49 protein-coding genes (1 of these 49 running past the window's edge) are annotated in these 57,671 nt (G+C 43.0%); 35 read left to right on the top strand and 14 right to left on the bottom strand.

Annotated elements, in window-relative coordinates:
* Positions 1-454, top strand: the 3' portion of a protein-coding gene (locus KTE19_RS00660; protein WP_217165071.1) for a (S)-acetoin forming diacetyl reductase. The gene continues 320 nt to the left of window position 1, outside the view; only the last 454 of its 774 coding nucleotides appear in the window; its start codon lies beyond the left edge, outside the window; the stop codon is at positions 452-454.
* A gap of 137 nt (positions 455-591) precedes the next feature.
* Positions 592-1,365 (top strand): acetoin reductase, encoded by a 774-nt coding sequence (locus KTE19_RS00655; RefSeq protein ID WP_217165073.1) that lies wholly within the window; start codon positions 592-594, stop codon positions 1,363-1,365.
* A 257-nt stretch (positions 1,366-1,622) separates the two neighbouring features.
* Here KTE19_RS00655 and carB read toward each other — a convergent pair whose 3' ends face one another.
* Together carB and KTE19_RS00645 are read right to left on the bottom strand one after the other, a co-directional pair.
* Entirely contained in the window at positions 1,623-4,691 is a 3,069-nt protein-coding gene (carB, locus tag KTE19_RS00650) for a carbamoyl-phosphate synthase large subunit (protein WP_217341384.1), read from the bottom strand.
* Positions 4,691-5,752, bottom strand: a complete 1,062-nt coding sequence (locus KTE19_RS00645; protein WP_217341383.1) for a carbamoyl phosphate synthase small subunit — start codon at positions 5,750-5,752, stop codon at positions 4,691-4,693. Before KTE19_RS00645 ends, carB begins: the two co-directional genes overlap by 1 nt.
* A gap of 690 nt (positions 5,753-6,442) precedes the next feature.
* On the opposite strand from KTE19_RS00645, the gene KTE19_RS00640 reads away from it, so the two are divergent.
* From KTE19_RS00640 to KTE19_RS00630, 3 genes are all read left to right on the top strand, one after another.
* Complete coding sequence (locus KTE19_RS00640; protein WP_217341389.1) at positions 6,443-7,390, top strand: aspartate carbamoyltransferase catalytic subunit; 948 nt, start codon at positions 6,443-6,445, stop codon at positions 7,388-7,390.
* Between the two features lie 24 nt (positions 7,391-7,414).
* Positions 7,415-8,686, top strand: coding sequence for a dihydroorotase (gene pyrC / locus KTE19_RS00635; protein ID WP_217341382.1), 1,272 nt, complete (start codon positions 7,415-7,417; stop codon positions 8,684-8,686).
* 264 nt (positions 8,687-8,950) lie between these two features.
* Positions 8,951-9,529 (top strand): DNA-3-methyladenine glycosylase I, encoded by a 579-nt coding sequence (locus tag KTE19_RS00630; protein WP_217161955.1) that lies wholly within the window; start codon positions 8,951-8,953, stop codon positions 9,527-9,529.
* A gap of 105 nt (positions 9,530-9,634) precedes the next feature.
* Here KTE19_RS00630 and KTE19_RS00625 read toward each other — a convergent pair whose 3' ends face one another.
* The 6 genes from KTE19_RS00625 to serC form a co-directional block, all read right to left on the bottom strand.
* Entirely contained in the window at positions 9,635-10,186 is a 552-nt protein-coding gene (locus KTE19_RS00625) for an NUDIX hydrolase (protein WP_217161957.1), read from the bottom strand.
* 392 nt (positions 10,187-10,578) lie between these two features.
* Positions 10,579-10,656 carry a putative holin-like toxin gene (locus tag KTE19_RS13880; protein ID WP_249778404.1) on the bottom strand — a complete coding sequence of 26 codons (78 nt, stop codon included), beginning with the start codon at positions 10,654-10,656 and terminating at the stop codon, positions 10,579-10,581.
* Between the two features lie 194 nt (positions 10,657-10,850).
* Positions 10,851-11,165: a DMT family transporter gene (locus KTE19_RS00615; RefSeq protein ID WP_217161959.1), complete on the bottom strand. Its 315-nt coding sequence runs from the start codon at positions 11,163-11,165 to the stop codon at positions 10,851-10,853.
* Positions 11,166-11,545: 380 nt separating this feature from the next.
* Positions 11,546-12,304, bottom strand: coding sequence for a CPBP family intramembrane glutamic endopeptidase (locus tag KTE19_RS00610; protein ID WP_217341381.1), 759 nt, complete (start codon positions 12,302-12,304; stop codon positions 11,546-11,548).
* A 170-nt stretch (positions 12,305-12,474) separates the two neighbouring features.
* Complete coding sequence (locus tag KTE19_RS00605) at positions 12,475-13,641, bottom strand: phosphoglycerate dehydrogenase (protein ID WP_217161963.1); 1,167 nt, start codon at positions 13,639-13,641, stop codon at positions 12,475-12,477.
* Between the two features lie 11 nt (positions 13,642-13,652).
* Complete coding sequence (gene serC, locus KTE19_RS00600) at positions 13,653-14,729, bottom strand: 3-phosphoserine/phosphohydroxythreonine transaminase (RefSeq protein WP_217161965.1); 1,077 nt, start codon at positions 14,727-14,729, stop codon at positions 13,653-13,655.
* Positions 14,730-15,127: 398 nt separating this feature from the next.
* On the opposite strand from serC, the gene KTE19_RS00595 reads away from it, so the two are divergent.
* The 3 genes from KTE19_RS00595 (at position 15,128) to KTE19_RS00585 (ending at position 18,821) form a co-directional block, all read left to right on the top strand.
* Positions 15,128-15,763: a histidine phosphatase family protein gene (locus KTE19_RS00595; protein WP_217161967.1), complete on the top strand. Its 636-nt coding sequence runs from the start codon at positions 15,128-15,130 to the stop codon at positions 15,761-15,763.
* A 336-nt stretch (positions 15,764-16,099) separates the two neighbouring features.
* Positions 16,100-17,746: a peptide ABC transporter substrate-binding protein gene (locus KTE19_RS00590; RefSeq protein WP_217341380.1), complete on the top strand. Its 1,647-nt coding sequence runs from the start codon at positions 16,100-16,102 to the stop codon at positions 17,744-17,746.
* Between the two features lie 148 nt (positions 17,747-17,894).
* Positions 17,895-18,821 (top strand): L-lactate dehydrogenase, encoded by a 927-nt coding sequence (locus KTE19_RS00585; RefSeq protein WP_054748937.1) that lies wholly within the window; start codon positions 17,895-17,897, stop codon positions 18,819-18,821.
* A 146-nt stretch (positions 18,822-18,967) separates the two neighbouring features.
* On the opposite strand, the gene KTE19_RS00580 is transcribed toward KTE19_RS00585, so the two are convergent.
* Together KTE19_RS00580 and KTE19_RS00575 are read right to left on the bottom strand one after the other, a co-directional pair.
* Positions 18,968-19,507 (bottom strand): hypothetical protein, encoded by a 540-nt coding sequence (locus KTE19_RS00580; RefSeq protein ID WP_217341379.1) that lies wholly within the window; start codon positions 19,505-19,507, stop codon positions 18,968-18,970.
* A 99-nt stretch (positions 19,508-19,606) separates the two neighbouring features.
* Positions 19,607-20,518: a prenyltransferase gene (locus KTE19_RS00575; RefSeq protein ID WP_217341378.1), complete on the bottom strand. Its 912-nt coding sequence runs from the start codon at positions 20,516-20,518 to the stop codon at positions 19,607-19,609.
* 67 nt (positions 20,519-20,585) lie between these two features.
* Here KTE19_RS00575 and KTE19_RS00570 point away from each other — a divergent pair, with 67 nt between their 5' ends.
* From KTE19_RS00570 to KTE19_RS00540, 7 genes are all read left to right on the top strand, one after another.
* The gene (locus tag KTE19_RS00570; protein ID WP_217341377.1) at positions 20,586-21,308 is read left to right on the top strand and encodes a demethylmenaquinone methyltransferase; all 723 of its coding nucleotides are present in this window, start codon (positions 20,586-20,588) and stop codon (positions 21,306-21,308) included.
* Between the two features lie 396 nt (positions 21,309-21,704).
* On the top strand, positions 21,705-22,889 hold the full coding sequence (locus KTE19_RS00565; RefSeq protein ID WP_217341376.1) for an aminotransferase class I/II-fold pyridoxal phosphate-dependent enzyme: 1,185 nt from the start codon (positions 21,705-21,707) through the stop codon (positions 22,887-22,889).
* Positions 22,890-22,912: 23 nt separating this feature from the next.
* A complete protein-coding gene (locus tag KTE19_RS00560) occupies positions 22,913-23,905 on the top strand; it encodes a D-2-hydroxyacid dehydrogenase (protein WP_217162046.1) in 993 nt (330 codons plus the stop codon).
* Between the two features lie 11 nt (positions 23,906-23,916).
* Complete coding sequence (locus tag KTE19_RS00555; protein ID WP_217161983.1) at positions 23,917-24,423, top strand: pyridoxamine 5'-phosphate oxidase family protein; 507 nt, start codon at positions 23,917-23,919, stop codon at positions 24,421-24,423.
* 488 nt (positions 24,424-24,911) lie between these two features.
* A complete protein-coding gene (locus KTE19_RS13875) occupies positions 24,912-27,125 on the top strand; it encodes a DUF5776 domain-containing protein (RefSeq protein WP_249778548.1) in 2,214 nt (737 codons plus the stop codon).
* 80 nt (positions 27,126-27,205) lie between these two features.
* A complete protein-coding gene (locus KTE19_RS00545) occupies positions 27,206-27,400 on the top strand; it encodes a hypothetical protein (RefSeq protein ID WP_217341375.1) in 195 nt (64 codons plus the stop codon).
* Between the two features lie 327 nt (positions 27,401-27,727).
* Positions 27,728-30,886: a Cna B-type domain-containing protein gene (locus KTE19_RS00540; RefSeq protein ID WP_217341374.1), complete on the top strand. Its 3,159-nt coding sequence runs from the start codon at positions 27,728-27,730 to the stop codon at positions 30,884-30,886.
* A 244-nt stretch (positions 30,887-31,130) separates the two neighbouring features.
* Here the strand turns inward: KTE19_RS00540 and KTE19_RS00535 are convergent, their stop codons facing one another.
* Entirely contained in the window at positions 31,131-32,339 is a 1,209-nt protein-coding gene (locus tag KTE19_RS00535) for an MFS transporter (RefSeq protein WP_217341373.1), read from the bottom strand.
* Positions 32,340-32,942: 603 nt separating this feature from the next.
* Here KTE19_RS00535 and KTE19_RS00530 point away from each other — a divergent pair.
* Positions 32,943-34,682 carry an ABC transporter ATP-binding protein gene (locus tag KTE19_RS00530; RefSeq protein WP_217341387.1) on the top strand — a complete coding sequence of 580 codons (1,740 nt, stop codon included), beginning with the start codon at positions 32,943-32,945 and terminating at the stop codon, positions 34,680-34,682.
* A gap of 103 nt (positions 34,683-34,785) precedes the next feature.
* Here the strand turns inward: KTE19_RS00530 and KTE19_RS00525 are convergent, their stop codons facing one another.
* A complete protein-coding gene (locus KTE19_RS00525) occupies positions 34,786-35,649 on the bottom strand; it encodes a LysR family transcriptional regulator (RefSeq protein WP_217341372.1) in 864 nt (287 codons plus the stop codon).
* A 40-nt stretch (positions 35,650-35,689) separates the two neighbouring features.
* A complete protein-coding gene (locus tag KTE19_RS00520) occupies positions 35,690-36,349 on the bottom strand; it encodes a histidine phosphatase family protein (RefSeq protein ID WP_217341371.1) in 660 nt (219 codons plus the stop codon).
* Between the two features lie 161 nt (positions 36,350-36,510).
* On the opposite strand from KTE19_RS00520, the gene KTE19_RS00515 reads away from it, so the two are divergent.
* The 19 genes from KTE19_RS00515 (at position 36,511) to aguA (ending at position 55,412) form a co-directional block, all read left to right on the top strand.
* Positions 36,511-37,287, top strand: coding sequence for a PTS mannose/fructose/sorbose/N-acetylgalactosamine transporter subunit IIC (locus tag KTE19_RS00515; RefSeq protein WP_217341370.1), 777 nt, complete (start codon positions 36,511-36,513; stop codon positions 37,285-37,287).
* Positions 37,288-37,300: 13 nt separating this feature from the next.
* On the top strand, positions 37,301-38,197 hold the full coding sequence (locus KTE19_RS00510; protein WP_217341369.1) for a PTS system mannose/fructose/sorbose family transporter subunit IID: 897 nt from the start codon (positions 37,301-37,303) through the stop codon (positions 38,195-38,197).
* A 24-nt stretch (positions 38,198-38,221) separates the two neighbouring features.
* Positions 38,222-38,638, top strand: coding sequence for a PTS sugar transporter subunit IIA (locus tag KTE19_RS00505; RefSeq protein ID WP_217341386.1), 417 nt, complete (start codon positions 38,222-38,224; stop codon positions 38,636-38,638).
* Positions 38,639-38,707: 69 nt separating this feature from the next.
* A complete protein-coding gene (locus tag KTE19_RS00500) occupies positions 38,708-39,190 on the top strand; it encodes a PTS sugar transporter subunit IIB (protein ID WP_217341368.1) in 483 nt (160 codons plus the stop codon).
* A gap of 59 nt (positions 39,191-39,249) precedes the next feature.
* A complete protein-coding gene (locus tag KTE19_RS00495) occupies positions 39,250-39,891 on the top strand; it encodes a DUF2614 family zinc ribbon-containing protein (RefSeq protein WP_217341367.1) in 642 nt (213 codons plus the stop codon).
* 265 nt (positions 39,892-40,156) lie between these two features.
* Positions 40,157-41,632, top strand: a complete 1,476-nt coding sequence (locus KTE19_RS00490) for a BglG family transcription antiterminator (protein ID WP_217341366.1) — start codon at positions 40,157-40,159, stop codon at positions 41,630-41,632.
* Positions 41,574-42,038, top strand: a complete 465-nt coding sequence (locus KTE19_RS00485) for a PTS sugar transporter subunit IIA (protein ID WP_347339386.1) — start codon at positions 41,574-41,576, stop codon at positions 42,036-42,038. The genes KTE19_RS00490 and KTE19_RS00485 overlap by 59 nt, the downstream gene beginning before the upstream one ends.
* Positions 42,038-42,493 (top strand): PTS sugar transporter subunit IIA, encoded by a 456-nt coding sequence (locus KTE19_RS00480; protein ID WP_217341364.1) that lies wholly within the window; start codon positions 42,038-42,040, stop codon positions 42,491-42,493. The genes KTE19_RS00485 and KTE19_RS00480 overlap by 1 nt, the downstream gene beginning before the upstream one ends.
* A gap of 11 nt (positions 42,494-42,504) precedes the next feature.
* Positions 42,505-43,878 carry a PTS galactitol transporter subunit IIC gene (locus KTE19_RS00475; RefSeq protein ID WP_159206376.1) on the top strand — a complete coding sequence of 458 codons (1,374 nt, stop codon included), beginning with the start codon at positions 42,505-42,507 and terminating at the stop codon, positions 43,876-43,878.
* A 30-nt stretch (positions 43,879-43,908) separates the two neighbouring features.
* Entirely contained in the window at positions 43,909-44,199 is a 291-nt protein-coding gene (locus KTE19_RS00470) for a PTS sugar transporter subunit IIB (protein WP_159206377.1), read from the top strand.
* 55 nt (positions 44,200-44,254) lie between these two features.
* The gene (gene ptsP, locus KTE19_RS00465; protein ID WP_217341363.1) at positions 44,255-45,982 is read left to right on the top strand and encodes a phosphoenolpyruvate--protein phosphotransferase; all 1,728 of its coding nucleotides are present in this window, start codon (positions 44,255-44,257) and stop codon (positions 45,980-45,982) included.
* Positions 45,983-46,125: 143 nt separating this feature from the next.
* On the top strand, positions 46,126-46,611 hold the full coding sequence (locus KTE19_RS00460; RefSeq protein WP_056981784.1) for a glutathione peroxidase: 486 nt from the start codon (positions 46,126-46,128) through the stop codon (positions 46,609-46,611).
* A 15-nt stretch (positions 46,612-46,626) separates the two neighbouring features.
* Complete coding sequence (locus KTE19_RS00455; protein WP_217341362.1) at positions 46,627-49,194, top strand: ABC transporter permease; 2,568 nt, start codon at positions 46,627-46,629, stop codon at positions 49,192-49,194.
* 218 nt (positions 49,195-49,412) lie between these two features.
* Entirely contained in the window at positions 49,413-50,513 is a 1,101-nt protein-coding gene (locus KTE19_RS00450; RefSeq protein WP_217341361.1) for a hypothetical protein, read from the top strand.
* A gap of 141 nt (positions 50,514-50,654) precedes the next feature.
* Positions 50,655-51,710: a hypothetical protein gene (locus KTE19_RS00445; protein ID WP_217341360.1), complete on the top strand. Its 1,056-nt coding sequence runs from the start codon at positions 50,655-50,657 to the stop codon at positions 51,708-51,710.
* A 220-nt stretch (positions 51,711-51,930) separates the two neighbouring features.
* Complete coding sequence (locus KTE19_RS00440) at positions 51,931-52,461, top strand: TetR/AcrR family transcriptional regulator (RefSeq protein ID WP_217341359.1); 531 nt, start codon at positions 51,931-51,933, stop codon at positions 52,459-52,461.
* The gene (locus KTE19_RS00435; protein ID WP_217341358.1) at positions 52,461-53,525 is read left to right on the top strand and encodes an ABC transporter permease; all 1,065 of its coding nucleotides are present in this window, start codon (positions 52,461-52,463) and stop codon (positions 53,523-53,525) included. Before KTE19_RS00440 ends, KTE19_RS00435 begins: the two co-directional genes overlap by 1 nt.
* Before the next feature lies 1 nt (position 53,526).
* Complete coding sequence (locus tag KTE19_RS00430; RefSeq protein ID WP_217341357.1) at positions 53,527-54,219, top strand: ABC transporter ATP-binding protein; 693 nt, start codon at positions 53,527-53,529, stop codon at positions 54,217-54,219.
* A gap of 116 nt (positions 54,220-54,335) precedes the next feature.
* Entirely contained in the window at positions 54,336-55,412 is a 1,077-nt protein-coding gene (gene aguA / locus KTE19_RS00425; RefSeq protein ID WP_430681865.1) for an agmatine deiminase, read from the top strand.
* Positions 55,413-55,594: 182 nt separating this feature from the next.
* Here aguA and KTE19_RS00420 read toward each other — a convergent pair whose 3' ends face one another.
* Entirely contained in the window at positions 55,595-57,433 is a 1,839-nt protein-coding gene (locus KTE19_RS00420; protein WP_217341355.1) for a heavy metal translocating P-type ATPase, read from the bottom strand.
* Positions 57,434-57,671 lie beyond the last annotated feature (238 nt).

The raw sequence follows: 57,671 nt of genomic DNA, 5'->3' as shown, positions 1-57,671 counted from the left end.
CTACAAAGTTAATGTTGGTGGCGTCCTCTGGGGAACTCAGGCTGCTCATCAGGCATTCAAGAAATTCGGCCATGGCGGCAAAATCATCAACGCCACTTCACAAGCCGGCGTTGTTGGCAATCCTAACCTAGCTTTATACGTTGGGACTAAGTTTGCGATTCGTGGCATTACGCAGACGACGGCCCGCGACTTGGCTGAAGAAGGAATTACGGCTAACGCTTTTGCACCTGGAATTGTTAAGACACCCATGATGTTTGATATTGCCCACGAGGTTGGTCAAAATGCTGGTAAGAGCGATGAATGGGGCATGCAAACCTTCGCCAAGGACATCGCGATGAAACGCTTGTCAGAACCATCAGACGTTGCCGCAGCAGTCTCATTCTTAGCGGGAAAAGATTCAAATTACGTCACTGGCCAAACGTTAATTGTAGATGGCGGGATGCAATTTCAGTAGAAAAGAGTGCGAAACCAAGCGAATAGTAATCGGAGCACATTTCGGCAATATAACAGAAAAAATTTCTAAATTTCCAATGACACCATCTCAGAATAAATCGATTCAACTAACAACAACCAAAAATGGAGGATACACACATGACTAACAAAGTTGCTTTAATTACAGGTGCCGGTCAAGGAATCGGTGAAGGAATTGCGCGTCAGCTAGCCAAAGATGGCTTTGATGTTGCTTTATCCGGCCGTCATTTGGATAAGGTTCAACGTGTAGCAGACGACATCAATCAAGATGGTGGCAATGCCATCGCGATTCAATCAGATGTTCAATATAAGGATCAAGTTTTTGACTCAGTAAAGCAAACGGTTGCCAAGTTTGGCCAAATGGATGTATTCGTGAACAATGCTGGAATTGCCCACGTTGCTCAAATCTGCAATACCACTGAAGAAGATTTAGACAAATTGCTTGATATCAATGTTAAGGGAACTTTCTTCGGAATCCAAGCTGCCGCAGCTCAATTCAAGAAGCAAGGCACTCCAGGTAAGATTATCAATGCTTCATCAATCGCTGGTCATGAAGGCTTCGAATTACTTGGTGGCTACTCAGCAACCAAGTTTGCCATCCGTGGTTTAACCCAAGCCGCAGCTAAGGAGTTGGCCCGCGACCAAATCACAGTTAACGCTTACTGCCCAGGAATTGTTTTGACACCAATGTGGGATCAAATCGACGAAGAAATGGGTCAAGTAAACCACGTTGCCAAGGGCGAATCACTCAAGGAATATCTTAAGGGAATCGCATTAGGCCGTGGTGAGGAACCACAAGATGTGGCCAACTTAGTATCATTCTTGGCAAGCGAAAAGGCCAATTATATTACGGGTCAAGCTATCATGGTTGATGGCGGAATTAAGTACGTATAAAGAAGTGAGCGGATCCAGGCGGTTAGCAACCGGAGCGTAAGTCTCCTTTGGCAGAAATCCCTGGTTCTGGGATTTTTGCCAAAGGTGCTTACATGTAGATCTCTGCTTTGAGGAGCTGTCCTGCGCAATATTAACGAAAATGTCAGCTCATTCAAATTGTTTAAATCAAAGCCAAAAAGCTTTCCAAACACAGACGAAATGTCTGGTTGGGAAGCTTTTTGTGGCTCTAGGCTAAAGCCTGTTTTGAATTGTGTTGATTACTTTATGAGTTGTGGCTGAAAGATTCCTAAAACCGTATCCTGAGCTGTAAAGACAGGTACTTGATGACTCAGTGCTTTTGCAACCAACTGTTTTTCATTGGCCGTTTCATCCTCTGATGATAGGACAAAAGCAATATCTTCCGGCCAATTCATGTGTTGCTTGTAAGCTTGAACTTCAAAACCGGCACTCTTTAACTTGCTGGCGACATGGTCGTCGTTAGCATCAAATTCGGAAATTAAGACAATTCCGTGAAGGTCATTGGTATTAATGTGATAGCTATCAAATAAGGCATTGTGCATGGCAGCTTGAAGCGTGTCGCCACTGCCGATATCTTCACCGGTTGATTTCATTTCTGGACTCAATGCGGTTGGCGCACCAGGTAATTTAGCAAATGAGAACACTGGCGCTTTAACGTAGACTTTCGTTGGTTCTGGGTAAAGGCCTGGGGTTAAGCCAAGGTCAGTGAGCGACTTGCCAAGAATCAATTGGGTTGCTAATTGAGCCAAGTGCATCTTGGTGATCTTGCTCATGAATGGAACAGTTCGAGATGCCCGTGGGTTTACTTCGATGACATAAACTGTGTCATTGGCAGCGATAAATTGAATGTTCATCATGCCGACTGCGTGAACCTGCTTACCAATCTTAGTGGCAATTGAGACAATTTTATCTTTGGTTTCGTCAGATAAATGCTGCGGTGGGTACATGGCAATTGAATCCCCTGAGTGAATGCCGGAACCTTCCAAGTGTTCCATGATTCCAGGGACAAAGACATCCTGACCATCACTCAAAATATCAACTTCACATTCAGTTCCGTGAATGTATTGATCAATTAGAAGTGGTTCACCATGGCTGGCCTTTAAGGCAGGAGTGAGATATTCGTTTAGCTCATCTTCATCATGAACGACTGCCATGCCTTTACCACCCAAAACGAAACTTGGACGGACAAGTACTGGGAAACCGAGGTTATTGGCAATCTCTTGCGCCTCTGGAGCAGTGGTGGCTGTATTACCCTTGGGATGTTCAATGTTTTGGTTGATCAGAAGATCTTCAAATTCATGACGGTCTTCAGTCTGTTCGATACCATGAAGTGAGGTTCCTAAGATTGAAACGCCGTGCTGAGTGAGGGCTTCAGTCAAGTTAATGGCAGTTTGACCACCAAATTCAACGATGACGCCGATTGGATTCTCCAAGTTGATCACGTTCATGACACTGTCGATATCCAATGGTTCAAAGTAGAGTTTGTCGGAAATGGAGAAATCAGTTGAAACAGTTTCTGGATTGTTATTGATAATAATCGCATTGTAGCCAGCTGCTTGAATTGCCTTCACACAGTGAACAGTTGCATAATCGAACTCAACGCCTTGACCAATTCGGATGGGGCCGGCACCGATCACAACGATGCTGTTGCCGAGAGCTTTGCTTTCATTCTCGTTACCAACTGTACTGTAGTAGTAAGGAGTTGTACTCTCGAACTCGGCGGCACAAGTATCAACCATTTTGTAAACCAAGTGTTGATCTTCCATTTTATCAAGCTTCGTTAATTCTTGATCCGTCACTGGCCGAACCGCGTTGATCATGGTGTTATTGAAACCAAGCTTGCGAGCATCAAGAACTAAGTCGGCACTGAGCAGGCCGTCAGATAGCTTTTGTTGCATTTTGATGATGTTTTCTAGTTTGGATAGGAAGTACATATCGATCTGAGTTGAACGGTTGATTTGCTGGATCGTCGCACCCTTACCAATTGCTGCAAATAGTTCAAACAATCGGTAATCAGTGGGTGTCTTAATCTTTTCAAGCAAGTCACCCATTGATAATTTTTTGGTGTAATCAGGAATCAAATCAACCTGAGCCTGTTTATCTAATTCAAGGGATTGGACAGCTTTAAGGAGTGACTCTTCAATGTTGCTACCGATTGCCATGACCTCACCGGTTGCTTTCATTTGGGTCCTTAGTTTGCGATCTGCGTTTGTAAATTTATCAAAGGCAAAGCGGGGGATCTTAGCAACCACATAGTCTAAAGCAGGTTCAAACATTGCAAATGTGGTTTGCGTTATTGGGTTCACGATTTCATCCAAATTGAGGCCAACCGCAATCTTAGCTGCAATCTTGGCGATTGGGTAACCGGTTGCCTTGGAGGCCAAAGCTGATGAACGACTTACTCGAGGGTTAACTTCAATGACGTCGTAATTCTCACTGTAAGGATCTTGGGCAAGCTGAACGTTACAGCCCCCTTCAATCTTTAAGGCGTTAACAATTGTCAGGGAAGCATCCCGTAATCGTTGATATTCTTTATCGGATAAAGTTTGCGTTGGGGCAAACACAATTGAATCGCCGGTGTGCACACCAACTGGATCGAAGTTTTCCATTCCAGTGACAATAATTGAGCTGCCATGATGATCGCGCATGACTTCGAATTCAATTTCTTTATAACCGGCAATACTCTTTTCTACCAGGCACTCTGTCGATGGTGACATGGTCAAACCACGATTTAAAATAGTGGTCATTTCATCGTCATTATGCGCAATTCCGCCACCAGTTCCGCCCAAAGTATACGCAGGTCGAATGATAACCGGGTATTCGATTTGGTGTGCGAACTTGATTCCGGTTTCCAAATCGTAAACTGTTTTTGATGCGGGAATTGGTTGGTGAAGTTCTTCCATAAGATCTTTGAATTGTTCTCGATCCTCAGCTTGGTTAATGGTCTTCAAGCTTGTTCCCAACAATTCAATGTTGAGCTTATCCAAGATACCGTCTTTGCTCAATTCAACGGCTAAATTTAATCCGGTTTGACCACCTAGGGTTGGGAGGATGGCATCGGGATGCTCTTTGTTGAGAATTTTCTTTAAGCTTGGAACGGTCAGCGGTTCCAAGTATACTTTGTCGGCAATTTCATCATCGGTCATGATTGTGGCGGGGTTGGAGTTCACTAAAATGACTTCGTAGCCTTCTTCACGTAAGCTTAAGCAAGCTTGACTGCCGGCATAGTCGAATTCTGCGGCTTGTCCAATTACAATTGGACCCGAGCCGATGATGACAATTTTGTTGATATCTGTTCGTTTTGGCATTAGTGAACCTCCTCGTGAGCATGCATTAATTCAATAAAGTGATCGAAAAGCTTAGTGGCATCGTGTGGTCCAGGAGCTGCTTCTGGATGGTACTGAACTGAGAAGATTGGTCGGCCGGGATAACGCAAGCCTTCAACTGTTTTATCGTTAACTTCCAAGGCAGTCACTTTAAGCGGTGTTGATTTGACTGAGTCAGCATCAACTGCATAACCATGATTTTGGGAGGTAATGAAGATGTCGCCGGTTTCCAGATTTTTGACTGGATGATTAATGCCGCGATGGCCAAACGTCATTTTGTAAGTTTTGGCGCCGTTAGCTAAGGCTAAGAGTTGATGACCCAGACAAATGCCGAAGATTGGGAAATTAGCTTGGAGTTTTTCAATTACTGGCAGAAAGTTCGAATAATCTTGTGGATCGCCAGGACCATTTGATAAGAGGATGCCAGTTGGGTGAAGTTCTGAAATATCCTCATAGGTGGAGTCTGGTGTCACAACTGTCACATCAATTCCTGGACGTTGCATTGACCTGACGATGTTATCTTTAACACCGAAGTCAACAACGACAACGTGATCGTTTTCTTTGTCGCCTGAAGCGGATAAGGAAGCCATTTTGATGATTGATGCCTGATGATCATTTGCGGTCTTTTGAGTGTCAATTGGGAAATTCGTTAAGCTGGCTTTCATTGTTCCATATTGGCGAATGATTTTTGTTAGCTGCCGTGTATCAATACCGCTGATTGCGGGGATCTTTGATTGTTTCAAGTAGGCGTCCAGTGAAATGACGCTTTGGTAGTGGAATACCTGGTCGGTCATCTCTTTCATGACAACCGCTGCGGCCTCAACTTTGTCCGATTGATTGGTTCCCAGTGAAATACCATAATTACCGATCAACGGGTAAGTGAACGTGATAATTTGATTTTTGTACGATGGGTCGGTTAATGTTTCTTGATAGCCGGTCATGCTGGTGGTAAAGACCAGTTCGCCGTCAATCTCACCTGCTAAATCGCCACAGGCCGTTCCGACAAAGACATCCCCATTTTCAAGTGTTAAATATTTTTTCATGTCCGAACCTCCTCAATTCTGCTAACATCTATGTGATACAAGCGGCTAACGCTTTTGATGTATAAAGATAGGAGCTTTTTGAGTAAATGTCAAGTCCGTTTATGCATTATTTGCCGATATTTGGATTTTTATGTACATTTTAAAAACGATATGTATATTTATTACTAATTGAAAAATTCCCTCAAACGAAGCCAGTATAGATAAGATGAACGTCATTATTTGAATCTTGTTTCATTTTGGATAAATAATCATTTTCAAAAATATTTTTTCAAAATGCCTTGTTTTTTTTCTGAAAATAGCATATGATTCAGATAACAAAAAAAGAACCTTTAATTTTAACCCCGTGAGGTTAATAAGGAATCGGTGAACCTGAGACTATCTTGGGACTTGCTCAACCTCTTTACCCTGCGGTGGTAGAGGGGATTTTTTTATGCAGATAATATGATGACGATTTAATTGTTCCCGTGAGAGCAAAACGTCCTAAAAATGTGATTCCACTACACAAAAAGGAGCGCTTTGCGAACATGGCAAGGCGCTTTTATTTGTTTTAGGACAGCTCCTCCAAGCAGTGACCTGCATATAAGCACCTTGAAGAAAAATTCCAAAATCAGGAATTTTCCTTCAAGGAGACTTACACTCCGATCCCTAACCGCTTGGATCCGCTCACTTATTTTTAGGAGGAAACCAATGATGATGCAAATTACGAAGCCAGTTAGTTTTGAGAACGTTGTAAGTATGGAAGATCTTTCAACCCAAGATGTTTTATCATTTATCCACGAAGCCTCAGATTTTAAGGCAGGTAAGCAAATTGAATTAAAGCGACCAACCTATGCCGCAAACCTGTTTTTTGAAAGCAGCACCAGAACTCATACCAGCTTTGAAATGGCTGAACGCAAATTAGGATTGCAAGTGGTTAACTTCGACCCCTCAAACAGTTCACTTAACAAAGGTGAATCAATGGGTGATACGATCAAGACATTCCAAGCAATTGGCGTTGACGTGATGGCCATTCGGGATCGTAAGAACGAATACTACAAGGATTTGATTGCAGATCCTAATATCCACGTTGGAATTGCCAATGGCGGTGACGGTTCTGGTCAACATCCTTCACAATCCTTACTTGATATGATGACCATTTATGAAGAGTTTGGTCACTTTGAAGGCTTAAAAGTTGCCATCGTTGGTGATTTGATCCACTCACGAGTTGCCCGTTCCAACATGGAAGTTTTGACAATGCTGGGTGCTCACGTCTACTTTGGCGGACCAAAGAAATGGTACACCGAAGAATTTGCTAAATATGGTGACTGGATGCCAATCGATGACCTGGTTTCTCAGATGGACGTTATGATGTTTCTACGGGTTCAACACGAGCGGATCACTGACGATGAAAATGGCACCTTCTCTGCAGAAAAGTATCACGCAATGTATGGTTTGACGGAAGAACGTGAACAGATGATGCCAGAACATTCAATTATCATGCACCCAGCTCCAGTTAACCGCGGCGTAGAAATTGCCGATTCATTGGTTGAATGTGACAAATCCCGAATCTTCCCTCAAATGGCTAACGGTGTTTTTGTCCGGATGGCGATCATGACCAGTATGCTTCGTTACCGAGGACTTGTAAAAGAAGAATATTAATTTCAGCGAGGAGAATTCAAACTGATGAAACGTGTGATTGCCAATGGTCGGATTTTAGAAAATGGTCAACTGATTAGTCGAGATCTTTTGATTGAGGATGGAGTTGTTAAAAAAATCGCCCCTACAATAGGAAGCGATGGTATCGATGATGTTATTGATGCCCAGAATAACTTTGTTAGTCCAGGCTTAGTCGATGTTCATGTCCATTATCGTCAGCCGGGCCAGGAACAAAAAGAAACGATTAAAACCGGTAGCATGGCCGCTGCTCATGGTGGCTTTACAACTGTTGGCGCAATGCCAAACTTAACCCCAGCCCCTGACAGTCCTGAGAATCTCAACAATGTGATCAAATTGAATCAAAAAGACGGCGTGGTTCACATCAAACAATATGCAACGATTACTACCAATCGGGGCGGTGATGAATTAGTTGATTTTCCTGCTTTGAAAAAAACCGGTGCCTTTGCCTTTAGTAACGATGGCAACGGCATTCAAAAAAGCAGTACGATGTACGAGGCTATGCAACAGGCAGCTAAATTGGACATGGCGATTGTTGAACATGTTCAAGATGATGCCCTTACATATGGCGGTGTCTTAAACGGTGGGGCTGCCAAACGGCTTGGCTTAAAGGAAATGCCCTGGGTGAGTGAAACGGCTCAAGCAGCGCGAGATATTATTTTAGCCGAAGCAACTGGCGTTCATTACCACATCTGCCACGCTTCTTCAAAGCACACGGTTAATATCATTCGGGCTGCCAAGAAAGCTGGTATTCATGTAACGACTGAGGTAACGCCGCATCATTTATTGTTATCTGATGAAGATATTAAGACGGATGATCCTTATTACAAAATGAATCCGCCATTGCGTGGTGAAGGTGATCGGCAGGCTTTGATTCAAGGCTTGCTAGATGGCACCATTGATATGATTGCCACCGATCATGCGCCTCACACAAAGGAAGATAAAGCTGGCTCAATTGCCACTGCTTCCTTCGGGATTACTGGTAGTGAAACTGCCTTTAACATGTTGTATACGAAATTTGTTAAGACGGGGATCTTTACCCTGGCTCAACTCATTAATTGGATGGCAGAAAAGCCTGCCTCAGTCTTTAAGATGGCTGATGCCGGGAGGCTGGAAGTCGGTCAACCAGCTGATATTGCAATCTTTGACTTGGATGATCCTCACAAGCTTGAAGAAAGCGACTATCTTTCAAAGGGAACGAATACCCCATTTACTGGCGAAACCGTTTATGGCCAGACAGTGATGACCTTGGTTGATGGCAAGGTTGTTTATAAGAAGTAAGATTAATCCTAAGCGATTAGGATGAAGGGTAATTTGATCTCAGAATTTAAGTGAAAACGGCAGTGCATTTTGAATCTTGAAATGCATTGCCTTTTTTATGTGGCGGGAATCTGCCGCTTGCTGTAGGTTTTATCAATGTATGAAGGGAAAGCCAGTTACATTTATAAACAATTTACCGACTAATCCTAGATGGTTTGTAGTTAACGGTGACCACCTAGCTATTGAGCTGTTGCTGAATTATAATGCTAACTATGGAGGTAACTAATGGCAACTAATCTTATTCGTTGTTCATGGGCTAATACTGACAACCAGTTAATGCAGCAATATCACGACCAAGAGTGGGGCCGGCCTAGCCACTATAGCCGGCATTTATTTGAATTATTATCCTTGGAGATCATGCAGGCTGGACTAAGCTGGCAGACGGTTTTAAAAAAGCGGTCGGCGTTTAAGCAAGCCTTCCATGACTTTGACTATCGTCAGGTTCAAGGGATGGAAAATGACCTGCCAAGCTTAATGAAAAATGCCGATATCATTCGCAACCAGCGCAAATTGATCGCAATTATTAATAATGCCAAAGTCATTAATAAGCTAGCTGGTTCAGGTACCACCTTTGATCGCTACATGTGGCAGTTTGTTACTGGTAAGCCAATTCAGCATCATTATCGATCGCATGAACAAGTTCCGGCAACGACTGATTTAGCCAAGCAAATCAGTAAGCAAATGAAGAAAGCCGGCTTTTCGTTTACTGGTCCGGTCATTATCTATTCATTTATGCAAGCAGTTGGGATGGTCAATGATCATGAAGTTGACTGTTTTGTCTACAGAGAAATTGCTGGAGATTAATCAGACGAAAACAGCGCCATTAGCCAAAGTTGAAAGGGCTAAAGACGCTGTTTTCGTTTCTAAACAATAAAAATTGATTGCTTGAGAAGTATTCAAAACAAGGATTTAGTTAAGAAACATTGTATAGTACCCAACCGCCGATACCGCCTGGGCCGTATTCACTTTACCATTCTTGATCCACTCCACGACTTGAGTTAAAGGGACTAGTTCGCTATTAACAAATTCGTCTTTGTCGAAATGCTTTTGAACCTGATCAGCCGGATCAAAACCAATGAGCATGAGGTCGGCGAATTGATCCATGAAGCCTTCTGATGAGGTGATCCGGGTCATCTTTGTAACGGATTGAGCTACGTACCCAGTCTCCTCACGCAATTCCCGCTTGGCAGCCTGCTCAGCGGTTTCACCAGGATTGACGATCCCAGCCGGTAAGGAAACGGAATCACTATTGACGCCAGCCCGGTATTCGCTGGTCATGACAACTTCTTGATTGGCGGTCATTGCTAAAATTGTAATTGTCGGGGATGTTTTAATGAGATCTCGTTCCACCTTCAAGCCGTCTGGGGTTTGAATATGGAGTTGATCAACGGCAAAAACACGACCAGAATAGACATTCTTGCGGTCCAGAATTTTTCCGGGCTGATGCCAAGTTTTAAACATGGATGAACCTCCTATGAAAAAGTGAGCGGATCAAAGCGGTTAGAAACTGGATCCTAAGTCTTCTGCTACAGAAATCCCGGGTTTGGGGATTTTTGTAGCAGGTGCTTAGGTGGAAGTTTCTGCTTTGAGTAGCTGTCCTAAAAATATGCTGAAAGTAATGGCAATTTTGCTTGTGTTATTAAGGAACAGAATTCAATACTTCTAGTTTAGCACATTGTGAAACACCGTCTCTACGTTTTAGAAAGGTCGGATTACCAATAAAAGATTTAGTTGTGATATAATAACGAATAGAAAAACGGAGACCCTATCAGACAAGGATTTCCCTTATAGAGCCGTTTAAGACGGTGGCATTTTAGGGTTAAATAACCGCTAGCTCTGCCAAGCTAAGGCGGTTATTTTTTTCGCTGATTTTTAGTCAACTCAACAACTGATGCCAATAAGGCTACGATAAAAGTACCGAAAGCCAACATTAATTGTAGGGCATCCGAAACGGACACTCATGCTACTCCTTTCATAGGATCTGAGCTTATCGTTGTAACACCATAAGCACCACCTCCAATTGGAAATAGCCACCGCCTTAACTTCTCTACAAAGTAAGATTATATAGGAATTTTGACGGATTCCCTAGAAAAAGGTCGATTGAAATTTGACCACCAAAAAGGAGCTAGCTGGTCATCTTAATTCCAACAATACTAATAAGTAACATCACGACAAACGCCCAAGTGATGGCCGAAATTTTGTCACCAAATAAGACAATTCCGGCGATCACGGTTCCAACTGCGCCGATGCCAGTCCAAACGGGATAGGCGATGGCTAAAGGTAATGTTTTAGTGGCGTGGGCGAGTAAAAAGAAGCTAATTAGCATGCCGACAAAGGTGACAATGGTTGGCGTGAGGTTAGTGAATCCGTGACTAAATTTCATAGCGATTGCCCAAACGACCTCAAAAAGGCCTGCGATAATTAATGTAATCCAATTCATAAGAAATCCTCCAAATAAGTGAGCGTAGCAAAGCGGTTAGAAAGCGGAGTGTAAGTGTCCTCTGAGAGAAATTCCTGGGTTTGGAATTTTTCTCAGAGGTCCTTACAAGTAGCTTTCTGCTTGGCGTTGCTGGCTAAAAGAAAATGGTACCCCTCACAATTCCTTCAAAGACCTAATGGAATTGTCAAAAGTACCAACAATTGCTGCCCGGTGGCAGTCGTTATTTAGTTAAAAATATCATAGCACATTTTGTGGTCAAAAGAAAAGCTGACAGGTTATTTATTTGACGTTCAGTTTTTTCTTCAACGCGTAGGTTAATAATTGAGAAAAATTAATATTTGTGTGAATGTTCTTTCATTGAGGTGATTTAGGCTACGCATTTAATGAACCGGCAAATAGTACATTGCCGCCAAAAATGCCAATCCATCGAAGACCATGTGAGCTAAGTAAGATGGCCAGATGGTCTTGCTGTGGATGAAGGTTGCATTGAGGAATAAACGCTCAACTGCAATGATGACCAGCATTTGAATCAAATTCCAGTTATAGGTTTGAAAATGAAGCATGCCAAAGATAAACATTGATGCCAGCATCGCGATCCCGAGACCAGCCCGGCGACTGAAATGGTAATACTCAATCAAGAGCGCAGCAATCGTTAAGAAGATGACAATACTAAGGAGTTCTTCATTCATTAGATCAAAGAGATCTGAGAAGATACTCTGGAAGTATGCCATTAATTGATTGCTTGATTTCCCGATTTGGGTAGCCGCCCCATTTTCGCCTAAGGTTCCCCCTAGTTTCGGGATGACGGTTGCTGCCACGTATGCGTAAATTAATTGGAGAATGAACATCATGGCGCCAAAGCCAAAGTCGGACCAACGTGGCTTGCCAAATAAGCGAAGCAGGCGACCTTGGCTAAGGTACAAGACCCCGCCAATCATAATAATGGCTGGAATTATATCGTCACAAACGGTTATCGTCCAGTAACTTTTGAAATTTACAGCCGCAGCAAAAGCCACCCAGATGACCGTGCCAATTGAAACAAACAGGAGTAACGCCCAGAGTCGCCACTGATCAAGCTTGGTATCAAGTATTGGGAATTCTTGTTGGTCAGTTTTGCGTTCAAACCAAAAGTGTTCCATTGCTTTCAACTTCCTTTCGTTAAGAGGACCCTTAGTTATAGTTAATGTTGCTCACTGTGATTAGGATCGCGGTGCCATTGCAACTAAAGATGCGATGGTATCAAAAATAACGTGAACCGTGTAAAAAAGATTGATTCACTGCGAGCATAGACAGCGTTTAAGAAGTTTACTTACTTCTTCAATACCCGGACCCGGTAGACCGCGTCAATTTTGCTCAAACGTTGAATTAATTTGTTGTCCGCTTCGTTCTTTAGATTATCCAGATCAATGATGGTGTATGCCACGCCATCTTTAGCGGCATTACTCATGCTTTCAATATTAATGCCGGCATCGGCCAAGGCGGTTGCAATTTGACCAACCATGTTCGGAATGTTTTTATGAATAATCGTCACCCGATAAGGGGCGTTAAATGGCACTTGGAGGTTAGGCAAATTAACCGAATTCATAATATTACCTGTTTCCAGATAGGTCATGATCGTATTGGCTCCTTGAGTTGCCCCATTAGCCTCGGCTTCAATCGTTGAACCGCCAATATGTGGCGTTACCACAACATCGTCACGATTAAGCAGGATGTTTTCGCCAAAATCAGTGTAATAAGTTCTGATTTTGCGGGCGTCCAATGCATCTACCGCAGCGGTATTATCAACGATACCACCTCTGGAATAATTGAAAAGTTTAACGCCGTCTTTCATGATTTCCATTTGCTCGCTGCCAATTAAGCCGGTTGTTTCTTCATTCTTTGGAACGTGAACGGTGACGTAATCAGCGTGGGCCAACGCTTCACCCAGCGTTCTCGCCCGGGTGATGTTGGTTGAAATGTGCCATGCCGCATCAGCCGATAAGTAAGGGTCATAGCCAATGACTTTCATCCCAAGGGCACTGGCGGCATTCGCAACCAATGAGCCAACGTGGCCGACACCAATGACAGCAAGGGTTCGACCGGTTAGCTCAGTCCCCTTAAATTTAGTTTTGTCTTTCTCAGTTCTTAATGAAATATCGGCGCCACTGTTATGAGCAGCATAATCTGCTGCAGCAAATAAGTTTCGTGACGAGGCAACCAGCAGGGCGATAATCAGCTCCTTAACGGCATTGGCATTACTCCCAGGAGTATTAAAAACGGCGGTTCCATTCTTAGTGGCTTTGTCCAAGGGAATGTTATTATAGCCAGCCCCCGCCCGGGCAATCACCTTAAGGCTCTTTGGAAATTCTTGATCATGCAAATTCACGGAACGGATTAAATAGGCATCCGCGTCATCTGTTTTATTAATTTGGTAGTCGTCGGTAAATTGATCCAAACCTGCTTGAGCAATTGCGTTATAAGTTTTTACTTGATACATGTCTGTTCCTCCTAATGATTCTTTTCAAAGTTGTGTAAGAAATCAACGAGTGCTTGAACGCCTTCAGTTGGCATTGCGTTGTATAGACTGGCCCGCAAGCCACCGACACTCCGATGGCCTTTTAAATTCATTAAGCCGGCATCCGATGCGGCTTGGATGACTTGCTTATCAAGATCTGCGTCATCAGTTGTAAATGGCACGTTTGTTAATGAACGATCAGATTGCTTGATATAGTTGGTGAATAGTTTGGATTCATCCAAGAAATCATAAAGCAAGCTCGATTTCTTGCGGTTGATCTTTTCAATTTCGGCAAGGCCGCCTTGTTGCTTGAGCCATTTAAGAACGAGTCCAGTCGCATAAATTGCAAAAACCGGTGGCGTATTAAACATCGAATTTTTCTTAACAAATAACGAATAGTTGAGGATACTGGGGATGTGTTCAACTGGTTTAACCAGATCGTCTCGAACAATGACGATGGTCACGCCGGCAGGGCCGAGGTTCTTTTGGACTCCGCCAAAGATTAAGCCAAAGTCATTCACGTTGTATTCTTCCGCCATGAAATTGGACGACAAGTCACCAACCAAAGTGACATCGCCATGTTCAGGCAAAGTATGGTAAGCAGTTCCTTCAATCGTGTTGTTAGTCGTGACGTGAAGATAGTCATACTCAGCTGCGGAAAGTGGTTTATTTGAGTGAGGGAGTTGTCGGTAATGATCGGCTTTGGTTGTGGCCAAGACGTCGACAGCCACACCCAAATTAGCTGCTTCGTCACCTGCCCGAGTTGCCCAGTGACCACTGTCTAGCAAGGCAATTCGTTTGTGATCGGTGGCGAGATTAAGTGGAACTGCCGCAAATTGGCCGGTGCCGCCACCTTGGAAAAATAATACATGATAGTTGTCGGGGACATGCATTAAATCACGAATATCTTGTTTAGCCGTATTGATGATGCCGTCAAACATGGCAGAACGATGAGAAATTTCCAAAATGCTCATACCGGTTCCCTGAAGTGATGGTAACTCTGCTTGAATTTGCTTAATCACCGGATCTGGTAGCGTTGCTGGTCCCGCCGCGAAATTATAAACCGTCATAGCTCAAAACTCCCTTTATCATAAATTAAAAGCTCCCACAGATTGACACTGTGAGAGCTCGTTAGCATAGCAGTTTTAACGGCCTCACAGTGTGATGTAACATCATCCGTGTAAGGCCTTTTGTCGAAAATATCGCACTAAAAGATGGCCTACCCGCATGACACCGTAGACCAGGAGGATGATTTAATTGTAAAAGTCATTAAATTCACGTTCATGTGAATACCTCCATTTCTTATAATTAAAATCTAACAGAACCCACAGACAAATGCAACAGTATTTTGAATAATTTTGCATGGCGGGGTTTACTTGAGTATAACCATCATGGTAAGTTTTAAGCAGCCAATTGAATGATGAGATCTACCTAAACATATTTGAGAAACATTTTGGAGGAAACCAACATGACTGACTTTTACTTCATTCGCCACGGCCAGACTGCGGCAAATGCCATTGGCCTAAAGCAGGGAATCATTAATACGGAAGTGACATACCTTTCGGAAACTGGAAAGAAACAAGCGGAAAGTTTACATCAGGGTTTCGATATCTCGTTTGCGGATCAAATCATCGCAAGCCCATTACAACGGACTAAAGATACCGCAAACATTTTAAATCAGAGTGCGAACTTACCGATAACCTATGACAAACGGTTGCTGGAAATTTCCTATGGCGATTGGGATGGCCAGAAGAACGCTGAGTTGGAAGAGAAGTATCCAGAAGTATTTGACCACGTTTTAAACGATGTGCTGCCAATTTATGTCACGGTGGCGGGTGGCAATACCGAATCATTTGAAGACGTTATCGCCAGAGCACAGGACTTTATGGGCAGCGTTAGTCAGAAATTCCCTGATGATCAGATTATTGTTGTCACCCATGGCTTCACAATCAAGGCTGCGGTGCTGGCTGCGATGGGCTCCCCTAAAGAAATGATGGTCATTGAAGAACCCGATAATACAAGTGTGACCAAGATTACGTATGCCCCTGAAAATCACTCATATTATCTGCGCTACTATAACCGAGTTGTTCATTCAGGCTTTTAGGCTTTTGGTTGACAAAATGTGGTGATTCCGTTATATTTGGTGCAGATATCAAACGAGGAGGAATCACCCATGCAATTTGTAGCCGTACAATCAACTTGTTGTCAGATGTGTCCAGCTCAAGTTAACGCTGAGGGTGGTCTCTTTAAACAATCCATTTGTTAGAGTAAGTGTGATTTAAGTTGCTTATCAATGGATTCTGGAGTGTCACAGCTTTTGGCGTTAACTGAAGCTGTGGCACTTTTTTGTTTGGAATAAGAAAATTCGTTCAGTTTTGACGTATTTAATCTATAGATGCATCAAATTAAGGAGATCCATCATCATTTTGGAGGAGAAAACATGAGAAAGTTAAGAATGTTATTGCTGGTCGCAGTCATTGGAATAATCACAGTTGGGTTAGCGGCTTGTGGGCAGTCCAGCAATCAAAAAACAAATTCCAGCAAGAGCCAAACCTTGAATCTCAGTACGACCGCACCACTGGACACAATTGATATTTCTAAATCAACTGGTTATGGTCAGACAGGGAATGCGTTTGAAAGTTTTTATCGCCTTGGCAAGAATGGGAAGCCAACCGCCGGCCTTGCCCAAAGCGCCAAGAAGTCTAAAGATGGTAAAACGTGGACATTTAAATTACGCAATGCCAAATGGAGTAATGGCGATCAAATCACTGCACAAGATTTCGTTTATTCATGGCGGCGAACTTTGAACCCCAAGACTAAATCAACTTATGCTTATCTGTTTAGTGGGATTAAGAATGCTGACAAGGTAAACGCTGGCAAGCTTTCACCAAATGCCGTTGGGATTAAGGCGACTAATAGCAAGACCGTTGTTGTTCAACTCGAAAAACCAATTGCCTACTTCAAGGTTCTTATGTCCTACCCACTCTTTGGTCCTCAGAACCAAAAAATTGTTGATAAATATGGAAAGAAGTATGGCACTCGTTCACAATATATGGTTTATTCAGGACCATTTACAATTAAGAATTGGAACGGAACTGGCAACAAGTGGCAATTTGTGAAAAACAATCAATATTGGGATAAGAGCGTCGTTAAGCTCAAGAAGATTAACTATACGGTGGTTGCCAGCCCAACAACTGGTTTGGAGCTTTACCAACAGGGCAAGCTTGACTTGACGCCGCTGTCTAATCAGCAAATCAAGAATTACAAGAACAACTCAGAGTTCAAGCAGTACCCTTACTCACTGGTGAGCTTCTTGGAATATAACTTTAAAGATGCCAATAGCACGAAACGTAAAGTGATGAGCAATCGAAACATTCGGACAGCTATTTCACTTTCCATTAATCGCAAACAGTTGACCAAGAAAGTTTTAGGGGATGGATCAGCAACTCCAACCGGCTTTGTCGCCTCTCAGCTCGCCCACGATCCAAGGACGGGGACGGATTTTGCCAAGCAGCAGGCGGTTGCTAATACAGTTGATCATAATGAAAAGCTGGCTAAGCAGTATTGGGAGAAGGGGCTGAAACAAGTCGGAGTCAAAAAAGTCAACTTGTCGATTTTGGCCTCAAGCGATGATCAAACCAGTAGTCCAGTGACCCAGTATTTGAAGGCCCAGTTTGAGAAAGTTCTGCCAGGGATGACGTTAAACATTCGCAACGTGCCTGGCCAAGTCGCAACCCAAGATGCCTTGAAGGGTGAGTTCGACATTTATCTTTCTGGTTGGGGTGCCGACTTCAATGATCCAATTTCATTCTTACAAATTCCTGAGTCCGGGACAGCTTATAATTATGGTAAATATCGTAATGAAACTTATGATAAGCTGATTAATCGAGCTCAGAACCGCGATGCTAATAATGCAGGTCAACGTTGGGATGATTTGGTTCAGGCTGCCAAAGTATTTAACAAGGATCAAGGAATGACGCCACTCTATCAACAAGTCACTTCCTACTTACAGAAGCCTTCACTGAAAGGTGTGATTCATAATACTGCCGGTACTCAGTGGAGCTATAAGTATGCTTATATGAAATAAATAGCATGTTAGAAGCTTTTAACTGTTTCAAAATAGTTAAAAGCTTCTTTATTGTAATTGAAGACAATTTTAATTTTCTAATTTTTCTGCCATTTTTGTTGTTTCCGTGCTAAACTAAAGGGAATTAAACATCATATGAGGTGATTAAATGACAAGAAAAATTGCTGTTATTGGAATGGGAAATGTTGGCTCAACGGCCGCACATTACATAGTTGCTTGTGGATTTGCGGATGATTTAGTGTTGATCGATACCCGGGAGAAAAAGGTTGAAGCAGACGCGACGGATTTTGAAGACGCGATGTCAAATTTGCCTTTCCATACAAATATTACGGTTAATGATTATTCGGCGTTGAAGGACGCTGATGTGATCATTTCGGCATTAGGAAACATTAAATTGCAAGATAATAAGAATGATGACCGCTTTGCTGAGTTACCATTTACCAGTAAGGCAGTGAAATCAGTTGCGCAAAAGATTAAGGATTCAGGCTTTAACGGGATTATTGTTGATATCTCCAACCCCGTGGATGTGATTACATCCATGTATCAGCAAATTACCGGCCTACCAAAGAAACACGTTATTGGGACTGGCACGTTACTTGACTCATCCAGAATGAAGCGGGCAGTGGCTAAAGAATTAAACATCGATCCACGTTCGGTTTCAGGCTATAACTTAGGTGAACACGGGAACTCACAATTTACTGCTTGGTCAACGGTTCGCGTTTTGGGTCATCCAATCACGGAAATTGCCAAACAACGAGGCTTGGATTTAAACAAGTTGGATAAGGCCGCCCGTGAAGGCGGTTTCAATGTGTTCCATGGCAAAAAGTACACCAATTATGGCGTAGCAACCGCTGCAGTTCGTTTGGCCAATACGGTTATTAGTGATTCAAGAACGCAATTAGCCGTATCAAATTATCGGGAAGAGTTGGACACTTACTTATCATACCCAGCAATTGTCGGCCGAGATGGCATTCTGGAAAAAGTGCAACTGGACTTAACAGATGAAGAAAAAGAAAAATTACAGACTTCTGCTAACTTTATTAAGACGAAGTTTAAGGAGTCGATGAATAGTTAGTGTGCGCAGTGAAGCGCTTAGGTGCGGTTATATAAAGGGTCGATCATGAAAATCCTGATTTTGGATTTTCATGATCGACCCTTTATATATCTAGCACCTGCTTCACGGAGCACCATTAATCAATTTAACAATTCCAAATCCCAACTTCAACGATTTTGAACCACCAAATTCCCACTCATTCGCCAAAATTTTCGGGCAGCACGATCCAGGTTAATTTGTTTAACAATGTGATCCTGAGTTGTCGCATCGTACTGATCCTCGTCTTCTTCAGCGGTGTGTACCTCAAAACTATGGTAAATAACGGTGCGACCACTAATTTCAAACCAATTAGGTGTCAACTGTTTTTCCTTGATCGTAATGTTCTTGTCCGGCCATACTAAATAACGGGTGGCGTCGTTTGTCCGTGAAAGTTCAACTTGCCAGCCTGATCTCAAGTCGGAAACTTCCTGCCACCGCTGGATATGCACGTGGTTGATCGCATAATAGATAATGCTAGCATATTGAAGTTTACGGTTAGTTTTAAGACTAGCTGTCGATAACGGTTGATATTTGGTGGCTTTAGTCTGGCGGGGCTGGTCAATTTGGCCGGCGGGCTTATCAACTTGTCCTTGGGTAATGAGCATGAAACCAATCAATCCAAGTCCAAGGAGGAATATGCTAATGATGAGCCCAGATCGTTTGCACAATCTCAATTCCCCCTTGCCAAAATAATGATTATTGCTGTTATTGGTATCATTTAAGCACAATTGATGCCGATAAGGAAGTGATGATCCCGTAAAACAGCCTTAACGAACAAGTACATATAGCCAGTAAGCCGCAAAACCAATACACAAGCCAATGGACCCCAATCCTAAAATTCTCACCGAGCAAACAAACGTCTTGGTCTTTACCTGTTCTGCCGTAAACAGTCGCATTTGCTTAAAGATAAAAGGTACAGTCAGCAAGATTGAAATCATGGCAACCGGATAGACCCCTAAAAAGATTGCCAAGAAGATCAATAGGATTGCCAAAACGTTTGTGGCGTTGAACATAAAAACGGCACGAGGGACGCCGATGTAGTGAACAATTGTTTTGCGATTATTCAACCGATCCTCTTCGTCATCACAAATATTATTAGCCAGCATGATATTGGCGATCCAAATAAATAATGGTGCCGCGGCCAGCAAAATTTCCCATAACAATTCAGCATTCCAAGTGAAAAGTTGGTAGGAATTAATGTAAACTGAAATAAGAACAATCATGACCCCCATCGTAAACCCAGAGGCAATTTCCCCAAATGGTGTGCTGGAAATTGGTCGTGGCCCCGATGAGTACAGGATTCCGATCGCAAAGCAGAAGACTCCCATCCACAGCAATGGCAGGCCAACCTTATACGTGAGATACAGGCCAATCCCAGCTGACGGAATGATGAAGGCAGCGAGGATAAAGACCACCAAAGCGGGGGAGATGTGTTCGCGGCCAATGATGTTTGTTTTTGATTTGTACTCGTCTTTGTCCGAGTGGTAGTAGTCGTTAAAGTTGTCCAGCACGTTCACGGTCGCATCAAATAGAATCATTGCAATAAAGAAAAGGGTGGCATACAGGCCATTGACGGAACCCAGAAAATACCAGCTGAAAAAGAGGCCGGTGATAAACGGGAAGACACTGGCACTCAAAATTTTAAATTCAATTAATTCGGTAAACGTCGCTAAATTCATTAAAATCCCCACAATCTGCTAAAATAATTTCAGAATCTATATTAGATTATACCAAAGGAGCTCCACCATGACGCTAACAAATCGCACCCCAGAACCTAAAGTTGAATCGTTATTTAATGAATTGGCCCCCAACTATGATTCGATGAACTCATTAATTAGTCTCGGATTACACCGCAATTGGCGCCGGTTTGCCATGAAACGCCTGAATATCCGGCCCGGCGCTTTTGTAATTGACGTCTGTTGTGGGACCGGGGATTGGACGGTGGCTTTGGCCAAAGCGGTGGGGCCAGCTGGTCGGGTTGTCGGCTTAGATTTCAGTGATGAGATGCTCAAAATCGCTGCAAAGAAACTCAAGGCTGCAAAAGTTGCCGACCGGGTGACCTTGGTTCGCGGGGATGCCATGCACTTGCCGTATGAAGCTAACGCTTTTGATATTGCCACAGTTGGTTTCGGCTTACGAAACGTTCCCGATGCCAATCAAGTACTGACCGAAATGGCCCGAGTTGTTCATCCAAACGGTCAGGTTGCGTCGCTTGAAACCTCTCAGCCGACATTGCCGGTTATTAAATTTGGCTGGCAGATCTATTTTAAATTAGTGCCAATTATGGCAAAATTTGCGGTTAATAAATATCAGGAATATGCCTATCTTCAACGAACAACCAAAGAATTTGTGTCCGCCAAACAATTAGCCCAGATGTTTCGCCAAGCCGGGATGACCAAGGTTTCCTACCAAATGTTGACCTTTGGCGCGGCGGCATTTCACCTTGGCTGGGTGAAAAAGTCAAAATAGTCCTTGCCAACCCTGATTAAAACGGCTATCATGTAATTAACTTATTCTAAGGAGTTTTTAATGATGATAAACGATCAAGAAACTCAATTGAATAGTTGCCGATATTACTTTTGGTTTTTCCAGATCTGATCTGTGATAAGCCAAGAGATTTTCATGATGGAAATTAAAGGCCGCGCAGATCAGCAATTGACTGTGCGGGATTAAACCAATGGTGGGTCCTTTTCAGTCAATTAACTGACTGCGAAGGACCCTTTTTTAGGACCGCTACGCAAAGCAGAGGCCTGCATCTAAGATCCTTCCGCCTCAAACCCAGACCCGGGGCTTGAGGCGAAAGAATCTTAGACTCCGGTCTCTAACCGCTTTGCTCCGCGCACTTTTTTGAGAGGAGAACATATTATGAGTAAATTATCAGACAAGATGAACAAACGGGTGGCTGCGTTAACACCCGCCACAATTTTAACCTTCAACCAGAAGATTTCAACAATTCCAGATATTGTGAAATTAACTTTGGGTGAACCTGACTTCAATACCCCGGAGCACGTGAAGCAAGCTGCTGTTAAGGCAATTGATGACAATGAAAGCCACTACACCAATTCAAGGGGAACCGATGGCTTGCGGCAAGCAGCAGCGGGCTTTTTGCACAAAAAGTATGGTTTGAATTACGATCCGGCAACGCAAGTCTTAATGACTGCTGGGGCCACTGGTGCCATTTATTCCTCATTAACTGCAATGCTTAATCCTGGCGATACGGTTATTATTCCAACACCAATTTTCCCACTTTACGTTCCGATCGTGCTGTTGGCTGGTGCTAAACCAGTCTTTGTGGACACTTCGGATAATGGGTTTGTGTTGTCACCAGAAAAGTTGCAGGCTGCCATTGATGCCAATAAAGGTACTGTCAAAGCAGTTATTTTGAACTTCCCCAACAATCCAACTGGGGTTACATATCATCAAGATGATTTGCAAAAACTTGCGGATGTGATTTCCAAGTACGATATGATTTGCTTGAGCGATGAAATCTATAGTGAATTGACTTACGATGGCACTCATGTTTCGATGGGGACCATTTTACCAGAACAAACGTTAGTGATGAACGGGGTTTCCAAGTCCCACGCCATGACTGGTTGGAGAATTGGGATGATTTGTGGTCCGGAAGATATCATTAGCGAAGTGGCGAAAGTCAGTGAATTTACGATCACCTCGTTGGCCACCAATACGCAGGCGGCTGCCGAGGAGGCCTTCAAGAATGGTATGGACGATGCGTTGCCAATGAAGAAAGAGTACCTGGCTCGTCGAGAGTTGTTGGTTGCCGGACTCGCTAAAGCCGGCTTTACTTGCCCGAATCCAAATGGGGCCTTCTACGTCTTTGCCAAGATTCCTGAAGGTTTGAATCAGAATAGTGAAGCCTTCTGTTACGAACTTGCCAAGGAAGCTAAAGTAGCATTGATCCCAGGTTCATACTTCTTGCCAGGCGGTGAAGGGTATGTTCGAATCAGTTACGCGGCCAGCGAAGAGAATCTCAAGAAGGCAGTTGAGCGGATTCAAAAATATGTTGCTAGCAAGTCGATTTCTGAAAAATAACTACTAAAGGAGTTTGAAATAACATAATGAAAATTTTGATGTATACCTCACGCCCCGATGAAAAGGCCCCAATTGATGAGTGGGCCAAGCAAAATGGCGTCCAAGTTGATACCAATACCGTGCCATTAAGTGAAGAAACGGTTGATCTGGCTAAAGGTTATGATGGTATTTCGGTTTTACAACATGGCTCAGTTGGCGGCCCAGAAGTTTATCGGCAGCTCCACAAATTTGGCATCAAGCAGATGGCCTTGCGAAGTACCGGCTATGAAATCGTTGACCTCAAGGAAGCGGCCAAGAATGATTTAGTTGTCACCAATGTGCCTGCCTACTCACCTCGTTCAGTGAGTGAGTTAGTCTTAGCCCACGTTATGTGGTTATTGCGCCATCTGGGTGAAGTTAAGGAACGGGAAGATCGGGGCGATTTCAGTTGGAAGGGCATCGAAGCCAAGGAAATTCATACATTGACTGTGGGGATTATCGGTGCCGGCAAAATTGGGAGTGCGGTTGCCCGAATCTTTAACGCCTTAGGGGCCACAGTAATTGCGGCTGATCCCATTCACCGCCCAGAATTAAATGATACCCTCACTTATGTTGACCACGAGACTGTCTACAAGACAGCGGATATCATTACAATGCACACGCCATTGACGACTGAAACCCACCACATCATCAACGCCCAAGTCTTCAAGAAAATGAAGCCAACCGCGATTTTTATTAATGCGTCAAGAGGACCGGTTGTTGATACGCCGGCGTTAGTTGCCGCTTTAGAGAATCATGAAATTGCTGCGGCTGCTATTGATACGATTGAAGGAGAAAATGGCATTGTGGGCCAAGACTTATCCGGCCAGCCAATTAACAATGAGAATCTAAAGAAATTGCTGGCCATGCCAAATGTCAACGTTAGCCCTCACATTGGATTTTACACAGAAGTGGCTGTTCAAAACATGGTTCAGTTTGCCTTAGATGATGTATTAGCCGTTCTTAATGGTCAACAGAGCCCTCATCAAGTTAATTAGAGGCTAGACAAATGCGTAGAAAAGATCGAGAAGTTACTGATATTAATGAAATCAAAGCCATCTTGCATGACTCCCACGTCATTCACAGTGGCTTTCGGACTGAAGATTACCCGTATGTGGTGCCAACCAACTTTGGTTATGAATTTGACGATGCCAATCACCTCACCCTGTACATGCATGGCGCACCAGTCGGCCACAAACGGGATTTGATCAAACAGGATGGCCGGATGGGCTTTGAAATCGACGATGGCGGTCAATTAATGACGCCAGAAGATCCCAAGGAAAACACCCCGAGCTTTGCTTATCGAAGCGTGATGGGGTATGGGGATGCAGAATTGGTTGACGATCCTGAGATTAAGCGTCATGCTTTGCAACTGCTCTTGTCACATGAGACCGGGCAATCGATTGATCTGTTTGATATTTCAGAAAAGACCATTGATTACGTTGGGGTGATCAAGGTTACTGTAAAGAACTACACAGCTAAGGAACATGTAGCTGGTGAACCGGGATTTAAATAAAATAACCATTTAAATATTAATTTAAAGCGGCATGATCTGGTGAGAATGGAACTGGCAGGTCGTGCTTTTTTGTTGTCATAGAATGTATGAAACCGATTACGTAAATTGATACGTTGACTGGTTACTTATGTTAAAATAAAATTGTTTAAGGGTAGTTGCCATAGTTCTTATAAGGGCTGTGGTTTATCAAATTTGAGGGGGAGTTATGTTATGGATAATATTAATTATCATCAAAGGACAAAACTACGGGGGACTATTAAGATCGTTATAGCAGTCATCGCGACAGTTCTGTTCTCCTTATCGTTTAATTTGATGGGGGGCAGCAATCAGCTCTAACCGCTGACTCTGACGCAACCTATGTTCCGTGGAATGGTGGAAGTACGGCTCAACATGATGCTTGGATAAAGGCCAACGTTGACCCAAATTGGAAGGGTCAAGCTGCTGCAGATGCAATTGGCCCCGATGTAACGGGCAAACTTGATGATTGGATGCCGGACAAGAGCTTACAGGCAATTGTTGTCAATGAATTATCCTTAGATGGTGTTCAGGTTGATGGGGAAAATGTGACATCGCCTGATCAAATCAGTAAGAAACTACTTGAAGATAATTTAACAGGTATTAATTATGCAACTACAGATGATAATCAGACGGATAATGAAGACATATTTAATGCGATCTTGAGTGTTAAATCTTTAACGGGATTAGAGTATGCGAAGAATTCATCCTACATTTCTTTGAATGCTAGTTATTCAGCGTTTACAAAATACAATGTTCCAGTAAGACGTGGGGAACTTAGCGATATTGATGCACTTAAAGATTTGAAGAATCTCTCGGGAGTAGACTTTCAGAGAAATCAAATACATGATATTAGTGCACTTGCCAATAAAACGTTTAATACTCTTGATACTTCATTTACTGGCTTATATGGGAATAGAGTTACTGATGCTTCTCCGTGGGGACGATCTAATTTTGTTGACTCCTCAGGAGATAACTTGAATAGTCAGATTTATGTTTTACCAAACATAAAATTGAATCCCAAAATGACAAGTTACACAATGACCTCTTTTGCAATTAACAGTGAGGTAAAAAACATTGTTGGTGAAAACATTCCAATTGTTCCATACTACGTTGGGAAAATACCACAAACTAATTTTGCAAGTGGTTATAGTAGCACCGCCGATGGAACAGCAGATACTAGTGCTAAAACGATTACGTGGACTAATTTGAATAAAGATGGTGATGGGAAGGGGACCCTGACGGCTTATTACAACGACACGTTACTCGGAAACACACCATACGATGGGGTCATTGTCCAACCGTACACATTGGATGATACCGTTGGAAATATTAACGTTATTTATAAAGATGAAGGTGGCACTGTTCTTGGATCATCAACCATTTCGGGAACTGAAAATGACTTGTGGAACTATGCCATTGGTAGCGATGGCTTAACATTAGCTGATCCCGATACAAGTGACAATAGCAAGGATGTTAATGATACGCTTCAACAGTTGGAGGCAACCAACGGATATAAGAGTGTTACAGCTGATGGTCCTAAGGATTCCAACGGGCAGCAAAATGCCAAATATTCTGTTGCTGATACTACGGCTGGGTTACCAACGGTTACGTATACGTTTAGTAAGACAATCCCAGTTCAAAATATTTCCTTTAACGTCAAATATGTTGATAGTGACAACAAGCCACTTACCATCAACGGTAAGACGCAAGAAACGTTCAATGATAAATCTGGGGCAGATTGGAATTATACGATTCCAACTGTTAGTGGATACACGTTTGACCACTTTGCTACGAGTGGGACTGCTCCAACTTTCACAACAGGTAAATTATCTGGTACGTATGGCCCAAATAGTAAGGATATTACTTTAGTTTATAAAAAGAATACCCCAACGCCACCAACCCCACCAGAGCCTAATCCAACACCAGTTAACCCAACACCAAATCCAGCTCCAACGCCATCAACCCCAACAGTAACCACGCAGCCAGCAACTCCAGGCATTGCCAAGAAAGGTGAAGCCGTTTATGCCTTGAAGAAGATCTATATGTATAGTAACAAAGACTTCAAAAAGAGTGCACGAGTTGCCAGCTATTCCAAGAAGCCGCGGATTAACCGACCGATGTTTGTGGTAACGGATTATGCGACCTCCAAAGCTGGTAACTTGCGGTATGTTGTTCGTGATGTGAACCATCACAGCAAAACTGCCGGCAAGAAGGGTTATATTACTGCCGACTACGCCTTTGTTCGGCCAGTTTATTATCACAGTTCTCATAAGACGCTGATGGTCATCAATCCCCGTGGTGTCAATGAATATACGAACAAGAACTTGACTGGTAGGGTTAAGAACTTCAAACAAGGCACTCAGCTCAAGGTGAAGGGCTTTGTTAAGCATAACTTAACGACTCGTTACCTCTTGAGTAATGGTCACTACATTACCGGAAACCGCAAACTTGTGATTGCTGGTAACCAGAAGCAGCCTAAACAAATCAAAGTTAAGAAAGCCATTTACCTTTACAACAATGCTAACTTCAGTAAACGTACGAAGCACATCAAGGAGGGTACCGTGTTGAAAGTTAAGAAGTGGGAGTACTCACATCCATACTCAACTACGACCTTTGGTGCTAAACGTTATGCGGTTGCTGGCGGTTATGTAACTGTTAATAGTCATTACGTGAAGGTAATTTAATAGAATCAACAGCCTTAAACCGACGGGCAAATTGCCTAGTCGGTTTTTGTCAGGAAAGGTTTAGGGGAGAAATGACTTGTATGCCAAAAACAGTAAAAATTGATAAGCCGATCAAGGAATATACTGCTACCCCTGAAGATAAAGCCGAGTATGAGCAAGGGAAAGCCAGACTTATGGCAGCTTACAAGTTCATGAAGGCTCGTGAGGACGCCGGCTTAACTCAAAGAGAGTTAGCTACCGCTTTAGGCAAGAAACTAGATATCTCTTTAACTTAGTACAGGTTGATTTATCAATTTGAATTTAATGAAAATCCGCGATCGCTGCCGATAACTGAATCTTAGTTATGGGTGGCGATTTTTTTGTATTCAAGTTCCATATTTGGTACAGGGCTTCGATTGTTCATGGCAATTAGGCAATAAAATCAGATAGATATTTAACTCAACAATTATAAATTAGTAGTTTACACATTAATCACCAAAAAGTTATAAAAGTGATGCGTTAATGTTGCAACAAATTGAGTGGGTTGATATATTGATGATGGAAATAAGGAATTAGGGGTGTCATGTGAGGACTGCTCCACTCACTTTTTAGGGGGAAATTAAATGAAAACTTGTTGTCAACCTACCCAACGGATCCGGCATTGGCTCGCGTCCTTTGGGGTGACCATCTTAGCGCTTTTACTATTTACGAATGGAATGGGGGAACTGGTATACGCCAGCGTGGTAGCCGACAATAACCAATCAGTTCAAATCGCGACTGAGAATCCGACTGATAGTTCGGCAAATCATCAGTCTGCACCGGCTGAGTCGCAGTCTGTACCTGCAGAGTCCCAGACTGTGGAAGCCCAAGCTACCGAATCCCAAACTTCAACTGCGACTGCGCAACCGGCAGAAGCAACTCAGCCAGCTCAGGTACCTTCAACGCCAGCAGTTACTGAAGCCAACCAGGCACCTGAGTCTCATGCGACACAACCAGCAACTCAAACGAAGGCAGTAGACCCAACGGCAACTAATCAGCCAGCTCAAACAGGATCTACCCAGCCAGCAACTGCACCAGTTTCTAATTCACCGGCGCCAGCAACTTTCGAAGCGTCAGCTGTGTCCACCAACAGTTCAAAAACTGCGGAGACAACGGATTCGAGCAAGCAATCAAAAGAAGCCGGCCAATCGAGTAATCAGTCAGCCACAACGAAACAAACAAATCAAACTGCTGCTAATAGCCAGCAAAACTGGCAAGAAAATAATCTAGCTAACGAAACTGAGAAGGCAGCTCAACCAAAGATTCAAGCGGCACCAGCTAAAATGAAAGCGACAACGGTCATGGATCAACTCGTCGTTACCAACGAGCAACAATTAAATGATGCCTTGAACGCGGCGCCTAGCGATGGCTCAGGCCAGACCATTACGCTTGGGAATTCATTTTCAACGGTTCATGGATTCTTTATTAAACAAGGCCAAAACATAACCTTTATCAATGAAGGCGCCCCGGTGGAACTAAGTATTGGTTCACAAATCAAAGTGGAAACGGGCGCTATGGTCACTTTTAAAGGGAACCAAAAAGATGGGATCTCAATTGTCCCGATAAAAGATTTTGCAGTTCCTCGGAATTTTAAAACGACCGCCACCTATTCGGCTCTCCATATTGATGGCACTGCCGATTTGATCAACACAACGATTAAAGATTTTAACATTAAGCCATATCCGCCTTCCTACAACGATGGTCCGGTGACAGTTAGTGGCGGGACGTTAACAATGGGCCAAAATGCCTATATTACCCATAATCATTTATTCGTTGATCCTAACTCAGGGACAATGGGTGCTGGTGGTATCTCGGTTAATAATGGTGGCACGGTTATCATGAATGAAGATAGTTACGTTACCAACAACTCGACTGAGTGGGGTATTCAAGAAACTGCTGGTGGCATTTCACTGCACAAAGGATCTCATCTCATCATGAACGGTGGTCATATTGACGGCAACTCCGGTCCCGATGCCGGTGGTGTTGTGGTAGGCGACGTTAGCAGAAAGGACAAGACATACCCAATTTCAACGATGGTCATGAATTCAGGAACCGTAGATGGTAACATTTCCTGGCATCACTCAGGTGGTATTTTCGTTAATGGTTCGGCTGATGTAACGATTAATAGCGGCTCCATTAGCCGAAATCAAACTGGCTTGGTTGGCCGCCAGCCAAACCCAGTCGCAAGTGGTGGTGCGTTCGTTGTCCACCAAGGATATACGCAACAATCGGGTACCGCTGAATCCTACAATCTTAACAATATCGGGCGCTTAACCATCAATGATGCCATTATCGATGGCAACCACGCTTCCGCAGCCGGCGGTGGTCTCTACGTTAATTCTAATAATGTCACGATCAATAAGGCGACCATCACCAATAACGTTGCTGACAAGCATGGTGGCGGCATTTACGTTAGTATCGCCGAATATAACCTCCATTTGGGGAATAGTTTGATTACTGGCAACGAAGCTATCGCCGGGGAGCCAATTACTTCAGGCGAGACTCAAATGCTAGCCGGATCTGGCGGCGGTATCTGGTTCTGTCCGACGGGTAACGCCGAAATTTATGTCACTGATGGGACGGCCATCTTTGGTAACAAAGCTCTCACTCAAGGTGATGAAGTATTGAGTGAAGCTAAAACTGGTGGTGAAGTAACCACCTTGGCTAACAGAATGCCTGGTGGCGGTGGCGTTGATTGGTATCATGATCGCGATGGCCAACAAGAAACCGATGCAGTGACGATTGATCACGACAGTGGCTTTGTCGGCTTAAAAAATCAATCAACTGATGCAGCCAAAGCAATCGCCGCTGGCCTGGCAACCGTTCTGATCAAAGGCAACAAAGCACCTCGGGGCGGCGGCATTGGCTCCAACGGTTCAGTTATCTTTGGCAATCACCTTGTCGGCACCAAAACGATTAAGGTTGCCAAGGTATGGGAAAATGACGGCAAAGTTGCCCAACCTGATAAAGTTGCCATTAACCTTGTCTTAGATGATCCAACCAGTCCACTCAATGGTGGCGTAATTGATACGATTGAACTAAGTGCTGAAAATAACTGGCAAACTGATTTTGCCGGCCTGCCAACCAACCTGAAGTATCAATTAACTGAAGGGGCGGTTGCTGGCTTCACCCCTGCGTTTGGCGAACTCAAAGACTTAGGAAACGGCGTGTTTGAAATGACCGTAACGAACAAATCAATTGGTAAAGAAACAACGCCAGACCAGCCAACCACTCCGGTTGATCAGCCTAAAATACCAACTGAGCCAACGACACCAACTGGTGAGATTGTCCCAGGCAATCCGGCGGTTATCCCTGGAACACCAACTACGCCAGAGGTTCCAACAACGCCGACGACAAGTGAACCAGAAACGCCAGTCACCACTCCTAAGAAAGTCACTGAACGGCCGAAGGCACCAACTTCAGGGGAGCAAAAGGCCCATCCAGAGATTCCAGTTGATAAAGTGAAGACCACTCAATCAGCTAAAGGAACGCCAACCGCTCCATCACTGACAAAACTCGACCAGCCAACCAGTCAACCAGCTGCTCGTCAAGTAGCTAACTTGGTTGAAAAACCAGTTCAGGCAGCAATGTCGAAACCGGCTGCTTCTGATTTACCAAACGAGCAAGCCGCTGAATTACCTCAAACTGGTGATCAAACTTCGATACTTGCCGTTATCTTGGGAATTAGCCTGCTCATTGTGATCTCAGGTTGGCTGGTGTTACGACGAAAAAGTTGTGACTAAAATGACCGAGTTCAAGAATGAGTAAGTGTTCGAATTATAAATAAAGCAGCAAATTGTGTGACATAGTTTGAAATGCTCGCCAGTCATGACAGATAATAACTTCATGACTGGCGAGCATTCTTTGATGTACAAGGGATTATTAGATTACGAAGTACGATAATCGCTGATAAATCAAGGATATCATGCTTTTTTTGAGAGATTTCTTATTATGAGACTCTTCGACTTGTTATTGAAATTTAATCACTTATTTATTGGTTACGGGATTAGCAGCGGCAGATTTGGCTGCCTGATGTCGTTTGATTGCGCGATTGGTTAGCATCACAAACATCATTGCCAAGGCTGCGTAAACGGCACCGCCTAAACTGATTTTATTCAGACCAACTAGGCCGGTCATGCTTGATGCGGTAGCCGATCCAAGAGAAATGCCGAAGTTGAAGAAGATGGAACTGAGGGATGACGCCAATACCAGTGATTGCGGGTAATCCGATTCTGCCGTATTTAGAAAATGAATCTGGATTGGGGAGTTCATAATCGTCACAATTAAGGTTAAGACGAGCAGGATACCAAAACCGGAAACCTTGTTAAGTAAGGCAAACGGCATCAGCAATAGCAAAATGATATCGGCTGTGTAAAATCTAGGCATGAGTCGCAAGCCGTTTGGTCGAGCGGCAACTGCTCTTGAGAGGCGGTTGCCAAAGATGCTGACAATTCCAAGGACGAACAGCAACCAATTTAAGCTGGTGGTACTAAAGCCAAGCAAGGTGGTTAACAGTGGTCGGACGTAAGTATAATAAGCGTACATCGTTGCGGCCATGAACAGCGTAGAGAAGATGGCAAAATAAATGCGGGGATCCAGTAGCAAGGTGAGCTGATTTTTAATTGACCCTTGGGTTTGTTTGAGGTTGCGGGGCAAGATGAAGACTAACAGGGTAAAGGTAACGATGGTCAACCCGGAGATACCATAGAAGGCATAGCGCCAACCGAGACTGGTACTGACAGTTACCCCAATTGGGACGCCAAAGACCGAAGCGATGCTGAAGCCGGCGAAAATCCAGGAGACTAAGCCAGCTCGTTTATCACGCGGAGCAATCGTGCTGGCAAAGGTCATGACCAGAGAAATGATTGAACCAGCTGTCGTTGCGGTGATCATCCGCGAAATGACCATAAATAGATAATTTGGAGCCAATCCACTCAGCGTATTACCAATAAAGAAGACGACGATCAACGATAACAAGGTCTTGTAGCGACTGTAGCGGCTGGTCAAAACGGTTACGAAGGGGGTGCTGATTGCATAAACGGTGGCGAAGATGGTGACCAGGTAACCGATGGTTGACAACTTGACGTCAAAGGTGCGGGAGAGATCGGATAACACCCCGACGACAATAAACTCGTTGCAGCCCAGCATAAAAGCAACGAGGACGAAAATAATTGATTGTAATTTGAAACGATTCATATGTAAATTTCTCTCCTTATGTCAGCTATAAAACGAATTGCACACTGTATTAAATATTAGCATAGAAGATGAGGACAGGGAAGAGCAAAGAGAGTGAGCGGAGTAAAGCGGTTAACAATCGGAGTGTAAGTCTCCAGTGAGGGAAATTCCCGGTTCTGGAATTTTTCTCGCTGGTGCTTACATGCAGATTGTTGCTTTACGCAGCTGTCCTAAAATAGTGAGCGGAGTAAAGCGTTTAGAAGTCGAAGCGTAAGTCTCCCCAGTGGAGAATTCCCGGTTCTGGAATTTTTCGCTGGGGTGCTTACGTGTAGATCTCTGCTTTGAGGAGCTGTCCTAAGAACAGTGAGTGGAGTAAAGCGTTTAGAAACTGGAGCCTAGGTCCCCTTCTCCAGAAATCCCCGATCTTGGGATTTTTGGAGAAGGTGCTTAGGTGTAAGTTTCTGCTTTACGCAGCTGTCCTAATGTGAGCAATTCCTTTGACAGAGTGCCTATAACCGTGATGTAATTGATTGTCTTAAAGTTTAGCGAATTGTTCATTAAGGGGGCGGGGGCGTGCAAACTAAATCAAAAACCGCAACAACCAATGATGATAATGCCATCACGATGACAGCGATGTTCAAATTTGTCTTCGGGACCGTTCTCAAACGGCCGTGGATCTTGGCACTTAACGTTGTTGTCCTAACCGTGTTATCGTTTATGGACTTCTTGTTGCCGCAATTTAACCAGTACATTATTGATCATGTTATCCCGAATAAGGATACGGGGCGGCTGGTTATTGTCGTTGCGTTATTACTATTAACCGTGACGATCTCAGGAATTTTCACGTACCTTTCAACGTATTTTATGGGCGTGATGAGTCAGGGAGCCATTACTAATTTAAGAAATCAGTTGTATCAGTACCTGATTCGGTTGGATACGCACTTCTTTGAATCCAGCAAGACCGGTGATCTCATGGTGCGACTCACTTCTGATGTCAATAACCTGCAAAACTTGATTTCACCCAATATGCTGTCACTGATTGGCAGCTTATTTACCTTTATCGGCGTGCTGATCTTCATTTTCTACGTCAATTGGATTATGGCACTGGCGGTTAGCTTAACCTTCCCGCTGATTTTTCTAGTGGTGCGGATTTTTCGGACCAGAATTCGAAATTCTTACCAAAAAGCTCGGCAATCCCAAGCATTGATGACCAATCAGCTGCAAAACACCTTGACCCAAATTCAATTGATTAAGAGTTACACAACTGAAGACTTGGAGTCCAGCCGTTTTAGTAAATTGGCTAATCAGAATAAAGACAACATCATTGAAGCAACCCGCAATCAGGCGATTTTCTCACCACTGATTACTTTTATTCAGTATTTGGGAACGGCGATTGTCTTGCTGCTGGGAACACTGTTTGTTTTCAAAAGTCAGTTGACAATTGGTCAGCTGGTGGCTTACCTGAGCTATGTGAGTATTCTGCAAAGCCCAATCAGTGCCTTCTCCAGATTGCTGAATCAATTCCAGCAATCACTTGTGTCATATGGGCGAATTGTCCATATTATTGGGCTGAAGCCGGAGATTGTTGACGCGCCAGATGCAGTTAATTTTCCAACGATTAAGGCTGGCGTGAAATTTGATCACGTGACCTTCGCGTATGCTTCGGAGGATGCGGAAGATCCACATAAGGCAGCGATCCAGAATGTGACGTTTGATATTCCCTTTGGCAAACAGACTGCTTTGGTTGGCCATTCAGGAGCTGGCAAGTCGACGATCACTGATCTGCTTGATCGCTTGTATGACGTGAATAGCGGCCAAATCTACTTCGATGGCATACCGATTAATCACATTAAATTAAAGTCGTTGCGGCAAAATATTGCCATCGTATCTCAGGACATTTTCATTATCGATAGGACGATTGCGGATAACATTCGTTATGGGACGCCCGGAGCGACCGATGAAAAAATATGGGAAGTTGCCAAATTGGCCGATATTGATGACTTTATCCATGGCTTACCAGAACAGTTACAGACCCAAGTGGGTGAACGGGGAATCAAATTATCCGGCGGCCAAAAACAGCGAATCGCAATTGCCCGGGCACTACTAAAAGATGCCCAGATTGTCGTTTTGGATGAAGCCACTGCCTCACTGGACAATGAATCCGAAAAGACCATCCAGCACGCATTGGAAAATCTGATGGAACAACGAACGTCACTCGTCATTGCCCACCGGTTGTCCACGATTCATAATGCCGACCAGATCCTCGTCGTCGATAATGGCAAAATTGTCGAACGGGGAACGCACAATGAACTGATGCAGGTGAATGGGTACTATAAGCAGTTGTATGAGGCGCAGTTTGAGTAGGAAAATATCACTAAAAATGATCTGTCATAAAATTTCGGGCTTTGGAGCTAGAAATTTTGAATGCAGATCATTTTTTATCGTGGATATTTATGAAGAAGGACCGTTAAACTAAGAACGATCTGAATCTTAAAATGATATCATCAAGCTTTTTCTTATATGGATTGGCTAAATTATCAATTGCGATGATTGGTAGCTTTGGAATTGGTTCTATTAGACGGACTTCTTTAATTGGAAATTTATGATTAATGTACTGCTGAGCCAGAGATTTTGGAATAATTGCCCAAGCTTTCCCATGATTGAGATAATGAGAAAATGAACTACAAGAATCTAATCTTATATATGGATCAATTTGATTTCCCCAGCAAATCATGTGCCATTGGTCGTATTGTTCGTTATATGGAATATAGACTTCATTTGATGGCGATAAGCTGTCAATGTCGATTTGGTCTGGAATCTCATTTTGCTGAGAAGTAATTAATGTAAGTGATTGATTTCCAATCTGGCGAGTGCTTAACCCGTATCGAGGTGCGTTTGTAAAACTAAATCCGATATCAGCACTATTATTAGTAATCGATTCATAAACTCCAAAAGTTGATGACCCTTTAATGGTGAACCTCAGCAATGGATCATCTTTCATTACCTGAGGGATAATAAAGGAAAGAGCCGCTTCAATAACATTCGTGGTACTAGCGATTTTAATTTTTGAATACTCTGCGTTTTCTTTCAGTGTTTGGACATCGTGAGATAAGGAAATGAGTTGTTTGGCAATAACTAGAAGGCGATCCCCGTATGGTGTTGTTGAAATCGTTGATTGCCCTTTAATTCGGTTGATCAGCTTAACACCTAGTTGGCTTTCTAGTTTTCGTAATCGATTGCCTGCTGCAGCTTGTGTTATAAAAAGAGATTCTGCAGCCCTAGAAATTTGCTTATATTTAACTATTTGGACAAACGTTTCTAAAAGTTCCAAGTTCATTTGTCTTCACCACGTTACTTTACATAGTTTGCATTTATGATTTATCTAGACTCATTTTATTATATGAAACAAGATTAGCAGCGGTTAATTCTATTTGTAGCACTGAAACAGCGCCATTCTTTGGATAGTCATTCAATGTTTTAATTCCGTTGTCTTCTGCCAAAGAACGGATAAATGTTCCATGAGTGACCAGTAAAATATTTGCAGGAGCAACGCAGTTGTCACGAATAGATTGAATCCCATCATGCCACCTGTTGAGCACCTGTTCGGATGTTTCAGCAAGATGACTAGTATCTTGGAGATGCATTAGTCTGCGTGCTTCGGGTAAACCTTTGGCTCGGATAATATCACTTTGGGTATGATAGCCAAACGGTTCCCCGACTTTAAACCAAGTTTCGTCCGAATCCAAGCCTTCAAAGAAGCCAAAAAGAACCTCTCGAAAATCTTTGCTTTCAAGTGTATGAGCTGGTTGATGATTAAGTTGGTTGAGAATGAGGTCTCTTGTTTGTTTCGCTCTGCCTAAATCAGATGAAACAACAGTATCAAAATCGAGTGATTTTAAAATTTTGCCTGCTTGAATTGCTTGTTGTTTTCCCTTTTCAGTTAGCTCAGAATCACACCATCCTTGCATTCGATCGAAACTGTTCAGGAGGGTTTCTCCGTGACGAACGATGTATACCATTAGAGATGCCATATGAATTACCCCCAAATATTTCATATATAACGATTCATTATATATAAAGAGTAAGATATTCAGTATTGTAATGCAAGCGATTTCATTTATAATGTTAATTAGGGATTTGAATAATCTCGAGACAATTATAAATTGAATTTATTTTTTGGGGAGGTTTTATTATGCACGTTACATTGTCTGTTTGGCAAGCCTTACTAATTGCGATTTGGGTTGCATTGGTTGAATCTCGAATTTTGGGTTTTGCAACTTTAACAATGCGCTTTAGCCCCCTGATGACAGGGATGATGGTTGGAATCATCATGGGGGACTTGAAATCTGCAATGATTGTTACTGCTGCAATCCAATTGGTGTATATGGGATTCGTTGCTCCAGGAGGGGCATTACCCGCTGAACCAGCTATTGCAACAGCCATTGCCGTTCCGGTTGCACTATTAGGTCATATGAGTCCTCAAGGAGCTATTGCCATCGCGGTTCCCGTGGGATTGCTCGGAAGTTATCTATATCAATTTAGATTTTTCCTTAACACTTTTGCACTTAAACCAATGGATAAGTTTGCTGCAGAGGGCAATGCGCGAGGGCTACGGTTGTCAATCATGGGGATCCCCACAATAATTTCGTTTTTGCTCTTTATTCCATTAATTTTTATTGCACTCTACTTTGGCGCTCCGGTTATTTCTGGCGTGGTAAGTAACATTACTCACGGTACTGTTATTCATGTTCTAAATAGTGTTGGGGGTGGTTTAGCCGCATTAGGAATCGCGGTTATCATGCAGGTTATCGGAAAACAGAAACTGCTACCGTTCTTCTTCCTGGCTTATTTCATGAGTGTGGCTTTTGCCAAGCTCCAAATCAATATGACGATTTATGCCATCTTTGGGACAATCTTTGCAATTTTGTACGTGATGTTCACTTCGAACAGAGCATCCGACAAAGCTTGAGGGAGGTTATAATATGAGTGAAATTAATCAAGCAGCTCAGAGTGATGTAGAATCACAAACTGATGAGCCGAAACGAATTCCGCAACCCGATAAAATAACGAATAAAGATTTGATGAAATCGTGGTTTGGCTGGTGGTGGGCCAATGAAGTTAATCATACGTTCGACCGAATGCTAGCTCCGGCCTTCTGCTTTGGACTGATTCCTGCCTTAAAAAAGTTATATAAAGACCATGATGAATTAGCGAAGGCCTTTCAACGACATCTCCTCTTCTTTAACACCCAAGCAACTTGGGGTGGTGGAACACTTACCGGAGTTACGATTTCACTTGAAGAAGCCCGCGCTAAAGCGATGGCAAACGGTGAACAGCCAATTTCTGAAGATATGATTAATAATACGAAAGTTGGTTTGATGGGACCTCTTGCCGGAATTGGTGATTCAATCGACTCTGGAACTGTTCAATATATCTTCATTGCAATCTTTCTTCCGTTTGCGCAAAAGGGAAACTTTTTGGGTGCATTATTGCCATTCCTTTGTTTCGCAATTGCTACTTTTACTTATGGTTATTACTTTACAAAGTTGGGCTACTCTTTAGGTCGTGCCGCTGCTAAGGAAATTATGACTGGTGGTAGAATGGCTGGAATTATCGATGGACTAGGTGTGTTGGGCCTTTATATGATGGGAATTCTTGCAGGTCAGTACATTAATATCAAGAGCTATTTTAAATTTACCATTAATGATAAAACTTTTGATATCCAGCAAATCCTTAATACAATTTTGCCGGGGATTTTACCGTTAACTGCAGTTTTGTTGCTCTACTTGTATTTCCAAAAGCAAGGGCTAAAAATTACTCGGGGACTTTTATATCTTACTGGTGCATTAATCTTGCTTAGTATTTTCTACATTATTTAATAAACTGAAGGGATTGTGTTGAATATGAAACGGGCATTTTTAGTAATTACCCATGGAAGTATGGGAGTTGAAGCAGTTAAAAGTCTTGAACTATTGATGGGCCCACAAAAAAACGTCACCGGGCTTGGACTTGTACCTGGTGAATCTGTGGATGAATTACGGGATAAGGTATATGCCGTTCTGGAAGAAAATCAAAAAACATATGATGAAACGGTCATAATTGTTGATCTGCTGGGTGGGAGTCCCTCAAATGTTTCATTATCCACGTTGGCTAAGTATCATGAAATAAAGATCATTACAGGCTTGAATTTACCTTTATTGGTCAATTTACTAAACTTTACCGATAGTGTTGATGATACAGAACAGTTGATTAATGATTCAATTGACGTTGCCAAAGATGGTATCAAGTTGATTGATAAAAATTTTCTGAAGCATAAATAACTAAAAGTCAGTATATAATGTATTTAGACTAATTGTTTTATGGAATTACAAAATTCGGAGGTGTTCGTAATGGGAAAAATTAATTTAGCTCGTGTGGATGATCGATTAATTCACGGTCAAGTTATGACTAAGTGGACAAAGGGTTTTGGTACAAATGCAGTCTATGTTGTTGATAATGCTACTGCAGCGGATGACTTTATGAAGGATATCTATATAAGTACAAATTCAACTGGCGGACTTGATATCAAAGTTTTTAGTGCTAAAGAAGTTGCTGAGCAATGGAAAAAAGATCAGTTTGGTAGTGAGAAGGTTGTCATGGTATTTAAGTATGTCAAGGAAGTTAAAGAGGCATTGGATGCAGGATTAGAGATTGAGGCCCTAAACGTTGGCGGTGTTTCAAAGAAGCCTGATGCCAAATTTGTTATTCCCACTGTGGCACTAAATGAAGATGATAAAAAGTTGCTGACAGAGATTCATGATAGCGGTATTGAAGTATACTTCCAGACGGTTCCTGATTCAAAGCGTGTTAGTTTCGAAGATGCTATCAAGTAATTTGTAAATGTTATTCATAGATGCTAGCTAGGTAGAATGATATTAGGGTGGTCACAATCTTGGAAAAGGAATATAAAGTTTATCCAGATAAAATAAGAACATATACGACGAGTTCAATCTTTTTGGCTTTTTCGTTAATGTTTTTTAGTGTTGTATTTCAAGATACTTGGTTGATAGCCAAGGCTTTTGCGATCTTCTTCGCCTTATTGTTCCTGTATAGCAGCATTAGAACATTTCGAAATGGGCACTTGAAAACTCCTGACTTTGTTATTAGCCATTTGGGGGTTCGTGATAACACTCGTGAGACGCCTCTCCAAGTTCCTTGGTCAGATATCTTAAAGATTGAAATGGTTCCTAATAATGCCGTAATGCAAATTTGTATCTTGTGTAAAAGTACATTACAAGATGAGCAAAGTAAAACTATTGCCTTACAAGATAATTTAGCTAACAATGGTAATCTGGCATTTTATTCTGTTATGATTGATGGGTTTAAGTTTCGCCAAAAACAATTTCTTGCTATTTTTAAAGAAATTGAGCGCCAAGGTGTTAAGTATAATCCACAAATTTTAGTGTCTGAATACATTGATCCAGAAACCAAGAGAAAACTTTCAGATCAGCGAGAGGCTCAAAAAGACATGTTTAGAAGACAGAACAAAGAGCTAACGCGTCAAAGTAAAATAAATAGCAAATTATGGCAGTAGGTTTCTTTGGTTTGTTAATTATATGTTGTGAATCGAAACAGGTTACGAACAAATATTGCTCGTAGCCTATTTTGTTTGGCGCCAAGTGTAATTTGTTGAATAACAAGAAAATGATGACATAATAAACAAAGGTTTTTGAAAGTAAGATTAAAGTTAACAATTTGGGATGAATTCAATGACCAGTGAGCATTGTCCATTGCAACGGACAAATATTTATGCTCAATTTTAAGAAAACGCTTTATTCTTTATACAAGGGGGAGGAGCTATGGATAGCACAAGCGAAAAAATGATTATGACCCTTTTAAAAACGGATGGCTTTGTTACAGCTGTCGATATTGCAACTAAGCTTGGCGTTTCAGAGAAAACGATTTATCGAAAAGTTCGCCAAATTAACGATTCGCTTGGTATCGATGTTATTCATTCTGAACGGGGTCGAGGGTATCGAATTAATTACGACCAATATCTAGTTGCCACCAATAGGAATACTCATAATGATATTGTTGATTATTCGCCAGTGGAGCGTCGTAACAAGGTACTGTTGAACATTTTATTTAATGCACCTTTTTCTATTTCGGTAGATGAATTGTATGATCATTATTATGTGAGCAATGACTTAATTCAACAAGACCTATCAACCCTGGCTAAGATTTTAAAAGATTTCAATGTCCAGCTAGCGAAACGGGGAAATAAAGTATCTGTAAATGGTGACGAAGAAGCTATTCGTCGATCCATTAATATGACCCTCGTTCAAAGTAACTTGATGAGTGTTGACAGTTTACAAGGGTTTGCGAGTGAAGTTGCCGATATTAACATTTACGATAATCAATTTTTGACGGCTCAAATTGAATGGATTCAACGATCACTTAGTTTAACTATTCCATATCCCTATAACGTTAACATTTTCTCTCACTTGTACATTCTTATTAAGAGATTTAGAACTGGCAAAGTAGTCGAGGATAATAAAGCGAAAAAAGTGTTCACGGATGAAGAAGAAATCATTAGGGATAACAGTGAGTTTTTCTCTGTTGCTTCGGATGTTATCAAAAACACCTCTGATTATCTGCACACTAAGTTACCGGACGTTGAGAAGTATTATTTACTGCAATATTTGATTTCAATGAGATATGATCATGATGTTACTTTTAATGGCATGGTTTCTGATGAAGTCCTTGAACTCGTAAATTTATATACTCAAGGATTTAATCTTACGGATTCAAGCCCAAGAATTCAGTCCTTAAAGCAAGATCTTATTGGTCATTTAAAGCCAATGTTGAATAGGTTAGAGAATCATATCATTGTTGCCAATCGGTTGCTTAATGATATTAAATTGGAATATGGTGCATTGTTTGAAAAAGTTAAATCAATCTCCAAACAGGCGAGCCAGATAATGATTAATAAAGCGCCGATATCTGATGATGAGTCTGGATTTATTACATTGTATTTTGCCAAATATTTTGAAGAAAATCGACCAGCAAAGACAGCTTTGATAATGTGTGCCAGTGGGGTTGGAACTTCTAAATTGTTATACGCTAAGGTCCATCAGGCATTTCCAAACTTAAAGATTGTTGGAACTCTCTCAACTGGTGAATATCAAAATAATGAAGAAAATTACCAAGATGTTGATTTAATCATTACCACAGTTAGTATCCATCCAGTCAATCAAACTCGAGTAGTTTTATCGAGTGCGATGTTTACCCAGGCAGATAGAAAGAGTGTTGAAAGTGCATTATACGGGACTTAATTATATTGTATTTGATTGTAACCAGAGTGAGGCCTTGGGCAAGTTGACCGAGTTAGTCCGGCAATATCACGTTATTGATGAGCACATCAATCGCTTGCTTGAAGATGTTAAAAAGCGTGAGAAGTTAGGTAGTACCGAAATATATCCTAAAGTAATTATGCCTCATATTAATGAGGCATACGTTAATCAAACCACTATCATTATTATGAGATTTGGGAAAGATATGGGCTTTTTAGGCTATTCAACCATTCGTGCAGCTGTTTTGGTGCTAACAAACGGTGCTAATGATGCCCTTGCGGAATTCATGCATGCACTGGCTGATCCACAAGTTTTTGAATATATTTTGGATTTAAGCCATTCAAATGATGATGTTAAGGATTATTTCATTAAAGGAGGTGAAAATTAATGTTATTTGATAAAGACGTTATTTTATTTGATAAAGAAGCGACAGACAATAAGGATGCTCTTGGGATTCTTGCTGATAGCCTTTACAAAGTGGGGTGTGTGAATAAGGAATTTAAACCGGCAATTCTAGAACGTGAGTCAAATTTTCCAACCGCTTTAAATACTGAAACAATTGGGGTAGCCATTCCTCATACAGATGCTGATAAGGTTATTGAGCCCCAAATTGGGTTCATGAGGTTGAAAAATCCAGTTCATTTTCTACAGATGGGTGACAACTCTGATGTTCAAGTAAAACTGATTTTTATGTTGGCGTTAAAAAAATCAGATGATCAATTAAAGATGTTGCAAACGTTAATGGGATTATTCCAAAACAAGGAAACATTGACACAATTAGAAACTATTAATGATAAGAATGAATTTTTGAAGATTATGAAAAATGTTGGAATTATCAAATAGGAGGCTCACACATGGATGCAATTTCTAGTGGATTACAGTGGTTTGTTAACCTGGGAGCCAGCGTTATGCTTCCAATACTACTGTTTTTCTTCGCTTTAATTTTGAGAATTAAGCCAAGTAAAGCATTCAAAGCCGGTTTAACCATTGGAATTGGTTTTATTGGATTGAATCTTGTAATTGGAGTGTTAACCAAGAATCTTGGCCCTGCTGCTCAATCGATGGTTAAAAACTTTGGTCTTCATTTAGGCACCATTGATATTGGTTGGCCAGCAGCTTCAGCGATTGCTTATGGAACTGTTCTTGGCAGTCTGGCAATCCCTGTTGGCGTTATTTCAAATGTTATTTTGCTATTATTAGGACTAACCAAAACGCTTGATGTCGATGTTTGGAACTATTGGCATATTGCGTTTACTGGGTCGTTAGTTTACGTTGTTTCTCATAGTTTTGCTTTAGGATTGTTCACAATGGTTGTTCATGTCATGATCATTTATCTTTTGGCTGACATGGCAGCACCCCATATTCAGAAGCAGTATGGTTTGGAAGGAATTTCGTTCCCTCAAGGCGCTTCAGCACCAGGATATATTCTTGCCTTACCACTGAACTGGATTATGGATCGAATCCCTGGAATCAATAAGATTAAAATGACACCAGATACAATCCAGAAACGAATGGGAATTTTCGGTGATTCTTCAGTAATGGGTCTATTCATTGGTATCGTCATCGGAATCCTTGCTCGCTATTCGGTAACCAAGACATTACAACTGGGTGTCAGCACTGCTGCCGTCTTAGTCCTAATGCCTCGGATGGTTTCCCTTTTAATGGAAGGATTAGCACCAATTTCTGAAGGCGCCAATAATTTTGTTAAGTCACGTTTCCCTGGTCGAGATTTATATATCGGTATGGATAGTGCCTTAGCAGCTGGTAATTCAACCGTTCTTTCATCCGCGTTAATTCTTGTACCATTAACTTTATTTATTGCCGTTATCGTGCCTGGAAACCATGTTTTGCCATTTGGTGATCTGGCTACATTACCCTATATGATTGCCGTCATGGCTGCTGTTTTCCGTGGTGATATTTTCCGGACAATCGTCGGTGGGGTTGTTGATGTTATCATCAGTCTTTATATCGCTTCTTGGGTAGCACCACTTGTAACTGCCGCTGCTCAGGGTGCCAAATTCAATCTTCAAGGGAATTCATCAATTTCAGTGTTGAGTGATGGTGGTGTATGGACAACTTGGTTGATTGTTGGTCTCGGTAAAGTGATGACTTGGGGCGGAATTGGTCTAATCGGATTGGTAACCTTGGCTTTGATGGTATGGTATAATAAATTCCGTGGTAAAAAAGATAAAAATCATGGAAATGACGCTGTAGAAGCTGATAATTAATTGCGTTTATATACGCAGAGGTGAAAAAATATGAAAACTATTATGGTTGTTTGTGGTAGCGGAATTGCAACATCTACTGTCGCTGAAGGAAAGATTAGAGACTATCTTCAATCAAAAGGTGACTTGGATAAGGTCAAGACTTACAAAGGTAATATTGCTCAGTATGTGAACAATGTTGATGATTACGATGTTTTCGTAAGCACAGTTGTTGTGCCTGATAACATTAAAGATAAGGTTATTAACGCCGTTCCATTGCTGACCGGAATTGGAACTGATAAGGTTTATGATCAAATTATGGATAAATTGGGCTTTGAAAAGTAATGTATAATTATTTATTTTTGATGATTATAATTTGAATAAGTAAGGAGGGATGATTTTGTCGAAGAAAATTGAGGGGATCGCTGCTAGTGACGGTATTGGTATAGCTAAGGCCTACCTTCTAGTAGATCCTGATTTAAGCTTCGAAAAACACTCCGTTTCAGATGTTAATGCGGAAGTTCAACGAATTCATGGATCATTTGATGCATCCATCGCAGAACTGAAACAAATCCAAGCAAGGGCTAAGTCAAGTCTTGGCGATGAAGAAGTCGCCGTATTCGACGCCCACATCGCCATGTTATCCGACCCAGACATGATCAAACAAATTGAAGATGAGATCAAAAATGATAAGGTGAATGCAGAACAGGCGTTGACTGATGTCACAACTAATTTTGCTGAAACTTTAGCAGCCATGAAGGATAACAAGTATATGCAGGAACGGGCGGCTGACGTCAAAGACGTTGCCAAACGAGCTTTGAGCCACTTGCTGGGTAAGGAATTACCCAACTTGGCCTCGATTAACAGCCCTGTGATCATCGTTGCCCATGAAATTACGCCTTCGGACACGTCACAGATGAACAAGAAGTATATCAAAGGAATGATCACTGATATGGGTGGTCGAACGAGTCATTCGGCAATCATGTCACGAACCTTGGAGATTCCAGCTGTTGTTGGTTCTGAAACCGCAACTTCAGAAATTTCCAATGGTGATCAACTTATTCTTGATGGTCTGAACGGGGTTGCAATTGTTGCTCCTTCTCAAGAAGAAGTAAATGATTATGAGCAAAAGGCCAAACACTTCGCTGCTCAACGGGTGGAATGGGCTAAGCTAGTTGATGCACCATCGGTTTCCAAAGATGGTAAGGAATTTGAAATTGCTGCTAATATTGGGACCCCAGCAGATATGGATGATGTCCACAAAGCTGGTGCTGATGCAGTTGGGTTGTTCCGAACCGAGTTCCTCTATATGGATAGCGATGCGTTACCAACCGAAGATCAGCAATTTAATGCCTATAAGACAGTTGCTGAATCCATGAATGGCAAGCCAGTTGTTATTCGAACGATGGATATTGGTGGTGACAAACCATTGCCATACCTGCCATTACCAGAAGAAATGAACCCATTCTTGGGCTACCGGGCCATTCGGATTTCCTTGGATCGGCAGAATATCTTCCGAACTCAGTTGCGTGCTTTAATTCGGGCATCCAAGTATGGCCAAATCCGAATTATGTTCCCAATGATTGCAACACTTGACGAATTCCGAAAAGCCAAGAAAGTCTTTATGGAAGAGAAACAAAACCTTCAAAAAGATGATCCTAAAATTGGTGACAATATCAAGCTTGGTATCATGATTGAAATTCCTGCGGCAGCGATCTTTGCCGATCAATTTGCCAAGGAAGTTGATTTCTTCAGTATTGGAACCAACGACTTGATCCAGTATTCATTTGCTGCCGACCGTGGTAATGATGCAGTGTCATATCTGTATCAACCACTGAATCCAGCATTATTGAGATTAATCAAGCACGTCATTGATTCAGCTCATGCAGAAGGTAAAATTGCTGCAATGTGTGGCGAAATGGCCGGCGACCAACGGGCATTGCCACTCTTGCTGGGCATGGGGCTTGATGAATACTCAATGAGTGCCAGTTCCATTTTGAGATCTCGAAGCCAGATGAGAGACCTGACGACCGGCGAATGCGCCGCAATTGTTGATGAAGTCCTCGCTAAGTGCCAAACAGCGGACGAAGTCGAAAAATTAGTTAATGAACGACTCGGCAACGAGTAATACAAATAATTATTGAGGCTACCTTGAATTTAGCACCAAGCTCAATTCAAGATGGCTTCTTTTTTTCCACATACCCCGGTTCCGTTTTCCCTTCACATAGGCTACACTCAATATATAAACTAAAAATAAGACAGGTGACCCCAGTGACTTCAATTTATGATTTTTCCGAACAAGAAATGAACGGTACGCCGATTGACCTCAAGCAGTTCAAAGATAAAGTCGTGCTGATCGTCAATACGGCAAGTAAATGTGGCTTGGCACCACAACTTGAAGGATTGGAATCGCTATACAAGAAATATAAGGATCAAGGCTTCGTCGTTCTTGGCCTGCCGTCAAATCAATTTCATCAAGAATTGGCGACCGACGAGGAAGCTGACGATTACTGTCGGCTCCATTACGGCGTGACTTTCCCAATGACCAAACGCGTGGTTGTCAATGGTGAAGGCGAAGATCCGTTGTTTGCTTACCTGAAACAACAGTCTGGTCATGGCCGCATCAAGTGGAACTACACCAAATTTCTGATTGGTAAAGATGGCCAGTTGATTCACCGATTTGCGCCGATTACCAAGCCTGATGCAATGGAGGAAGAAATCTATTCTGCCTTGAACAAAAAAGAAATCTTGAAATAGCAGGTGATGGATTAAATGAATACGACCTATTTTAAAGCGACTTTGCGAGAGATTACCTATTCTTGGGGCAAGTTTATTCCGATTGTCCTGATTATTTTGCTGGGGTCTTTGCTATATGTCGGTATCCGGGCAACTGGCCCTGATTTGGACAATTCAGCTGCTCGGTATTTTAATCAGTATCACCTGGGAGATTTAACTGTCACCTCAACCCTTGGCCTCACTGGGCAAGACTTACAACTCATCAAAGATGCGCCCCATGTTAAAACGGCGGAGGCCAATCACATGGTTGTGACCAAGAAATCTCAAGATGAGGTCGTTTCAGTGGCGTCATTTTCCAAATTGGCCAAGCTGAACCGACTAAAGCTGGTGGTGGGCCATTTGCCACGATCCCGTGACCAAATTGTATTGGATTCAAAGGCCAAGCAGCGCGGTTACAAGCTTGGACAAGCCTATCGCGTCCCAAAAACAGCAGGACTTCGCCAGCAAACCTACAAAATTGTCGGCTTCGTTAATTCGCCATTATTTGTGAGTTCGACCGATCGGGGAACGACCAATCTAGGTAGTGGGGAAATTGACTATTTTGCTTACTTACCGAAGCAGGCATTTAATCAAAGTACTTATGGCTCAATTGCGGTCAAATTTAACAATACCGCCGGCTTAGCTGCAGGAACCGATAAGTATAATGAGCGGGTACAAAGCGATCAAGCTAAATTGGAAAAGCAACTCAACCAGCGTCCTGAACAACATCGAAGAGAGATCGTTGGCTCTCGACTGACAACGATCAATTTAAAGCTTAAACAACTTGACCAGCAGACTCGTCAGTTATCACGCGTACAGGCAGCTTATCAAACAACTCAAATGAAGACTGCTGCTAACAAGCTGAAAGTAGGTCGGCAACAGCTCGTTTCTGCCAAGACAAAGCTGCTTAAACCCCCCACTGCAGTCTATATGTATGGTGATCGGATGACCAACGTTGGTTATCAGGATTACTTTGACGAATCGAAGAGTATCGCGGCAATCGCGGTTATTTTCCCAGGCTTCTTCCTGTTCATTGCAGTGTTAATTACCTTTACAACAATTTCTAGAATGATCGAGAAAAATCGGCGGGAGATTGGGTTGATGCGCGCCCTTGGCTATACAAAGGGTGTCATTTCGATGAAGTATGTGATCTATTCACTTCTCGCAGGCATGTTAGGTTCGTTAATTGGCGGCGTGGCGGGAATGCTGACGTTACCGAAATTCATCTTCAACATGTTGAGTAATAACAATTTAACCCACTATGTCGGCGTTATTCCCTGGGGCTATTTAATCGAAGTCCTAGTTGCCGGATTGACTGCCACACTTGGCAGCGCGGCCGTTGTGCTCATTGTCAACCTGCGAGAAAAGCCAACGGATCTGATGCGCGAACGGGCCCCCAAGGCTGGAAAGCGCATTTTGCTGGAGCGGATTAAGCCGCTTTGGCGACGTTTGAGCTTTAATCAGAAAGTCAGCTACCGAAACTTGTTCAGGTACAAGGGCCGCATGATCATGACGATCGTTGGAATTGCGGGTTGTACTGGGTTAATGCTGGCGGGATTTGGCATTCGTAATTCAGTGAACGATTTACTGCCGGATCAATTTAGCCAAGTTCAGCATTATCAAGGGATTGTGACCTTGTCGGCTGCCAATAAACAGATCCACGACAAAAATATCAGTGCCCAAAAGCAAGCCCTCGTTAAATCTGTGACGGTCTCGCCAACCAAAGGAACCAAGCGTAATGCGACGGTGACGATGATTTCGCCGAAGTTCAACACCAATTTTGACAAGTACGTGACATTGACGAACCCCCATACAAATCGTAAAGAGCACCTCACAAGTGATGGCGTGATCATTACCGAAAAATTGGCAACTGATATGAAGGCCAAAAAGGGTAGTCGCTTGTCAGTCAAGGTTGGTAATAAATTGGTGAAAGTTAAAGTGAGTGGGATAACTAAAAACTACGCCGGTCATTACCTTTATCTGACGCCAAAGTATTATGAACAGGCAGTTAAAACCAACTACCAGCCAACTTCACGACTGATTAAAATTAAAGATGGCAATGCAACTGCCCGCCATGATACGAATCAACGTTTGTTCAAACAAGCTGGCGTGTTAAATGTTAGTTATCCGAGGTATGCTGGCGGTTCGCTGACGACTGGTGGGCTGAGTTCAGTTGTCTTGATCTTTATCGCATTATCGGGTGCCTTAGGATTAGTGGTTCTGTATAATTTGACCAACGTTAATATTTCCGAGCGAATGCGGGAACTGTCGACGGTTAAAGTACTGGGATTCTATGACAACGAAGTCACGGCCTACGTTGCGAGAGAAAATGTTATTTTGACAATCTTAGGCATTATTTTTGGCTGGTTCATTGGAATTGTGCTGCATCATTTCATTATGATTAAGGCACAAACCGGGGCAATCTTGTTTCCCTTGACCATTCATTATCCAGGCTATATTTGGTCGGCCATCTTGACGATCGTGTTCAGCTTGATCGTGGGGGTCATGACGCATTACAAGTTGAAAAACATCGATATGATGGATTCGCTGGCTGCACAGGAATAGCGTGAGCGGAGTGGTCTAACTCATGTTGGCACGACAAACCACGTTTCAAGATACCCCTTCTGTTTCATAATCTAATAAGCATTAAAACTTGACGCTGACTCATCCTTGAGAGTTGGCGTTATTTTGCTGTTTACAACGGTTTAGTATTGTCATAACATATAACTATTAACTTATTTTATAAAATCTTAATATTTTTATACCTGAGGGGGTATTGTTCTGTGAAGTTCCTTAAAACATTTCTTTGCTTTGTATTGGCGATGGCGCTGGGGGCGCCGATTGTTGCTCACGCCAAATACAAGGTTTATTATCAGCGGTCATCAGGGCTGTATCGAGGTCGTTTACGCACATTGAACAATAAAAAAGTTCATTACGTTAAAGTTCCCCATAAGTATTACCACGTTGCCCACACTTCCAAAGCGCATAAAATCAAGTCGGAGCGAGGCAAAAAAGTGACGTTTATCACTCGATATATTTTGCCGTCACCTGGAAAAAACGGCCAGCACTGGGGTAACCCTCAGTCTATTGCCATGACCGGGAAAAAGTATATGTATATCGTTTATTGCCCAACTCATTTGCGCAACAAGGGCCGGATTGTTCGATTTAATACGCAAATGTTGGACGAAATAGGCGTTCGATTACATCCAAAGGAGTTGCGGGATGCCTATGTGAAGCATCACAAGAAGTATTCAACAACTCAAAAACGGGTTCAAAAAGCCATTAAAGTGGGGCCGATTTTCACAACTGGTCACGGTCAATCGTTAGCATATAATTGGAAGAACAAAGGCCTTTATATGTGGCGTGATAAGGAAAAAGCACCAAGAGTGCCTGTTAGCAATTGGGGTTATATCCAGCACATTAAGACGAAAACATTACGGCCAGATCACTCAATTCGGTTTTCGCTACACAGTCACGGGACCCATGTTCCTGGCGGCCATGATCTAACCTTTGATCGTTCTGGAAATGGCTATTTTTGGTCATTTCCAGGTTGGGGCGCATACGTTTTTAAGGGTAAGATTCACAAACGCTCGGTTAAGTTCCGATTGACTCACCAAGTGCTGAAACACCTGCCTGGAACTCGAATCCAAAGTATGGGTTATAACCCGGTTCGCAAGCGACTGCTAATGCTGTCAGATGCTTCAATTGCCAGCTTCCCAGCCAAGGGATTACGAGGTCATGGGCATTTGACCAACCACAGTTTTGAGTGGACCCAATTCGGCCCGAAACGGGAATTTGAAGGAATCGCCTATGATGGCAGTTCACGTGGAAATTTGCTGGTTAACCATTGCCCAGAAGTATTGCAGGCGGATCGGTCGTATTAGGTCGTGAACGGTTGCTATAAGGGCATCCATGTTATCCTGATGGCCAAAAATGACTTTAAAAAAATTAGCAGCAAGCTATCGTATTTTCTGATAATAATAGTACAATTTAGTTATTCTAAAAAATATATCTGGAGGGGTATTATGAAATTTAGAAATCTATTATTGGGGGTAGCTGCCGGCCTATCTTTGGCTGCAGTTGCTGGTACCACGGCTAATGCGGCTACGTATGTCCAGCGCAGTAATGCCATCAGTCGTTATTCTGGTTTGCGGGTTGTGAATAACAGCAAGGTTAAGTTTGTCAAAGCCAATCCAAACTACGGCTGGTCCAAAAATCCAAGCGGCGTCGATACAATCAAAAGCGTCAGCGGGACTAAATGGGCTTTGAAGACCAAGTATTTGTTGCCAAACACGCACATGGCGTTGGGAAAGTCGAGTAGTGATTTGACCAACCCACAGGCGGCAGCATTTGCAGGTAAGTATTTATTCGTGCTGTATGCACCACACCAATTTCATGGTAAAGGATTCGTTGTCCGATATAACAAGAGTAACCTGAACAATTGGAGCCTTTCAAAAGTTCAAGGATCGCTCATCAAGAGCACGCCGGGAATGAAAGTTGGCCCAATGTTCAATGTCGGTCATGGTCAATCGCTAGCATACAACAAGAAGCAGCACGCAATTTGGATGTGGCGTGATCGGGCTGATATGAAGCCAACGACTTGGTCAACGATTCAGCGGATCAGCATGTCATCATTGAAGCCTAATCGGGCAATCAAGTTCCACATGAGTAATGGTGGCGCCAAAGTTCCTGCCGGGCATGATTTGACATTTGATAACTCAGGTCATGCATATTGGTGGGGCATTTCAGGCGGCATGGTTAAGCTTTATAAAGCTCGACTAGGTGCTAAGTCGATCCACGTTACCTTGGCTAAGCAAATGTTGAGACACCGGACTGGGACTCATGAACAATCAATGGGGTACAATCCCCACAACGGTCGGCTGTACTTGGTGTCCGATGATTCAATCCAAACCTTGCCGGCCAGGAAATTAAATGGCCGCGGCAGTTTACGACCAAGTGACATCAAATATACGAAATTCCGGTCTCACCGAGAATTTGAAAGTATGATTTTCGATGGCGGGCACGCATTCTTGTTGAGTAACCGCAATCCTGAATTACTGCGTTCGACAACGGCGTATTAATATGAACCGTTAAGCGGTTTGTTCCTTGGAGAAACTGCTGCAAATCAGGGCTAGTTATGCTGAACAACCAATCATCGGATAATTAAATAAGCTAATCAGAGGTTGATCTAAACTGATCGTTTGGGGTTTCAGCCTCTTTTTATTTAAAAAAGTTGACACGGTGTCATCTGCCGTGTATACTTTAGAAAAAGTGACATGATGTCATTGAAAGGAGCAGTTCATGGTAACATCAACATTTTTAAATCTCAACCCTGAAAAACGGGCCAAAATTCAAGAAGCGTTGCTGACAGAATTTAGTACCCACCCGCTGGCCGAAGCCCAAGTTGCCCCCATCGTGAAGAAAGCTGGCATTGCCCGGGGAGCGTTTTATAAGTACTTTGACGATCTCACCGATGCTTATCGTTATATCTACGGTGTGGCAATGAAGGACATTCATACTAGGATCGATCAAGAAGTCGCCACCCAAACATTTAATCCGGCGGTTTATATGCAACAGGTCAGCTCATTTGTGGATGGTGTCATGAGCAGTCATTACCGACAGTTGATCGAAATGCACCTCACCCGAAATGAGTCACTGGTTGGCAACAATGATGAATCGCAAGCAGATCGACTCAGCAGTCGAGAATGGGCTGCCATGATTTTAAGCCACGAAACCATTAAGCAAATTTTGATCAAACCGGATCGTAGAGAAATGGTTCTCAACCGATTTAGAGACGCACTAAACTTATTAGCAGGAAAGGGGAACATCTAATGTATCTTGCACTTAAAGAAATTCGACACGAAAAGCTTAGGTATGGGTTAATCGTGTCAATGATCGTCTTAATTGCCTACTTGATCTTCATTTTAACGGGATTGGCGTTTGGCCTTGCGGGTGAGAACACCCAAGCAATTGATTCCTGGGATGCTAAAAGCATTGTGCTCAACAAAGATTCGAATGTGAGCCTCACCCAATCAGTTATCACCACTGACCAGGCAAAAGACGCGAAACTATCGGCCCAAGAAGCGGTGATTGGCTCGACGCCGGTGGTTGCCAAACACAAAGGCAAGGAAAAAATTTCTGCATCATTCATTGGTGCTAAAAAAAGCCAATTTATCATTAATGATTTAAAAATTTCATCTGGCCGCAAAGCTCGTGGTAATCATGAGGTTGTCGTCGATCAGAAATTCAAGGATGATGGCTACAAATTAGGTGATAAGGTCACGCTGAACTCATTTAATGATCAATATCAGATTGTTGGCTTCACAAAGAATGCTAAGTTAAATGTTGCCCCAGTCATTTATGGAACGATTCCGAGCTGGAAACATTTACGTGCCATGGAAGGCGTGCCAGTTGTTGGGAGCGCAATTGTGTCTAAAAATGCCAAGTATAACGCCAAAGATGATCATTTGAAGACTTACTCAATTTCGTACTTTATTTCGAAGCTGCCGGGCTATTCCGCTGAAAACACGACCTTTGGATTCATGATCGGTTTCTTAATGATCATTTCACTGATCATCATCGCGGTGTTCCTGTACATTCTAACGATGCAGGCTTTGCCGATTTATGCTGTTTTGCGGGCGCAGGGGATTCCTGCAAGGACGCTTGTGTCGACCATTACCAGTCAGTCGCTGATTCTTATGGTTACCGGGTTAGTGATTGGAGCGGCTCTAACCGCTGCAACCGATAGTGTGATTCCAATTGGGGTGCCAATGGCGTTTAATTTACCCGTCTTAACTTGGATCTCGATTGGCCTGCTGATTATGGGCTTCATTGGATCGGCAATCCCTGCCCAGAAGATTGCCACCGTGGATCCCGTTAAAGTGATTGGAGGATAACATGTCAGTAATTGAACTTAACAATATTAACAAATGCTTTGGATCAGGCGTCAGTAAGGTTCACGTGCTCCACGATATCAATTTTTCCGCCGATCGCGGTGAGTTAATTTTGGTGGTGGGCCCATCTGGATCAGGGAAAAGCACGTTCTTGACGATTGCCGGTGGTCTGCAGACGCCGACCTCAGGCGAAGTTTCAGTCGAAGGAAAATCGATGGCCAAGCTGTCTACTGCTCAGCGAGATAAGTTGCGGTTAAACCAAATTGGCTTCGTGTTGCAATCATATAGCTTAGTGCCCTACCTGAAAGTCAAGGAGCAGTTTGACTTCGTGAACAAGGTCAAGCGGCAAGGAAATCTTAATCAGGCTGAATTAAAAGAATTGTTAGCGCAACTGGGCATCGAGAACCTAACTAACAAATTTCCTGGCGAGTTGTCAGGTGGGCAAACCCAACGAGTCGCCATTGCCCGGGCGTTGTTTGCTAACCCGGATATTGTTTTAGCGGACGAACCGACGGCTGCTTTGGACAGTGCCAGGGTGGCTGAAGTTGGTAAATTATTCAAAGAGTTGGCTGAAACCCGTGATAAAGCAGTGGTCGTTGTCACTCATGATGTCCGATTGATGGAATTTGCCGATAAAACTTATCAAATTATGGATGGTAAAATGACCCAAGCCACTAATAAGCAACCGGCTGAATAAGCGTTATTGGAAGAACGGATTTCTTTGTTAGCTGTGGGGAATTTGGTATAATTTTGCCAACTAAGAAATTGCTGACAAGCCGGAAGGGATGACAACTATTGCGAACTTTACAAACAATGCCAACTGCAGACGGCTTTAGGATGCCAGGCGAATTTGAAGCACACCAAGGGGTTTATATGCTCTGGCCACAGCGCCCGGATAATTGGCGAAACGGTGCCAAACCGGCGCAACGAACCTTTGCCAATGTCGCCAAGGCAATTGCCAAATTTGAGCATGTGACAATGGGGGTTTCTGATGATCAGTACCTAAATGCCCGCCATTTATTATCATCAGAGGTTGAAGTGGTGGAACTTTCTGCCAATGATGCTTGGGTACGAGATTGCGGCCCGACATTTGTGAAGAACGATGAAGGTGAGCTAAGAGGTATTGACTGGCAGTTCAATGCTTGGGGCGGCCTTATCGATGGCCTGTATTTCCCTTGGGACAAGGACGATCGCGTTGCCCAGAAGATCACCGAATTGACGCAGGTCGACCGGTATCGATTGGCTGACTTTGTTTTGGAAGGTGGGTCAATTCACGTTGATGGCCAAGGCACCTTAATCACGACCGAGGAGTGTCTGCTTTCAAAGGGGCGTAATCCGGAATTGTCTAAAGGGCAGATTGAAACGATTTTGAAGCAATCCCTAGGGGTGACCAAGGTGATTTGGTTAAAGCGCGGTATTTATCACGACGAAACCAATTGCCACGTTGATAACATTGCCAACTTTGTGAAGCCTGGTGTCGTGGCGTTGGCGTGGACGGATGATCCCACTGATCCCCAATATGAAATTTCCAAGGAAAACGCTGATATTTTAGCTCATTCAACGGATGCTCAAGGTCGGCGAATTCAAGTTGAGAAGCTTTATTTACCCACCCCAGTGACGATTACTGAAGTCGAAAGCGAAGGCGTTGATGCAGTGGCCGGAACCCTCCCGAGAAAGGCCGGCGATCGCTTAGCTGCCAGTTATGTGAATTACTATACGGCTAATGGTGGGATTGTCTTCCCGATGTTTGATGACCCAAACGATCAGCGAGCCAAGGAGACCCTGCAGCGTTTGTATCCTGATCGAGAAGTGGTTGGGGTGGCAGCCAGGGAAATTATTCTTGGCGGTGGCAACATCCGCTGCATCACCCAGCAGCTACCAGAGCGTTGAGCCATTAGTCGGCAAAGTGTAAATGCAAATTGGGTTCCACTTTTTATATTGATAAAACTTGCGCCAAACAGCTGATCCCGGCCATTTAAGCCAAAAAAGTAATGCATTCCAAAATCCAGAATGTATTACTTCTTTTACTTAAATGCTGGGATCAATTCGCCTTTCGTCACAATCTCCTACGGTTAGCCAAACGCCTGGAATGTCCCACTTGGCTTCATCTTCACGGTTCGTTTGTCGCTACGGGCTCGTAATGCCCAAAGGATTGTGACCGTATCAACGACTTCCTGGAACAGAGCCCCGATGATTGCCGGGATCACCCCAAAACTGGCAATCAACATCAGAATTGTACAGATGGCAATCCCGATCAATACGGATTCCTTGGCAACTGTCATGGTCCCTTTGGAGATGTTAACGGCCTTACTAACTAAACTTAAATCATCTTTTAGGACAACTGCATCGGCGGATTCACTTGCTGCGGTTGCCCCATGAGCTCCCATGGCAATGCCCACATCCGCCAATGCGAGGGATGGCGCGTCGTTAACGCCGTCGCCGACCATGACAACTGGTCGTAACTTCTTCTCAACTTTTTTAATAACATCAATTTTTTCTTGAGGAAGCCGATCAGCATAAACTTTGTCGATTCCCACTCGGTTGGCAATATCTTCTGCGATGGCTTGACGATCTCCAGAAATCATCATGATCTGGTTGGCTCCCAGACCGTGTAAATCGGCCATCACAGCTTTGGCTTCAGGACGTAACTCATCTGAGAACGACACATAGCCGACATAGTGACCATCGACAGATACGTAAACAGTTGTTTTGTCAATTACATTAATTGGCTCATTGGAGACAAACGCTGGTTTTCCAGCTCTGACAAGTTTGCCATCAATGGTTGCTTGGACGCCTTCCGCAGTGGTCTCCTCCACGTTGGTTGCGGTGGGGATGTTATCCGGGGTGGCGGCAACTAATGATCTTGCCAAAATATGACTGGATTGCTGTTCAGCACCGGCCGCCAATGAGAGTACCTGATCTTTGGTATAACCAGCTGTTGCAAAAACCTCATCAACGGTTAAATGTCCCTGGGTGATGGTACCAGTCTTATCGAACGCAAAGGTTCTGGCATTCGCGAGTTTTTCGATGATTGTCCCACTTTTAACGATAATGCCATTTCGACTGGCGCGGCTCATCCCTGACACTAAGGCAATTGGTGCCGCTAAAATCAGCGGGCAGGGGGAGGCGACAACCAGCACTTCCGCAAAACGAACCGGATCCTTCGAAATGTACCAGGCAACGCCGGCAATTAGGAAAGCCAGAATCGTGAACGGAACTGCATAACGGTCAGCCATTCTCACAAAATGAGCGGGTGTACTTTCTGCTTGTTTAACCAGGCGAATAATATTCTGATATTGACTTTTGTCAGCGGTCTTATCAGCAATCAGATCAAATGAATGATCGCCGTTGACGGCACCGGACATGACCGTCTCACCAACTGCCTTGTCAATTGGCCGGGATTCCCCGGTTAGAGAAGCTTCGTCAACGGTCGTAGTTCCTTGGGTGATCGTCCCATCAACTGGGATTACTTCACCAGGCTTCACCACGATGCGATCGCCAACTTTGACTTGGTCAATCTTAACATCAACGATTTTGTCACCCTGCATTAAATGAGCGGATTGCGGTGAATTTTCCAGCAATGATTGTAATTCGGAGTTCGCTTTATTGGCGGCATAATCTTCAAGGGCGTCGCCACCTGTCAGCATCAACAGCACAATTAAGGCTGCCCAATACTCGCCAACGGCAATGGTTGCAATGACGGCGGTGATTGCCAGCAGGTCAACACCGAATTTACCAGAGCGGATCGTTTTCACCATGTCGATAAACATTAAGCCTGCGATTAGCGAACCCATTATTGAAATGACAATTTGCGAATAAAGCGGCAGCTTCAGGGCAAATTGGAGAATGAGTGCAATCAAGCCAACGACTAAAACGCTGGTGAGCCGCATATAATTTGTTAATTTGCTCATAGTGAAACCTCCCATTTTTCTTCTTGTCTAGATTATAACAGTTCTAAACTAGGGAGTCCAATTAGGGGGCTGGCTTTGAAATTAAATGAGCATACTAAAACAAGCAGCTTGATGGCCACGTTACTTTTGGCCAGTAAACTGCTTGTTTTAGGTGATGGTCAACCACTCCTGAATAAATTCAGGAGCTTGTGAGAATAACACCTCACGGTGTCACGACCACAATTTGCTTAGATACAGC

It is taken from the genome of Lentilactobacillus dabitei (genome assembly GCF_019061365.1).
Classification (GTDB): Bacteria; Bacillota; Bacilli; order Lactobacillales; family Lactobacillaceae; genus Lentilactobacillus; species Lentilactobacillus dabitei.
This window is presented reverse-complemented; position numbering and strand designations above follow the sequence as displayed.

Excerpts from the sequence above, each read along its gene's own strand:
- KTE19_RS00655 (WP_217165073.1), top strand. The coding sequence starts at position 592 with ATGACTAACAAAGTTGCTTTAATTACAGGTGCCGGTCAAGGAATCGGT.
- carB (WP_217341384.1), bottom strand. The coding sequence starts at position 4,691 with ATGCCAAAACGAACAGATATCAACAAAATTGTCATCATCGGCTCGGGT.
- KTE19_RS00645 (WP_217341383.1), bottom strand. The coding sequence starts at position 5,752 with ATGAAAAAATATTTAACACTTGAAAATGGGGATGTCTTTGTCGGAACG.
- KTE19_RS00640 (WP_217341389.1), top strand. The coding sequence starts at position 6,443 with ATGATGCAAATTACGAAGCCAGTTAGTTTTGAGAACGTTGTAAGTATG.
- pyrC (WP_217341382.1), top strand. The coding sequence starts at position 7,415 with ATGAAACGTGTGATTGCCAATGGTCGGATTTTAGAAAATGGTCAACTG.
- KTE19_RS00630 (WP_217161955.1), top strand. The coding sequence starts at position 8,951 with ATGGCAACTAATCTTATTCGTTGTTCATGGGCTAATACTGACAACCAG.
- KTE19_RS00625 (WP_217161957.1), bottom strand. The coding sequence starts at position 10,186 with ATGTTTAAAACTTGGCATCAGCCCGGAAAAATTCTGGACCGCAAGAAT.
- KTE19_RS13880 (WP_249778404.1), bottom strand. The coding sequence starts at position 10,656 with ATGTTGGCTTTCGGTACTTTTATCGTAGCCTTATTGGCATCAGTTGTT.
- KTE19_RS00615 (WP_217161959.1), bottom strand. The coding sequence starts at position 11,165 with ATGAATTGGATTACATTAATTATCGCAGGCCTTTTTGAGGTCGTTTGG.
- KTE19_RS00610 (WP_217341381.1), bottom strand. The coding sequence starts at position 12,304 with ATGGAACACTTTTGGTTTGAACGCAAAACTGACCAACAAGAATTCCCA.
- KTE19_RS00605 (WP_217161963.1), bottom strand. The coding sequence starts at position 13,641 with ATGTATCAAGTAAAAACTTATAACGCAATTGCTCAAGCAGGTTTGGAT.
- serC (WP_217161965.1), bottom strand. The coding sequence starts at position 14,729 with ATGACGGTTTATAATTTCGCGGCGGGACCAGCAACGCTACCAGATCCG.
- KTE19_RS00595 (WP_217161967.1), top strand. The coding sequence starts at position 15,128 with ATGACTGACTTTTACTTCATTCGCCACGGCCAGACTGCGGCAAATGCC.
- KTE19_RS00590 (WP_217341380.1), top strand. The coding sequence starts at position 16,100 with ATGAGAAAGTTAAGAATGTTATTGCTGGTCGCAGTCATTGGAATAATC.
- KTE19_RS00585 (WP_054748937.1), top strand. The coding sequence starts at position 17,895 with ATGACAAGAAAAATTGCTGTTATTGGAATGGGAAATGTTGGCTCAACG.
- KTE19_RS00575 (WP_217341378.1), bottom strand. The coding sequence starts at position 20,518 with ATGAATTTAGCGACGTTTACCGAATTAATTGAATTTAAAATTTTGAGT.
- KTE19_RS00570 (WP_217341377.1), top strand. The coding sequence starts at position 20,586 with ATGACGCTAACAAATCGCACCCCAGAACCTAAAGTTGAATCGTTATTT.
- KTE19_RS00565 (WP_217341376.1), top strand. The coding sequence starts at position 21,705 with ATGAGTAAATTATCAGACAAGATGAACAAACGGGTGGCTGCGTTAACA.
- KTE19_RS00555 (WP_217161983.1), top strand. The coding sequence starts at position 23,917 with ATGCGTAGAAAAGATCGAGAAGTTACTGATATTAATGAAATCAAAGCC.
- KTE19_RS13875 (WP_249778548.1), top strand. The coding sequence starts at position 24,912 with ATGCCGGACAAGAGCTTACAGGCAATTGTTGTCAATGAATTATCCTTA.
- KTE19_RS00545 (WP_217341375.1), top strand. The coding sequence starts at position 27,206 with ATGCCAAAAACAGTAAAAATTGATAAGCCGATCAAGGAATATACTGCT.
- KTE19_RS00540 (WP_217341374.1), top strand. The coding sequence starts at position 27,728 with ATGAAAACTTGTTGTCAACCTACCCAACGGATCCGGCATTGGCTCGCG.
- KTE19_RS00535 (WP_217341373.1), bottom strand. The coding sequence starts at position 32,339 with ATGAATCGTTTCAAATTACAATCAATTATTTTCGTCCTCGTTGCTTTT.
- KTE19_RS00530 (WP_217341387.1), top strand. The coding sequence starts at position 32,943 with ATGACAGCGATGTTCAAATTTGTCTTCGGGACCGTTCTCAAACGGCCG.
- KTE19_RS00520 (WP_217341371.1), bottom strand. The coding sequence starts at position 36,349 with ATGGCATCTCTAATGGTATACATCGTTCGTCACGGAGAAACCCTCCTG.
- KTE19_RS00515 (WP_217341370.1), top strand. The coding sequence starts at position 36,511 with ATGCACGTTACATTGTCTGTTTGGCAAGCCTTACTAATTGCGATTTGG.
- KTE19_RS00510 (WP_217341369.1), top strand. The coding sequence starts at position 37,301 with ATGAGTGAAATTAATCAAGCAGCTCAGAGTGATGTAGAATCACAAACT.
- KTE19_RS00505 (WP_217341386.1), top strand. The coding sequence starts at position 38,222 with ATGAAACGGGCATTTTTAGTAATTACCCATGGAAGTATGGGAGTTGAA.
- KTE19_RS00500 (WP_217341368.1), top strand. The coding sequence starts at position 38,708 with ATGGGAAAAATTAATTTAGCTCGTGTGGATGATCGATTAATTCACGGT.
- KTE19_RS00490 (WP_217341366.1), top strand. The coding sequence starts at position 40,157 with ATGGATAGCACAAGCGAAAAAATGATTATGACCCTTTTAAAAACGGAT.
- KTE19_RS00480 (WP_217341364.1), top strand. The coding sequence starts at position 42,038 with ATGTTATTTGATAAAGACGTTATTTTATTTGATAAAGAAGCGACAGAC.
- KTE19_RS00475 (WP_159206376.1), top strand. The coding sequence starts at position 42,505 with ATGGATGCAATTTCTAGTGGATTACAGTGGTTTGTTAACCTGGGAGCC.
- KTE19_RS00470 (WP_159206377.1), top strand. The coding sequence starts at position 43,909 with ATGAAAACTATTATGGTTGTTTGTGGTAGCGGAATTGCAACATCTACT.
- KTE19_RS00455 (WP_217341362.1), top strand. The coding sequence starts at position 46,627 with ATGAATACGACCTATTTTAAAGCGACTTTGCGAGAGATTACCTATTCT.
- KTE19_RS00445 (WP_217341360.1), top strand. The coding sequence starts at position 50,655 with ATGAAATTTAGAAATCTATTATTGGGGGTAGCTGCCGGCCTATCTTTG.
- KTE19_RS00440 (WP_217341359.1), top strand. The coding sequence starts at position 51,931 with ATGGTAACATCAACATTTTTAAATCTCAACCCTGAAAAACGGGCCAAA.
- KTE19_RS00435 (WP_217341358.1), top strand. The coding sequence starts at position 52,461 with ATGTATCTTGCACTTAAAGAAATTCGACACGAAAAGCTTAGGTATGGG.
- KTE19_RS00430 (WP_217341357.1), top strand. The coding sequence starts at position 53,527 with ATGTCAGTAATTGAACTTAACAATATTAACAAATGCTTTGGATCAGGC.
- aguA (WP_430681865.1), top strand. The coding sequence starts at position 54,336 with ATGCCAACTGCAGACGGCTTTAGGATGCCAGGCGAATTTGAAGCACAC.
- KTE19_RS00420 (WP_217341355.1), bottom strand. The coding sequence starts at position 57,433 with ATGAGCAAATTAACAAATTATATGCGGCTCACCAGCGTTTTAGTCGTT.